At 73.2% G+C, this 55,235-nt stretch carries 56 protein-coding genes and 3 tRNA genes (1 of these 59 running past the window's edge); 17 read left to right on the forward strand and 42 right to left on the reverse strand.

What is annotated here, in order from left to right; translation table 11 throughout:
- Positions 1 to 253: 253 nt before the first annotated feature.
- The 7 genes from Q6349_RS01355 to Q6349_RS01385 form a co-directional block, all read right to left on the reverse strand.
- Positions 254 to 1,666 carry a Tat pathway signal sequence domain protein gene (locus tag Q6349_RS01355; protein WP_304602533.1) on the reverse strand — a complete coding sequence of 471 codons (1,413 nt, stop codon included), beginning with the start codon at positions 1,664 to 1,666 and terminating at the stop codon, positions 254 to 256.
- 118 nt (positions 1,667 to 1,784) lie between these two features.
- Positions 1,785 to 2,210 (reverse strand): MaoC family dehydratase, encoded by a 426-nt coding sequence (locus Q6349_RS01360; protein ID WP_304602534.1) that lies wholly within the window; start codon positions 2,208 to 2,210, stop codon positions 1,785 to 1,787.
- Positions 2,210 to 2,671: a MaoC family dehydratase N-terminal domain-containing protein gene (locus Q6349_RS01365; protein ID WP_304602535.1), complete on the reverse strand. Its 462-nt coding sequence runs from the start codon at positions 2,669 to 2,671 to the stop codon at positions 2,210 to 2,212. Before Q6349_RS01365 ends, Q6349_RS01360 begins: the two co-directional genes overlap by 1 nt.
- 26 nt (positions 2,672 to 2,697) lie before the next feature.
- Positions 2,698 to 2,868, reverse strand: coding sequence for a 50S ribosomal protein L33 (gene rpmG / locus Q6349_RS01370; RefSeq protein WP_171247884.1), 171 nt, complete (start codon positions 2,866 to 2,868; stop codon positions 2,698 to 2,700).
- Between the two features lie 86 nt (positions 2,869 to 2,954).
- Positions 2,955 to 3,031, reverse strand: a tRNA-Met gene (locus Q6349_RS01375).
- 64 nt (positions 3,032 to 3,095) lie between these two features.
- A tRNA-Thr gene (locus tag Q6349_RS01380) sits at positions 3,096 to 3,168 on the reverse strand.
- Between the two features lie 117 nt (positions 3,169 to 3,285).
- A tRNA-Tyr gene (locus Q6349_RS01385) sits at positions 3,286 to 3,367 on the reverse strand.
- Between the two features lie 125 nt (positions 3,368 to 3,492).
- Here Q6349_RS01385 and rarD point away from each other — a divergent pair.
- From rarD to Q6349_RS01400, 3 genes are read left to right on the forward strand one after another with little or no spacing between them, the layout of a single operon-like run.
- Positions 3,493 to 4,431, forward strand: a complete 939-nt coding sequence (gene rarD / locus Q6349_RS01390) for an EamA family transporter RarD (RefSeq protein WP_369810801.1) — start codon at positions 3,493 to 3,495, stop codon at positions 4,429 to 4,431.
- Positions 4,432 to 4,455: 24 nt separating this feature from the next.
- Positions 4,456 to 4,950 carry a YajQ family cyclic di-GMP-binding protein gene (locus Q6349_RS01395; RefSeq protein WP_171247882.1) on the forward strand — a complete coding sequence of 165 codons (495 nt, stop codon included), beginning with the start codon at positions 4,456 to 4,458 and terminating at the stop codon, positions 4,948 to 4,950.
- Positions 4,947 to 5,837, forward strand: coding sequence for an HAD family hydrolase (locus tag Q6349_RS01400; RefSeq protein ID WP_304602536.1), 891 nt, complete (start codon positions 4,947 to 4,949; stop codon positions 5,835 to 5,837). Before Q6349_RS01395 ends, Q6349_RS01400 begins: the two co-directional genes overlap by 4 nt.
- Before the next feature lie 2 nt (positions 5,838 to 5,839).
- On the opposite strand, the gene Q6349_RS01405 is transcribed toward Q6349_RS01400, so the two are convergent.
- From Q6349_RS01405 to Q6349_RS01415, 3 genes are all read right to left on the reverse strand, one after another.
- The gene (locus Q6349_RS01405; protein ID WP_304602537.1) at positions 5,840 to 6,667 is read right to left on the reverse strand and encodes a potassium channel family protein; all 828 of its coding nucleotides are present in this window, start codon (positions 6,665 to 6,667) and stop codon (positions 5,840 to 5,842) included.
- 57 nt (positions 6,668 to 6,724) lie between these two features.
- The gene (gene htpX, locus Q6349_RS01410) at positions 6,725 to 7,615 is read right to left on the reverse strand and encodes a zinc metalloprotease HtpX (RefSeq protein WP_304602538.1); all 891 of its coding nucleotides are present in this window, start codon (positions 7,613 to 7,615) and stop codon (positions 6,725 to 6,727) included.
- 121 nt (positions 7,616 to 7,736) lie between these two features.
- On the reverse strand, positions 7,737 to 9,146 hold the full coding sequence (locus Q6349_RS01415) for an FAD-dependent oxidoreductase (RefSeq protein WP_304602539.1): 1,410 nt from the start codon (positions 9,144 to 9,146) through the stop codon (positions 7,737 to 7,739).
- A 194-nt stretch (positions 9,147 to 9,340) separates the two neighbouring features.
- Between Q6349_RS01415 and Q6349_RS01420 the strand changes: the two genes are divergently transcribed.
- Entirely contained in the window at positions 9,341 to 9,919 is a 579-nt protein-coding gene (locus tag Q6349_RS01420; RefSeq protein ID WP_304602540.1) for an A24 family peptidase, read from the forward strand.
- A gap of 48 nt (positions 9,920 to 9,967) precedes the next feature.
- On the opposite strand, the gene Q6349_RS01425 is transcribed toward Q6349_RS01420, so the two are convergent.
- From Q6349_RS01425 to Q6349_RS01500, 16 genes are all read right to left on the reverse strand, one after another.
- A complete protein-coding gene (locus Q6349_RS01425) occupies positions 9,968 to 11,011 on the reverse strand; it encodes a polyprenyl synthetase family protein (RefSeq protein WP_304602541.1) in 1,044 nt (347 codons plus the stop codon).
- 43 nt (positions 11,012 to 11,054) lie between these two features.
- On the reverse strand, positions 11,055 to 12,806 hold the full coding sequence (nuoN, locus tag Q6349_RS01430) for an NADH-quinone oxidoreductase subunit NuoN (protein WP_304602542.1): 1,752 nt from the start codon (positions 12,804 to 12,806) through the stop codon (positions 11,055 to 11,057).
- A complete protein-coding gene (locus tag Q6349_RS01435; RefSeq protein WP_304602543.1) occupies positions 12,803 to 14,410 on the reverse strand; it encodes an NADH-quinone oxidoreductase subunit M in 1,608 nt (535 codons plus the stop codon). The genes nuoN and Q6349_RS01435 overlap by 4 nt, the downstream gene beginning before the upstream one ends.
- Positions 14,411 to 14,428: 18 nt before the next feature.
- Entirely contained in the window at positions 14,429 to 16,351 is a 1,923-nt protein-coding gene (gene nuoL / locus Q6349_RS01440) for an NADH-quinone oxidoreductase subunit L (protein ID WP_171245991.1), read from the reverse strand.
- 16 nt (positions 16,352 to 16,367) lie between these two features.
- On the reverse strand, positions 16,368 to 16,667 hold the full coding sequence (nuoK, locus tag Q6349_RS01445) for an NADH-quinone oxidoreductase subunit NuoK (protein ID WP_171245992.1): 300 nt from the start codon (positions 16,665 to 16,667) through the stop codon (positions 16,368 to 16,370).
- Positions 16,667 to 17,491, reverse strand: a complete 825-nt coding sequence (locus Q6349_RS01450) for an NADH-quinone oxidoreductase subunit J (RefSeq protein WP_171245993.1) — start codon at positions 17,489 to 17,491, stop codon at positions 16,667 to 16,669. The genes nuoK and Q6349_RS01450 overlap by 1 nt, the downstream gene beginning before the upstream one ends.
- Positions 17,488 to 18,270 (reverse strand): NADH-quinone oxidoreductase subunit NuoI, encoded by a 783-nt coding sequence (nuoI, locus tag Q6349_RS01455; RefSeq protein WP_304602544.1) that lies wholly within the window; start codon positions 18,268 to 18,270, stop codon positions 17,488 to 17,490. The genes Q6349_RS01450 and nuoI overlap by 4 nt, the downstream gene beginning before the upstream one ends.
- Positions 18,267 to 19,595 (reverse strand): NADH-quinone oxidoreductase subunit NuoH, encoded by a 1,329-nt coding sequence (nuoH, locus tag Q6349_RS01460; RefSeq protein WP_304602545.1) that lies wholly within the window; start codon positions 19,593 to 19,595, stop codon positions 18,267 to 18,269. The genes nuoI and nuoH overlap by 4 nt, the downstream gene beginning before the upstream one ends.
- Positions 19,592 to 22,177 (reverse strand): NADH-quinone oxidoreductase subunit G, encoded by a 2,586-nt coding sequence (locus Q6349_RS01465; protein ID WP_304602546.1) that lies wholly within the window; start codon positions 22,175 to 22,177, stop codon positions 19,592 to 19,594. Before Q6349_RS01465 ends, nuoH begins: the two co-directional genes overlap by 4 nt.
- Positions 22,177 to 23,514: an NADH-quinone oxidoreductase subunit NuoF gene (gene nuoF / locus Q6349_RS01470; protein WP_304602547.1), complete on the reverse strand. Its 1,338-nt coding sequence runs from the start codon at positions 23,512 to 23,514 to the stop codon at positions 22,177 to 22,179. The genes Q6349_RS01465 and nuoF overlap by 1 nt, the downstream gene beginning before the upstream one ends.
- Positions 23,507 to 24,343: an NADH-quinone oxidoreductase subunit NuoE gene (gene nuoE / locus Q6349_RS01475; RefSeq protein WP_304602548.1), complete on the reverse strand. Its 837-nt coding sequence runs from the start codon at positions 24,341 to 24,343 to the stop codon at positions 23,507 to 23,509. The genes nuoF and nuoE overlap by 8 nt, the downstream gene beginning before the upstream one ends.
- Complete coding sequence (locus Q6349_RS01480) at positions 24,340 to 25,701, reverse strand: NADH-quinone oxidoreductase subunit D (RefSeq protein ID WP_304602549.1); 1,362 nt, start codon at positions 25,699 to 25,701, stop codon at positions 24,340 to 24,342. The genes nuoE and Q6349_RS01480 overlap by 4 nt, the downstream gene beginning before the upstream one ends.
- Positions 25,698 to 26,444, reverse strand: coding sequence for an NADH-quinone oxidoreductase subunit C (locus Q6349_RS01485; RefSeq protein ID WP_304602550.1), 747 nt, complete (start codon positions 26,442 to 26,444; stop codon positions 25,698 to 25,700). Before Q6349_RS01485 ends, Q6349_RS01480 begins: the two co-directional genes overlap by 4 nt.
- Positions 26,441 to 26,992, reverse strand: coding sequence for an NADH-quinone oxidoreductase subunit B family protein (locus Q6349_RS01490; protein ID WP_171246001.1), 552 nt, complete (start codon positions 26,990 to 26,992; stop codon positions 26,441 to 26,443). The genes Q6349_RS01485 and Q6349_RS01490 overlap by 4 nt, the downstream gene beginning before the upstream one ends.
- Before the next feature lie 61 nt (positions 26,993 to 27,053).
- On the reverse strand, positions 27,054 to 27,416 hold the full coding sequence (locus tag Q6349_RS01495) for an NADH-quinone oxidoreductase subunit A (RefSeq protein ID WP_171246002.1): 363 nt from the start codon (positions 27,414 to 27,416) through the stop codon (positions 27,054 to 27,056).
- A 138-nt stretch (positions 27,417 to 27,554) separates the two neighbouring features.
- Complete coding sequence (locus tag Q6349_RS01500; protein ID WP_304602551.1) at positions 27,555 to 28,868, reverse strand: geranylgeranyl reductase family protein; 1,314 nt, start codon at positions 28,866 to 28,868, stop codon at positions 27,555 to 27,557.
- 264 nt (positions 28,869 to 29,132) lie between these two features.
- On the opposite strand from Q6349_RS01500, the gene Q6349_RS01505 reads away from it, so the two are divergent.
- A complete protein-coding gene (locus tag Q6349_RS01505; protein WP_171246004.1) occupies positions 29,133 to 29,294 on the forward strand; it encodes a hypothetical protein in 162 nt (53 codons plus the stop codon).
- 29 nt (positions 29,295 to 29,323) lie between these two features.
- Here Q6349_RS01505 and Q6349_RS01510 read toward each other — a convergent pair whose 3' ends face one another.
- Positions 29,324 to 30,022 carry a demethylmenaquinone methyltransferase gene (locus Q6349_RS01510; protein WP_171246005.1) on the reverse strand — a complete coding sequence of 233 codons (699 nt, stop codon included), beginning with the start codon at positions 30,020 to 30,022 and terminating at the stop codon, positions 29,324 to 29,326.
- A 59-nt stretch (positions 30,023 to 30,081) separates the two neighbouring features.
- On the opposite strand from Q6349_RS01510, the gene Q6349_RS01515 reads away from it, so the two are divergent.
- The gene (locus Q6349_RS01515; protein ID WP_304602552.1) at positions 30,082 to 31,452 is read left to right on the forward strand and encodes an isochorismate synthase MenF; all 1,371 of its coding nucleotides are present in this window, start codon (positions 30,082 to 30,084) and stop codon (positions 31,450 to 31,452) included.
- A 95-nt stretch (positions 31,453 to 31,547) separates the two neighbouring features.
- Here the strand turns inward: Q6349_RS01515 and Q6349_RS01520 are convergent, their stop codons facing one another.
- The 4 genes from Q6349_RS01520 to Q6349_RS01535 form a co-directional block, all read right to left on the reverse strand.
- Entirely contained in the window at positions 31,548 to 33,074 is a 1,527-nt protein-coding gene (locus Q6349_RS01520) for a S1C family serine protease (protein ID WP_304602553.1), read from the reverse strand.
- Positions 33,075 to 33,194: 120 nt separating this feature from the next.
- Positions 33,195 to 35,015, reverse strand: coding sequence for a 2-succinyl-5-enolpyruvyl-6-hydroxy-3-cyclohexene-1-carboxylic-acid synthase (menD, locus tag Q6349_RS01525; RefSeq protein ID WP_304602554.1), 1,821 nt, complete (start codon positions 35,013 to 35,015; stop codon positions 33,195 to 33,197).
- Positions 35,012 to 36,028 (reverse strand): o-succinylbenzoate synthase, encoded by a 1,017-nt coding sequence (locus Q6349_RS01530; protein ID WP_304602555.1) that lies wholly within the window; start codon positions 36,026 to 36,028, stop codon positions 35,012 to 35,014. The genes menD and Q6349_RS01530 overlap by 4 nt, the downstream gene beginning before the upstream one ends.
- 57 nt (positions 36,029 to 36,085) lie before the next feature.
- Positions 36,086 to 36,268 carry a hypothetical protein gene (locus Q6349_RS01535; RefSeq protein ID WP_171246009.1) on the reverse strand — a complete coding sequence of 61 codons (183 nt, stop codon included), beginning with the start codon at positions 36,266 to 36,268 and terminating at the stop codon, positions 36,086 to 36,088.
- A gap of 92 nt (positions 36,269 to 36,360) precedes the next feature.
- Here Q6349_RS01535 and Q6349_RS01540 point away from each other — a divergent pair, with 92 nt between their 5' ends.
- The gene (locus Q6349_RS01540) at positions 36,361 to 37,359 is read left to right on the forward strand and encodes a 1,4-dihydroxy-2-naphthoyl-CoA synthase (RefSeq protein ID WP_304602556.1); all 999 of its coding nucleotides are present in this window, start codon (positions 36,361 to 36,363) and stop codon (positions 37,357 to 37,359) included.
- A 21-nt stretch (positions 37,360 to 37,380) separates the two neighbouring features.
- Here the strand turns inward: Q6349_RS01540 and Q6349_RS01545 are convergent, their stop codons facing one another.
- Positions 37,381 to 38,454: a DUF3048 domain-containing protein gene (locus Q6349_RS01545; protein ID WP_304602557.1), complete on the reverse strand. Its 1,074-nt coding sequence runs from the start codon at positions 38,452 to 38,454 to the stop codon at positions 37,381 to 37,383.
- 72 nt (positions 38,455 to 38,526) lie between these two features.
- Between Q6349_RS01545 and Q6349_RS01550 the strand changes: the two genes are divergently transcribed.
- On the forward strand, positions 38,527 to 39,684 hold the full coding sequence (locus Q6349_RS01550) for an AMP-binding protein (protein WP_304602558.1): 1,158 nt from the start codon (positions 38,527 to 38,529) through the stop codon (positions 39,682 to 39,684).
- A gap of 11 nt (positions 39,685 to 39,695) precedes the next feature.
- Entirely contained in the window at positions 39,696 to 40,565 is an 870-nt protein-coding gene (locus tag Q6349_RS01555; protein WP_304602559.1) for a 1,4-dihydroxy-2-naphthoate polyprenyltransferase, read from the forward strand.
- Between the two features lie 19 nt (positions 40,566 to 40,584).
- Here Q6349_RS01555 and Q6349_RS01560 read toward each other — a convergent pair whose 3' ends face one another.
- Positions 40,585 to 40,905, reverse strand: a complete 321-nt coding sequence (locus Q6349_RS01560) for a DUF4229 domain-containing protein (RefSeq protein WP_171246012.1) — start codon at positions 40,903 to 40,905, stop codon at positions 40,585 to 40,587.
- Between the two features lie 70 nt (positions 40,906 to 40,975).
- Between Q6349_RS01560 and Q6349_RS01565 the strand changes: the two genes are divergently transcribed.
- Positions 40,976 to 41,329, forward strand: coding sequence for a PLDc N-terminal domain-containing protein (locus Q6349_RS01565; RefSeq protein WP_304602560.1), 354 nt, complete (start codon positions 40,976 to 40,978; stop codon positions 41,327 to 41,329).
- A 443-nt stretch (positions 41,330 to 41,772) separates the two neighbouring features.
- Here the strand turns inward: Q6349_RS01565 and ccsB are convergent, their stop codons facing one another.
- From ccsB to Q6349_RS01590, 5 genes are read right to left on the reverse strand one after another with little or no spacing between them, the layout of a single operon-like run.
- A complete protein-coding gene (gene ccsB, locus Q6349_RS01570) occupies positions 41,773 to 42,753 on the reverse strand; it encodes a c-type cytochrome biogenesis protein CcsB (RefSeq protein WP_304602561.1) in 981 nt (326 codons plus the stop codon).
- A 1-nt stretch (position 42,754) separates the two neighbouring features.
- Entirely contained in the window at positions 42,755 to 44,545 is a 1,791-nt protein-coding gene (locus Q6349_RS01575) for a cytochrome c biogenesis protein ResB (RefSeq protein WP_304602562.1), read from the reverse strand.
- Positions 44,545 to 45,339, reverse strand: coding sequence for a cytochrome c biogenesis CcdA family protein (locus tag Q6349_RS01580; protein ID WP_304603081.1), 795 nt, complete (start codon positions 45,337 to 45,339; stop codon positions 44,545 to 44,547). Before Q6349_RS01580 ends, Q6349_RS01575 begins: the two co-directional genes overlap by 1 nt.
- A 1-nt stretch (position 45,340) precedes the next feature.
- Entirely contained in the window at positions 45,341 to 45,922 is a 582-nt protein-coding gene (locus Q6349_RS01585) for a TlpA disulfide reductase family protein (protein WP_304602563.1), read from the reverse strand.
- Positions 45,922 to 46,566: a histidine phosphatase family protein gene (locus tag Q6349_RS01590; RefSeq protein WP_304602564.1), complete on the reverse strand. Its 645-nt coding sequence runs from the start codon at positions 46,564 to 46,566 to the stop codon at positions 45,922 to 45,924. Before Q6349_RS01590 ends, Q6349_RS01585 begins: the two co-directional genes overlap by 1 nt.
- 207 nt (positions 46,567 to 46,773) lie before the next feature.
- Between Q6349_RS01590 and Q6349_RS01595 the strand changes: the two genes are divergently transcribed.
- The gene (locus Q6349_RS01595; RefSeq protein WP_171246017.1) at positions 46,774 to 47,325 is read left to right on the forward strand and encodes a YceI family protein; all 552 of its coding nucleotides are present in this window, start codon (positions 46,774 to 46,776) and stop codon (positions 47,323 to 47,325) included.
- A gap of 206 nt (positions 47,326 to 47,531) precedes the next feature.
- On the opposite strand, the gene Q6349_RS01600 is transcribed toward Q6349_RS01595, so the two are convergent.
- Entirely contained in the window at positions 47,532 to 48,236 is a 705-nt protein-coding gene (locus Q6349_RS01600) for a redox-sensing transcriptional repressor Rex (RefSeq protein WP_304602565.1), read from the reverse strand.
- On the reverse strand, positions 48,233 to 48,475 hold the full coding sequence (locus Q6349_RS01605) for a glutaredoxin family protein (protein WP_171246070.1): 243 nt from the start codon (positions 48,473 to 48,475) through the stop codon (positions 48,233 to 48,235). Before Q6349_RS01605 ends, Q6349_RS01600 begins: the two co-directional genes overlap by 4 nt.
- An 80-nt stretch (positions 48,476 to 48,555) precedes the next feature.
- Here Q6349_RS01605 and Q6349_RS01610 point away from each other — a divergent pair, with 80 nt between their 5' ends.
- On the forward strand, positions 48,556 to 49,371 hold the full coding sequence (locus Q6349_RS01610; RefSeq protein WP_304602566.1) for an HAD family phosphatase: 816 nt from the start codon (positions 48,556 to 48,558) through the stop codon (positions 49,369 to 49,371).
- Between the two features lie 93 nt (positions 49,372 to 49,464).
- Here the strand turns inward: Q6349_RS01610 and Q6349_RS01615 are convergent, their stop codons facing one another.
- Both Q6349_RS01615 and Q6349_RS01620 read right to left on the reverse strand, forming a co-directional pair.
- Positions 49,465 to 49,563 carry a 30S ribosomal protein bS22 gene (locus Q6349_RS01615; protein WP_012085056.1) on the reverse strand — a complete coding sequence of 33 codons (99 nt, stop codon included), beginning with the start codon at positions 49,561 to 49,563 and terminating at the stop codon, positions 49,465 to 49,467.
- A 171-nt stretch (positions 49,564 to 49,734) separates the two neighbouring features.
- Positions 49,735 to 50,910, reverse strand: coding sequence for an acetoin utilization protein AcuC (locus Q6349_RS01620; protein WP_304602567.1), 1,176 nt, complete (start codon positions 50,908 to 50,910; stop codon positions 49,735 to 49,737).
- 101 nt (positions 50,911 to 51,011) lie between these two features.
- Here Q6349_RS01620 and Q6349_RS01625 point away from each other — a divergent pair, with 101 nt between their 5' ends.
- The 5 genes from Q6349_RS01625 to Q6349_RS01645 form a co-directional block, all read left to right on the forward strand.
- Entirely contained in the window at positions 51,012 to 52,376 is a 1,365-nt protein-coding gene (locus Q6349_RS01625; protein ID WP_171246071.1) for a TrkH family potassium uptake protein, read from the forward strand.
- A 62-nt stretch (positions 52,377 to 52,438) separates the two neighbouring features.
- A complete protein-coding gene (locus Q6349_RS01630; protein WP_304602568.1) occupies positions 52,439 to 53,107 on the forward strand; it encodes a TrkA family potassium uptake protein in 669 nt (222 codons plus the stop codon).
- Positions 53,104 to 53,628 carry an ATP-binding protein gene (locus tag Q6349_RS01635; RefSeq protein ID WP_304602569.1) on the forward strand — a complete coding sequence of 175 codons (525 nt, stop codon included), beginning with the start codon at positions 53,104 to 53,106 and terminating at the stop codon, positions 53,626 to 53,628. The genes Q6349_RS01630 and Q6349_RS01635 overlap by 4 nt, the downstream gene beginning before the upstream one ends.
- A gap of 64 nt (positions 53,629 to 53,692) precedes the next feature.
- Positions 53,693 to 54,742, forward strand: a complete 1,050-nt coding sequence (locus tag Q6349_RS01640; RefSeq protein ID WP_304603082.1) for an ABC transporter permease — start codon at positions 53,693 to 53,695, stop codon at positions 54,740 to 54,742.
- Positions 54,742 to 55,235 carry the 5' portion of an ABC transporter ATP-binding protein gene (locus Q6349_RS01645; protein ID WP_304602570.1) on the forward strand. 322 nt of this gene lie beyond the right edge of the window, so the window shows 494 of its 816 coding nt (coding positions 1-494); it begins with the start codon at positions 54,742 to 54,744; the stop codon falls past the right edge of the window. Before Q6349_RS01640 ends, Q6349_RS01645 begins: the two co-directional genes overlap by 1 nt.

A 55,235-nucleotide genomic window follows, 5' to 3' on the forward strand; every position in this document is an offset into this window, starting at 1 on the left:
CGAGCGGCTGTACCGCCAGTGGAAGAAGGCGGTGACCAAGACCTTCGACTGGGTCGACGAAGACACCAAGTAGTTGTGCCGCCGAGGGGACGGGCCCCCCCCCCCCCCCCCGGTGCCCCCCCCCCGGGGGGGGGGCCCGCCCGGGACCACCCACGGGGGGCCGGGGGGGGGGCCTGTGCGGGGGCCCCCCCCTGGGGGGGGGGCCCCCCCGATACCATGCCCACAGCGGAAGGGGCGGGGTGCGGGGGTGCGGTCAGACCCCCAGGCCGCCCACCTGCAGCGGGTTCACGCCCTCCGCCGCCATGACGTACCAGGACGTCGCGCCGGTGTGCTGGATCTGGAAGTAGCCGAACCCGAAGCCGGTGTCGATGAGGCTCGAGGCCGCCACGACGCCACCGCGGTCGGGCAGCAGGTCGCCGCCGACGGTCTGGCCGGCGCCGACCAGGTTCTGCGCGACCCGGATCTCGTCCAGCAGGTCGTGCGCCCGCCCGGAGTCCCGGGTCCCGCGGCCACGGTCGGCCATGGCGCAGGCGAGCTGACCCGTGCCCTCGAGCCACACACCCTGCTGGTGCACGGGGAGCCCGTTGTACGACGCCGTGGACACCAGGCTCGCGCTGGAGAACGTCACACCGGAGATCGTGACGTCGCCCGGCAGCTGGGAGTTGCCCTCGCCCGCGACGTCGCGGGTGGCGAGGTCGTCGGCGGCCCAGTCCACGGAGCGGCCGTACCGCTCGGCCTGCAGCGCCAGCCATCCCCAGGTCGCCGGGTCGAGCGGCAGCGGGTCGCGGTTGATCTCCACGCCGTCGTTCGTGCCCGTGTAGAAGAAGCCGCCCTGGCGGTCCCACATGATGTCGACGAACGCGCGGGCGTGCTCCTGCGCACGGCGCCAGCGGTCACCGCCCTCGAGGGCCTCGAGCTGGCGGAAGAACGCGACGCAGTCGATGTTGTGCTCCGTCGACCCGTTGGGGATCGGGTTGTTGCCGCCGTCGACGCCGAAGGAGAAGCCGCCGAGCGGACGCTCGGACCACGTGTTGTCGAGGATCCACTCACCGATGCGGACCGCACCGTCGAGGTACCGGCCGTCACCGGTGGCGCTGTAGGTGTGCAGCAGGGCGATGCCCGGCCAGGCCATGTCGCCCACGGCGGTGCCGAGGAACCCGAACTGCCAGCCGATGTTGGCGGTGCCGTCGGGGAGCTCGAGCCCGTAGGGCTGCGGCGTGCCGTCGTAGAAGGTGTACGGGCCGGTGTTGTAGCCCTGGCGCAGGCGGCCGTCGTCGTAGGTGGGGTCGTTCTGCTGGGCGAAGAGCAGGCCGTCGGCCAGGGTGGTGGCACGGCCCACGTGGCCGCCGGCCAGCGAGGCGCAGATCGTCAGCGCGACGTCGTACACGAACGCCGTGGAGAACAGACCGAGCTGGTCGGCGTAGGACTGGGCCATGCGGGGCCCGCTGTTGACCTCGGGGTAGGCGTCGGTCATCGCGCCGAGGAACGCGTGCGCCCGCTCGAGGGAGTCGGCGCTCGACATCGAGCCCGCGACCCCGCCGCGAGTCGCGGGGGACGCCCAGGCCTGCATCCCGGCGGCCAGGGTTGCCGCACCGGCCGCACCGGCGATGAGGACGCCGCGGCGGGACACCGCCGCGGTGAGGGGTGACGTGCTGGGACCAGGCATGAGCATCTCCTTCGACGAAAGCCCCCTACGTTGGGAGCGCTACCAAGCGTAGATTACTCGTGTCACTTTCGGCTGGGAAGGGTTGTGATCACGCCGTGATCTGCCGATCGGGGTCGGCTCAGGACAGGCGGACGACGACCTGCGTGCGACCGAGGACCTTGACGCCCTCGTGCGTGACCGTCAGGTCGATCCGGGCGGTGCCGGCGTCCGCGTCGGTCGCGCCGACCGTGGCGACGACCTCCACGGCGGCTGCCCCGCGGGCCGGCACCGGGACGGGTTTGGTGAAGCGGGTGCCGTAGCGCACGATCGCGCCGGGGTCGCCGGCCCAGTCGGTCACCACGTCGACCACGGTGCCCATCGTGCACATGCCGTGCGCGATGACGCCGGGCAGCCCCACCTCGGTGGCGAACTGCTCGTCCCAGTGGATCGGGTTGAAGTCCCCGCTGGCACCGGCGTACCGGACCAGGGTGGCGCGGTCGATCTCGACCGTGCGGGTGGCGACGACGTCGCCGACCGTGAGGTCCGCGAGCTGCGGGCGGGCCATCAGGAGTCCTCCCCGCGCACGACGAGGCTGGAGGTGACGGTCGCGACGTGCTCGCCGGGTGCGCCCTCGTCGGCGGCGGCGAACAGCTCGCACCGCGTGGTCACCATCGAGATGCCGGCGCGCTGGGTGACCGAGTCGACGTGCAGGACGGCCGCGATCTCGTCCCCCGCCACGATCGGGCGGTCGTAGGTGAAGGTCTCGTCCGCGTGCACGACGCGGGAGAAGTCGATGCCGGCCTCCGGGTCGGCGACGTACTGCTGCTCGGCCCGCTGGGCGACCACGACGGCGAACGTCGGGGGCGCGACCAGGTCCGGATAGCCGAGACCCCGCGCCGCCACGAGGTCGTGGTGCGCGGGGTGGGAGGCTCCGACGGCGTCGGCGAACTCGCGGATCTTCTCGCGGCCGACCGAGTACGGCTCGGTGGCCGGGTACTCACGGCCTGCGAAGTCCGGGTTCGTCACGTCGGGACGTCTGATCCGAGACGGGTTCAGCGGGTCTCGCGGTGCGCGGTGTGCTTGCCGCAGCGCGGGCAGAACTTCGCCATCTCGAGGCGGTCCGGGTTGTTCCGGCGGTTCTTCTTCGTGATGTAGTTCCGCTCCTTGCAGTCCACGCAGGCCAGCGTGATCTTCGGGCGGACGTCAGCGCTCTTGGCAGCCATGGGTCTTCACCTCTCGCGCCCCCGGAAGGCGCTACGTGCGTCAAGGATGTGGTCCGACGCCGGCCGTCGGACCGCGTGTTGTGTGTTGGTAGCGAGGGCGGGGCTCGAACCCGCGACCTCACGATTATGAGTCGTGCGCTCTGACCAGCTGAGCTACCCCGCCGCGCGTGACCACGCGGGACCGTCGGACCGATGGTTCGGACGACGATCCCGCGCTCGTCACACAGAGCCCCGAAAGGGAATCGAACCCTTGACCTTCTCCTTACCATGGAGATGCTCTACCGACTGAGCTATCGGGGCGCGGGGAAGACTCTACACGGCTCCGTGGGCCCGGACGAAATCCGGTCCGCGGTACCGCACGGGCGTCTCCCCCGAGCGATGGAAGAACCTCACCAGGGGTGAGGTCGATCCTCGCGGTGGCAGGTGAGGGATTCGAACCCCCGAAGTCGATGACGGCTGATTTACAGTCAGCTCCCTTTGGCCGCTCGGGCAACCTGCCGGGCGAGTTCGCGGACGAACTCGCGGAGACAACCATAGCGGTCCGACGGCCCGGGTGGAAATCCGCTCGACGTGGCCCTGGTCACCCTGCGGGCCAGGCCCGTCACGGCGGTCTACTCTCGGGTGGTGACACCTCCTGCCGCGCAGGATCGCTGGGGGCTCCCGCTCGGGTTCTCCGCCTTCCTGATCTGGGGCGCGATGCCCCTGTTCTTCCCCCTGCTCGAGCCGGCCGGCCCACTCGAGATCATCGCGCACCGGATCGTCTGGTCGCTCGTCTTCTGCATCGTGCTGCTCGCCGCGACCCGGTCCCTGCACTCGTTCGTCGACGTCCTGCACCGGCCTCGCACGATGGCCCTCCTCGCCGTCGCGTCGGTGCTGATCATCGTCAACTGGACCACCTACGTCTACGCGGTCCTGACCCAGCACGTCCTGGACGCGGCGCTCGGCTACTTCATCAACCCCCTGCTCACGGTCGCGCTCGGCGTCGTCGTCCTGCGCGAGCGGCTGCGCGTCGCGCAGTGGGTCGCGCTCGGGCTCGGCGCGGTCGCGGTGGTCGTGCTGTCGACCGGCGTCGGCGGCATCCCCTGGATCTCGCTGGTCCTGGCCGGCGCCTTCGGCCTGTACTCGCTGGTGAAGAACCGTGTGGGCCGCGGGGTCGGAGCCCTGCCGGGACTGGCCGCGGAGACCGCCGTCGCCACGCCGTTCGCCCTCGCGTACCTGTTCTGGCTGGCGGCGATCGGCGCCGGGACCTTCAGCACCCAGGGCGTCGGCCACGCGCTGCTGCTCGCCTCGTGCGGCGTGGTGACGGGCCTGCCCCTGCTGCTCTTCTCCGCGGCCGCCCGGCGGCTGCCCCTGTCCGTGGTCGGGATGCTGCAGTACCTGACGCCGTTCCTGCAGTTCCTGCTGGGCCTGCTGCTCTTCGGCGAGCAGATGCCGCCCACCCGCTGGGCGGGCTTCGTGCTCGTCTGGGTGGCCCTGGTGGTGCTCACCGTGGACGGTCTGCGGCAGTCCCGTGCGACCCGCCTGGCCGCCGCCGCACCGGCTACCGTGGACACCGAACCCTGACCCACGCACGCAAGGAGCACACCCGTGGCCGACTCGTCCTTCGACATCGTCTCCAAGGTGGACCGCCAGGAGGTCGACAACGCCCTCAACCAGGCGGCCAAGGAGATCAACCAGCGCTACGACTTCCGCGGGGTCGGTGCCTCCATCGCCTGGAGCGGTGAGTCGATCGTCATCACGGCCAACAGCGCCGAACGGGTCAACGCGGCACTGGACGTGTTCCAGACCAAGCTCATCAAGCGCGGCGTCTCGCTGAAGGCGATCGACACCGGCGAGGGCGAGCCGCAGGCCTCGGGCAAGGAGTACCGCCTCGTCGCCTCCCTCAAGGAGGGGCTGAGCAGCGAGAACGCGAAGAAGATCACGAAGCTGATCCGGGACGAGGGCCCCAAGGGCGTCAAGACGCAGATCACCGGCGACGAGGTGCGCGTGACCTCCAAGAAGCGCGACGACCTGCAGGACGTCATCGCGATGCTCAAGTCCGCCGACCTCGACGTCGCGCTGCAGTTCACGAACTACCGGTGACCACCACGGCGCCGCTCCCCCGCCTGGTCGCCACCGACCTGGACGGCACCCTCCTGCGCCCGGACGGCACCGTCTCGGAGCGCACGCGGGCGGCCCTGCGGGCCGTCGAGGACGCCGGTGTCGAGGTGCTCTTCGTCACCGCACGTCCGCCGCGCTGGCTGGACGGGCTCGCCGACTGCGTGGGCGGGCACGGCCGGGTCGTGTGCCTGGGCGGGGCCGCCGTGTGGGACCTGGCCACGGGGACGGCGGAGGACGTCCACGGGTTCGAGGACGACACGCTGCGCACGATCGTCGGCGACCTGCGCGACGCCGTCCAGGACGTCGCGCTCGCCCTCGAACGCCACGACGGACCGACGTTCGACCCCTGGTTCCCCCGCGGCGAGCCCGGGCTGCCCGACGCCGTGCACGCCGTCCCCGTCGAGCGCACGCTGGACCCCGCCACGGTGCGGACCGGCCGTCCGGCACCGGTGGGCAAGCTGCTCGCCGTCCGGCCCGGTCCGGGGCGTTCCACCCGACCTGGCGACGTGCAGCGCGGTGACGCGGGCGACGCGGACCAGGAGGAGTTCTTCGCCACGGTCCGGTCCGTCGTCGGGCAGCGCGCGCACCTCGCCTTCTCCGGCGCGGCCGGGCTCGCCGAGCTGCTGGCCCCGGAGGTGACCAAGGACGGCGCGCTGGCGCGCTGGTGCGCCCGGCTCGGCATCGACGCCGAGGACGTGTGGGCCTTCGGCGACATGCCGAACGACCTGGCGATGCTGCGCTGGGCGGGGCGCGGGCACGCCGTCGCCGACGCGCACCCGGACCTGCTGGCGGGCGCGGACGTCGTCGTGGGCAGCGCCGAGGACGACGGCGTCGCCGCCACGCTCGAGGCGGCCCTCCGCTCCGTGTGACGTCAGCCCGATCGCGTCCCCACCCCGGCGCCGTCGGCCCGGAGCCGGGAGACCTCCTCGCGCAGTGCCCGGACCTCGGTGACCAGGCTCTCGACGTCCCCGCGGCGCGCCCAGAGGTCGTCGGTGGCGTCCCGGGGCTCGGTCCGGCTCTCCTCGGTGTCCGCCTCGACGTTCTGCACGAGCCACGAGGAGAGGGTCGCCGTGACCACGCCGAGCACCGCGATCCCGCCGAGCATCATGCCCACCGCCACGAAACGGCCCGTGACCGTGACCGGGTAGGTGTCGCCGTACCCCACGGTGGCCATCGTCACCAGGGCCCACCAGAACCCGTCCCCGACGTTCTGGATCGTGCTGCCCTCGGCGCCGCGCTCGGCCTCCGTCACAGCCAGGGACCCGGCCAGGACCAGCAGCGCGGATCCGGCGGCCGCGTAGAGCACCACGCGACCGCGCATCGCGCTGGCGCCGGCCCGGTTCAGCCGTTTGATCGCCTTGACGAGCAGCAGCAGCCGTAGGGGGCGCAGCACGGGGACGGCGACGATCGCCAGGTCGAGCAGGTTACGCCGGACGAACCGCCACCGCCGACGCGCGAGCAGCAGGCGACCGACGTAGTCGACGACGAACACGAACCAGGCCCCGAAGACCACGACGGAGCAGAGCTCGTGGACCGCGGCCGGCACGCCGGGCCAGACGATCGGGATGGCGTAGGCGACGAGGAACAGGCCGGCAGCCGCGATCAGCGGCCACTCCGTGCGCTGCTCCCAGGCAACCACACGGGGGTCCTCGTCGTGCTCGGGGGCCAGGGGGCGGGGCGGTGGGACGTCGGCGCTCATCGTCCGCCAGCGTAGCGAAGGCACCCAGGAGTCTCCTGGAGGCCAGGACCGCCCGGGTCAGTACCGCGTGATGCCGCCCGGGCCGAAGCCGTCGCCGGCCATCTTCTCCAGCCGGGCGATGCGCTCGTCCATCGGGGGGTGGGTGGCGAAGAGCTTCGCCATGCCGCCGCCGCGGAACGGGTTCGCGAGCATCAGGTGCGAGACGTTCTCCAGGGACTGCGTCTGCGGCAGCGGGGCTGCCTTGGTGCCCTGCTCGAGCTTGCGCAGCGCCGAGGCGAGCGCGAGCGGGTCACCGGTGAGCTTGGCACCGTCCTCGTCGGCGTCGTACTCGCGGGTGCGCGAGATCGCCATCTGGATCAGCATCGCGGCGAACGGGGCGAGGATGGCCAGCGCCAGCGCGGCCAGCGGGTTGCCGCCCTCGCGCCGGTCTCCCCCGCCGAAGATCAGCAGGAACTGCGCCAGGGAGGTGATGACACCGGCCAGCGCCGAGGCGACCGAGGAGGTGAGGATGTCGCGGTTGTAGACGTGCATGAGCTCGTGGCCGAGCACGCCGCGCAGCTCGCGCTCGTCGAGGATGCGCAGGATCCCCTCGGTGCAGCACACGGCGGCGTTCTTCGGGTTGCGCCCGGTGGCGAACGCGTTGGGCGCCTGGGTGGGCGAGATGTACAGCCGGGGCATCGGCTGGCGGGCCACCGTGGACAGCTCGCGCACGATCCGGTACATCTCGGGGGCCTCGAGCTCGGTGACCGGGTAGGCGTGCATCGCCTTGATGGCGATCTTGTCCGAGTTCCAGTACCCGATGAACGTGCCGATGAGGCCGAACGCCATGAACAGGAACAGCATCCCCTGGCTGCCACGGAAGAACACCGCCCACAGGCCGAGCAGCACCGCCCACAGCACACCGAAGAGCAGCACGGTCTTCAGACCGTTGAAGTGGCGATGGCCCACCAGGTGACTCCTTCCTCCGACCGGCCGCACGGGTGCTGCGGCAGGATCCCACCGGGGCAACGCACGAGGCCCGGCATCGGTTCCCACCGCTGCCGGGCCTCGTGCGTCGATCAGGTGCCGCTCAGGAGTGGCGGCCCTTCGCGATGTCGATCATCTCCTCGCGGGGCACGACCTTGACGCGCTCCCGGCCGGCCGTCTCCCCGAGGGACAGCTCGTGGGCGTCCAGCAGGGAGAACTCGTCCCAGGTGATGACGTCCACGCCGCGCTCGGCCAGGAAGTCGACGATCTGCTGCGGCTCGCCGTGCGGTGCGGTGCGACCACCCTCCGGCGATCCCTCGGTCACGTCGCCGCCGTCGCCGACGCCGGTGACGTCCTCGACCAGGTGGCGGATCGTCTCCGAGGCGTCGGACTTGGTGTGGCCGATGAGGCCGACCGGTCCGCGCTTGATCCAACCGGTGGTGTACACGCCGGGCAGGTGCTCGCCGTCGAGGTCGACGACGCGCCCCTCGCGGTTGGAGATGACGCCCTTGAGGTCGTCGAAGGGGATCTCCGGCAGCGGGGACCCGAAGTAGCCGACGGCCCGGTAGACGGCCTGCACGGGCCAGTCGTGGAACTCGCCGGTCCCCTTGACCGTGCCGTCGCCCTGCAGCGCGGTGCGCTCGGTGCGCAGCCCGGTGACCTTGCCGTCCTCGCCGAGGACCTCGGCCGGGGAGTGCAGGAAGTGCAGGTGGATGCGCCGCGAGGCGGTCTGCTGGGACGGCTCGACCAGGGTCCAGTCGGTGAGCGTCTTGACGACCTGCTTGGTCTGGTTCGTCGCCTCGATGGCCTGCATCGAGCCCTCGTCGAAGTCGAAGTCCTCCGGGTAGACGACGATGTCGACGTCCGGCACGTGGCCGAGCTCGCGCAGCTCCAGCGGCGAGAACTTCACCTGGGCGGGTCCACGCCGGGCGAAGACGTGCACGTCCGTGACCGGCGAGGCCTCCAGACCGGCCTGCACGTTCGCCGGGATCTCCGTGGACATCAGGTCCTTCGGGTGCTTGGCCAGGATCCGCGAGACGTCCAGGGCCACGTTGCCGGCGCCGAGGACCGCCACGTGCTGGGCCTCCAGCGGCCAGGTGCGCGGCACGTCGGGGTGGCCGTCGAACCAGGAGACGAAGTCGGCGGCGCCGTAGGAGCCGTCGAGGTCGATCCCGGGGATCGGCAGGGCGGCGTCCTTGATGGCGCCGGTGGAGAACACGACGGCGTCGTAGTACTGACGCAGGTCCTCCAGCTTGAGGTCGACGCCGTAGTTCACGTTGGCGAGCAGGCGTACGTCACCCTTGCTCAGCACCTTGTGCAGGGCGTTGATGATGCCCTTGATCCGCGGGTGGTCGGGGGCGACGCCGTAGCGCACGAGTCCGAACGGGGCGGGCAGCCGCTCGAAGAGGTCGATGCTGACGTCGAGGTCGGTCTTGGACAGGATGTCCGCGGCGTAGATGCCGGCGGGGCCTGCACCGACGATCGCGACGCGCAGAGGTCGGGTGCTGCTCACTGCGAGGTACGCCTTCCGGATCGGGGCTTGCGTGGAGTTCGATTCTAGGAGGTTCTGCCTCGGCAGAGATGAGGTCTACCTCACTGCCAGGGTCTCAACGGGATCCCAGGATGCCACACCCGTCTCGGGGGATGAACAGGCCGTCTTGCCTGGCGGACAAACCGTCTCGCGACGCCGTGGCCTAGCATCCGGCCATGCCGACGATGATGCAGCGCACGCGCAGCGAGGTCGCCCCCGTGCGGCGGACCGTCGTGTCGGGCGCCCTGCCCGTGATCGCCTGGGCCGTGTGGGTCAGCGGGCCGGGCTGGGCGACCCCGGCCGTCGCGGTCGCCGCCGTCGCCGGCCTCGCCCTGTTCGCCGTCGACGTCCGCACCCACCGGCTCCCTGACGCCCTCACCTACCCCACGACGGCCCTCGTGACCGGCCTGCTGGCCGCCGCCGGTGCCGCCACGGGCGCCTGGGCCGTGGTGGCGAGGGGCCTGCTCGGCGCGGCCGTCCTCGGTGGCGGGTACCTGGTGCTGCACCTGCTGCACCGGAGCGGCCTGGGGCTGGGGGACGTGAAGCTCGCCGTGCCGCTCGGGCTCGTCACCGCCTGGTTCGGCTGGCCGGTCCTCGCGGCCACCGCCGTGCTGCCGTTCCTGCTCGGCGGCACGGCCGCCCTGGTGCTGCTCGCGACCCGGCGGGCCACGCGGTCCACCGCCATCGCCTTCGGGCCGTTCATGCTCGGCGGAGCCGCGGTCGCCCTGACGGCGCACCGCCTGCTCGCGGGCTGACGGCGACCGGCGTCGGCTCCGGCGCACGTCCGGAACGGGCAGCGGATCTCAGACGGTGCGGTCCGCCAGCGCGGTGGCGAGGTCGGTCAGGGCCGCCTTGACCGGCCCCTCCGGCAGCGGCTCGAGCTCGGCGGCCGCCTCGCGGGCCCGGCGCACGGCCCGCCGCCGCGTCTCGGCGAGCACGTCGTGCTCCCGCAGGTCCGCGACGACGGCCGCCAGCACGGCGTCGTCCGACAGGTCCCCGTCCAGGCGCGCCAGCAGCTCGGCGTCCGCCGCGGTGCCCTCCCCGCGCGCGACGCGCTGGCGCAGCAGCAGGACCGGCATCGTCGGCACGTGCTCGCGCAGGTCCGTCCCGGGGGTCTTGCCGGACTCCGCCCCGGAGGAGGCGACGTCCAGCACGTCGTCGGCGAGCTGGAAGGCCAGGCCGACCTTCTCGCCGTAGGCCGCCACGGCCTCGACGACATCGTCCGGGCATCCGCCGAACATCGCGCCCAGCCGGGCCGCGGTGGACAGCAGGGAGGCCGTCTTGTCGCTGAGCACCTGCAGGTAGTGCTCGACCGGGTCGTCCCCCTCGCCGGGACCGGTGGTCTCGTGGAGCTGGCCCAGGCACATCCGCTCGAACGTGTTCGCCTGCAGCACCACGGCCTCGGGCCCGAGACCGGCCACGAGGGCGGACGCGCGGGCGAACAGCAGGTCGCCGACGAGGATCGCCACCGTGTTGCCCCACACGGTGTGCGCGGCCGGGGCCCCGCGGCGCACGGGCGCGGAGTCCATGACGTCGTCGTGGTAGAGCGAGGCGACCTGCGTCAGCTCGACGACGACCGCGGCCTCGACGAGCTCCGGCGCGGACCCGTCGCCGAGCTCGCCGGCGAGCAGGGTCAGCAGCGGCCGGAACCGCTTGCCGCCGGCCGCCACCAGGTGGCGACCGGCGTCGTCGGCGAGTGCGTCGGTCGAGGCCACCGCGTCGTCGAGCATCGTGTCGACCTGCGCCAGCCGCTGCGCGATCCGGTCGGCCAACGCGGAGTCCGTCAGCGGGATGCCGGTCGGCAGGGTCGAAGCAGCGCCCGCAGGCGCGTCAGAAGCACGGGTCACGATCCGAACCTATCTTCCCGACGCGCCCGGAGCCGAACGGAGCTCACGGGCCGAAGGGTCGGAACGCCGCCGCCTGCGTCGTCCAGTCCAGCACCGCTGCCGGGACGATGCCGAGCAGCACCACGCCGACGGCGCAGACCGTGATCGCCACGGCGGTCGGCCCCTGGGAGGCGACCACGACCACGGCGGCGCGCCCGGCGAGGGCCCGCGCCGCCGTGAGCGTCCCGGTGCGGGCCGGCTCCGGCCCGTCCTCGACGCCCTCGCCGTCCCGGAGCCCGTCGTCCGGGGTCCCGTCGGCCGCGACGGCACCGGCGGGGGTGACGCCGTCGTCGGCGGTCTCCTCCACCGGCGGCGTGAGCACCATCAGGACGATGAGCCGGACGTAGAAGAACACCGCGACGATCGAGGCGAGCACACCGATGACGGCCAGCGGCCAGGCGCCGGCCTCGACCGCGGCCGAGAACGCACCGAACTTCGCGAGGAACCCGGCCGTCAGCGGGATCCCCGCCATCGACAGCAGGAACAGCGAGAACGCCGTCGCCAGCAGCGGCGAACGCCGCCCGAGGCCCGCCCACTGGGACAGGTGCGTCGCCTCGCCGAGCACGACGCCGTCGGCGTCCTGCTCGCGCACGAGCGTCACGACGGCGAAGGCGCCGAGCGTGGCCAGCCCGTAGGCCAGGACGTAGAACAGCACGGCCTGCGCGCCGACCTCGTCGAGTCCCACCATCGCCACCAGCAGGAACCCGGCGTGGGCGATGGAGGAGTAGGCCAGCATCCGCTTGACGTCGGTCTGCACGGCTCCGGCGGCCGTGCCGACGAGCATCGTCAGGATCGCGACGACCCACAGGCCCGTCTCCAGGTCCCGACGCAGGGGCTCGTCCAGACCTGCGGCCAGCGTGAACAGCACCCGCACCATCGCGCCGATGGCGGCCGCCTTGACGCAGGCGGCCATGAACGCGGTGATCGGGGTCGGCGCACCCTGGTACACGTCCGGGGTCCAGGTGTGGAACGGCGCCGCTCCGATCTTGAACAGCAGGCCGACGGAGATCAGCAGCACGGCGGCGATCACGAGGTCCGGCATCATCGTCAGGACCGGGCTGTCCGGGTTCGCCAACCTGGACACGGCCAGCTCGAGGCTGACCGTCGCGGTGGCGCCGTACACCAGGGCGATGCCGAACAGCATCAGCGCGCTGGCGAACGACCCCAGCAGGAAGTACTTGAACGCGGCCTCCTGGCTGAGCAGCCGGCGGCGGCGGGCCGTCGCGCAGAGCACGTACAGCGGCAGGGACAGCACCTCGAGGGCGATGAACAGCACGATGAGGTTGTCCGTGGCCGGGAACAGCAGCATGCCGCCCGTGGCGAACAGCATGAGCGGGTAGATCTCCGTCTGCTGCAGCCCGGCCTGGCGAGCGGCGTCCTCGTAGGCGGTGCCCGGCACCGCCGCGGCCGTCGGGGCGAAGGCGTCCTGCCCGGTGCTGGTGCGGTCGGCGACGACCAGCACCCCGAGCAGGGCCAGCAGCGCCACCACGGCCTGGATGCCCAGCGTGAACGGGGTGAGGAGCACCGTGCCGTCCACGACGAAGGCGAGACCGTCGGTGAGCACCCGGTCCCAGAGCAGCGCCACGGCCACCAGGGACCCCGCCAGGGCGCCGAGCGTCAGCACGAGCTGGACCACGCGGCGGGCCCGCGCGGGGACGAAGGCCTCGACCAGCACGCCCACCACCCCGGCGGCCAGGACCACCAGGACCGGCGACAGGACCGCCCAGTCGATCTCCGGTGCGACGAACTCGTTCACTGCTCGCTCCCCTCTGCAGCACCGAGCACGGGCTGCGGATCGGTGGCGCCGACGAGCTCGACGGAGACCTCCGCCGGCTCTCGGACGTAGTCGAGCGCCGGCCCGGGCACCAGGCCCAGCACGACCAGCGCGGCCACCAGCACCCCGGCGACGGTCTTCTCCCGGCCGCCCAGGTCCTTGGCCCCGGCGACCTCCGCGCCGACCGGGCCGGTGAACATGCGCTGGTAGGTCAGCAGCACGTAGGTCGCGGCCAGCACGACGGCGGGGACGGCGACCAGCACCGCTGCGGGCCACCGGCCGTAGGCACCCAGGAAGACCATGATCTCCGAGACGAACGTCGCCAGCCCCGGCAGCGCGAGGGCCGACAGCCCCGCGACGAGGAAGGTGCCGCCCAGGACCGGGGCGACCGTGCGCATCCCGCCGTAGTCCGACACCAGCTGGCTGTGCCGCGGGTGCCGGGCGATCGCGAAGCCCGCCAGGAGGAACAGCGCCCCGGTGGAGATGCCGTGGTTGAGCATCATGAAGCTCGACCCGGAGACTCCCACCGAGGTGAAGGTGAAGATGCCCAGGATGATGAACCCGAAGTGCGACACCGAGGTGTAGCCGATCAGGCGCAGCACGTCCGACTGGCCGATCGCCAGGATCGCGCCGTACAGGATCGAGATCACGGCCAGCACCACCACGAAGGGCGCGGCCCACCGGCTCGCCTCCGGGAACAGCGGCAGGCAGAGGGTCAGCATCCCGAAGGTGCCGACCTTGTCCAGCACGCAGATGAGCAGCGTCGAGGTGCCCGGCGTGGCGTTCTGGGTGACGTCCGGCAGCCAGGTGTGCACCGGGAACATCGGTGCCTTGATCGCGAAGGCCAGGAAGAACGCGGCGAACATCAGCCGCTCGGCCATCGGGTCGAGGGCGAGCCCGGTGAGGTTGTCGGTGAGGAACGCGTCCTGCGGCCGCAGCCCGGTGGCGGCGTCGACCGGCACCTGCAGGTACAGGGCGACGACGGCGGCCAGCATGATGAGCCCGCCGCCGAGGGAGAACATCAGGAACTTCACCGCGGCGTACCGGCGCTGCGCACCCTGCCCGAACCCGCCGATGAGGAAGTACGCGGGGATCAGCATGGCCTCGAAGACCACGTAGAACAGGAACACGTCCCGCGCGGTGAAGACCAGGACCATGAAGCTCAGCAGCACCAGCACCGTGGCCAGGTAGCGGCGCAGCCGGACGGCGTCACCGCCCTGCTCGTGCCATGCGGCGAGGATCACCAGCGGCACCAGACCTGCGGACAGGGCGACCAGCAGCAGCGCCACCCCGTCGACGCCGACCGCGTAGCTGGCGCCGAACGCCGGGATCCACGGGTAGGTCTCGGTGAGCTGGTGGGTACCGGCCGCACCCGTGTCGAAGGCGAGGAACGCCCCCACCACCAGGGCGACCTCCACCAGCGCACCGACGAGGGCCACCGTCCGGGCGGTGCCTGCGCTGAACGCGCCGCCGCCCGAGGCCGCGCCGGCAGCCGGCCGCCCGCGGCCCACACCGGTCAGTGCGGTGGCCAGCGCAGCCACCAGCGGCCAGGCGACGAGCACCGTCAGCCAGGGAAATGTCGACATCGTCATCCCTTCCACGCCTCAGCCCGCCGTCGTCGCCACGAGCCAGATCACGAGCACGATCACACCGAGGCCGCCCAGGGTGATCGCGGCGTACTGCCGCGCGTACCCCGACTGCCAGCCCCGCAACCAGCTCCCGAGCCGGCCGACCCCTCCGGCCAGCCCCAGCCAGCCGGCGTCCACCGCGGTCCGGTCGGCGAAGACCATCGACCGCGTCAGGTACTGCCCCGGACGCATCACGAGGGTCTCGTTCACGTCGTCCTGGTGGAGGTCCACCCGGGCCGCCCGGACCAGGGCCGGCGCGGGCGGCGCCGTCGTCGGCACCGCGCGGGTGGCGTACTGCACCCAGGCCAGGGCCGCACCCACCACGACCAGGGTGAGCGTCAGCCCGATGATGACCGGCACCGCGAGCACGGGTTCGTCGTGCTCGGCGTGCCCCGTGACCGGTTCGAGCCAGTGGACGAACCCGTCACCGGCGGCGAGCACCCAGCCGAGCCCCACCGAACCGAGCGCCAGGACGACCATGGGCACCGTCATCAGCAGCGGCGACTCGTGCGGGTGCCGCTCGACCGTGCCGTCCGCACCGTCCGCGCTCCAGCGCCGACGTCCCGCGAACGTCATGAAGAACAGCCGCGACATGTAGTAGGCCGTGATGCCGGCGCCGACGAGCGCCACCGTGCCGAACACCCAGGGACGCCAGCCCTCGCCGACGAACGCGGCCTCGATGATCTTGTCCTTGGACCAGAACCCCGAGAACGGCGGGACGCCGAGGATCGCCAGCCAGCCGAAGCCCATCGTGATCCACGTGACCGGCAGCAGGCGCCAGAGCCCGCCGAAGCGGCGCATGTCGACGTCGTCGTCCATGCCGTGCATCACCGAGCCCGCGCCCAGGAACAGCCCGGCCTTGAAGAAGCCGTGGGTGACCAGGTGGAAGATCGCGAACGCGTACCCGATCGGGCCGAGCCCGGCCGCCAGCATCATGTAGCCGATCTGGGACATCGTCGACGCGGCGAGCGCCTTCTTGATGTCGTCCTTGGCGCAACCGACGACCGCACCGAACAGCAGCGTCAGCGCACCGACGATCGCGATGACGAGCTGGGCGTCGGGCGCCGCCTCGAGCAGCGGGCCGGAGCGCACCAGCAGGTAGACGCCGGCGGTGACCATCGTGGCCGCGTGGATGAGTGCCGAGACCGGGGTCGGACCGGCCATCGCGTCCCCGAGCCAGGCCTGCAGCGGCAGCTGTGCCGACTTGCCGCAGGCCGCCAGCAGCAGCATCAGCCCGATCGCGGTGTTCAGCCCCTGGTCGGCGGCGTCGGCCGAGCCCAGCACCGTGCCGAAGTCGAGGGCACCGAACGTGGCCAGCATGAGCATCATCGCCACGATGAGGCCCATGTCGCCGACCCGGTTCATGAGGAACGCCTTCTTGCCGGCCACCGCGTTGGGCAGGTGGTGGTCCCAGAACCCGATGAGCAGGTACGAGGCCAGGCCCACGCCCTCCCAGCCGACGAACAGCAGCAGGTAGTTGTCCGCGAGCACCAGCAGCAGCATCGCCGCGACGAACAGGTTGAGGTAGGCGAAGAACCGCCGCCGGTCGTGGTCGTGCGACATGTAGGCCACGGAGTAGACGTGGATCAGCGTGCCCACGAACGTCACCAGCATCACGAACGTCATGGACAGCGGGTCGAGCTGGAACCCGAGGTCGACCGTCAGGGGCCCGGCGTCGATCCAGGTACCGACCGAGGAGGTCGCCACCCGCTGCTCGGCGTCGACGCCGAGCATGTCGAGCAGGATGACCAGGCCGATCACGAACGTCGCCGTCGAGGCCAGCACACCGAGCCAGTGACCCCACCGGTCGCCGCGGCGCCCGATCAGGAGCAGCAGCGCCGCGCCGATCAAGGGGGTCGCGACCAGCCACGGGGCGAGGGAGAGCGTCTGCGTCGTCATCGAAGTCGTGGCCTTCCTAGCTCTTGAGCAGGTTGACGTCGTCGACCGAGGCCGACCGGCGGGCACGGAAGATCGTCACGATGATCGCCAGCCCGACCACGACCTCGGCGGCGGCGACGACCATGACGAAGAAGGCCAGGACCTGGCCGGTGACGTCGCCGTGCATCCGCGCGAAGGTGACCAGCGCGAGGTTCGTGGCGTTGAGCATGAGCTCGATCCCCATGAACACCACGATCGTGTTGCGGCGCAGCAGCACCGTCGTCGCGCCGAGCGCGAAGAGCACGACCGACAGGTAGAGGTAGTTCGTCAGCTCCATCAGCGGGTCTCCCCCTCGCTGCTGTCCGGTCCGACGCTCGGCACCGGGTCGTCGGGGACGTCCAGCTCGCGGTGCACCAGCGTCTCCTCGGCGGTGAGGAGCTCGGCGGCCTCGCGCTGCTGACCGCGGATGCGCAGCACCCGCGGCACCGAGTGCTCCAGCGGCCGGCCGGTGTGGTCGAGAGCCGGGGTGTCCATCGCGTTGTTCTGCGCGTACACGCCGGGCGCCGGCAGCGGGCTCAGGTGGCGGCCGGTGGGCAGCGCCGCGATCTTGGCCTCGGCCAGCGCGCGCTGCGTGGGCTTGGCCCCCAGGCGGCGGCGGTGGGTCAGCACCAGGCCGGCCACGGCCGCGGTGACGAGCAGGATGCCGACGACCTCCATGGCCACGACGTAGTGCTCCATCACGACGCGGGCGAGCGCGACCGGGTTGGTCACCCCGCCGGTCTCCGCCAGGCCCCGCGGCGGCGGGAACGTCGACCGGGCGATGACGCCGCCGAGCACGGACGCCAGCCCCAGTCCGAGCAGCAGGCCGACCCAGCGCTGACCCCGGATGGTCTCGGTCAGCGAGTCGGCCGCGTCCACCCCGACGAGCATCAGCACGAAGAGGAACAGCATCATCACCGCGCCGGTGTACACCACGACCTGGACGACGCCGAGGAACGGCGCCTCCTGGGCCACGTAGAGCACGGCCAGGGAGATCATGACGAACACGACGCACACGGCCGCGTGCACGGCCCGCCGCACGACCAGCAGCCCGGAGGCCGCGAGCACCATGAGCGGGGCCAGCACCCAGAACAGGACGGTCTCGCCGCCGGACACGGTCATGGCCGGGCCTCCTCGGTCTGCACGGGGCGGTGGTCCAGGCTGGACTGCGTCGCCGCGGCACGGGTCGCCTCGGCACGGTCCTGGTCGGGCCGCAGGTGGTGGGTGTCCGGGACCGGGGGCGGGGCGTCGCCGGCCACGACGGCGGACGCGGCGTCCAGCGTCGGGTCGTCCGGGCGGTGCTCGCGCACCCAGTCCACCTGCTCCGCGGTCGGTGCGGTGACCTCGCCGCGGTAGTACTCGGTGTCCGTGGTGCCCTCCGCCATCGGGTGCGGGGCGGCGAGCATCCCCTCGGCCAGCGGCGCCAGCAGGTCCTGCTTCTCGTAGATCAGGCCCTCCCGCGTCGGCCCGGCGAGCTCGTAGTCGGGGCCCATCGTCAGCGCCCGCGTCGGGCACGCCTCGATGCACAACCCGCAGAAGATGCAGCGCAGGTAGTTGATCTGGTAGACGCGGCCGTACCGCTCACCCGGGCTCATGTGCGCCTCGGGGGCGCCGTCCACCGCGTCGGCGTTGTCCGCGCCCTCGACGTAGATCGCGTCGGCGGGGCACGCCCAGGCGCACAGCTCGCAGCCGATGCACTTCTCGAGCCCGTCCGCGTACCGGTTGAGCTGGTGGCGCCCGTGGTACCGCGTCTGCGGCGGCGTCTTCTTGCGGGGGTACTGCTCGGTGACGGTCGGCTTGAACATCGACGAGAACGTCACGCCGAAGCCGGCCACGGGAGCGAACAGCTCACCGAGGGGTCCCTTCTTCGGGCGCAACGGCTCGTAGGGCTGGTCGCTCATCGCGTCTCCTCGTCGTCGACAGCGGTCGCGGTGCGGGTCTCGGCGTCCTCGGCGGGCGGCACCGTGCGCCGCGCCCGCGGTGAGGGCGGCAGGGTCTGGCCGGGGACGGGCGGGACGGGGTAGCCGCCGGCGAAGGCGTCGAACCCGCCCTCGCCGTCGGTCATCGCCTCGGCCCCGGTCGGCTTCTTCTCGGGCCACAGCCACAGCACCGCCATCACGACGGCGAGGGCCACGAGGATCCCGACGATCATCTGGGTCTGCGTCACACCGGCCAGGCCCGCCCACTGGAAGACCCCGAGGATCACGACCCAGGCCAGCGCGAACGGGATGAGGACCTTCCAGCCGAAGACCATGAACTGGTCGTAGCGCAGCCGCAGCAGCGTGCCGCGCACCCAGACGAAGAGGAACATCAGCAGCCACACCTTGGCCAGGAACCACAGCAGGGGCCACCAGCCGGTGTTGAGCACCCCGTCACCCACCAGCGACAGCGGCCACGGGGCGCGCCACCCGCCGAGGAACAGCGTCGTGGCGACCGCGGAGACGTTGAGCATCGCGATGTACTCCGCGAGGAAGAACCACGCGAACTTCATCGAGGAGTACTCGGTCATGTACCCGCCGACGAGCTCGCCCTCGGCCTCCGGCAGGTCGAACGGCAGCCGGTTGGTCTCGCCCACCATCGAGATGAGGAAGATGACGAACGCGGGGGCCAGCGGGATGAACCACCACAGGCTCGTCTGGGACTCCACGATGGACGACGTCGACATCGAGCCGGCCATGATGAACACGCTGACCAGGCTCAGCCCCATCGCCAGCTCGTAGCTGATCACCTGGGCGGTGGAGCGCACCGACCCCAGCAGCGGGTACGTCGAGCCCGACGACCAGCCGCCCAGCACGATGCCGTACACGCCGATCGAGGCACAGGCCAGGATGTACAGCACGGCCACCGGGAAGTCGGTGAGCTGGGCGGGGGTGGTGAAGTCCGTGAACGGGATCGTCACCGACGGGCCGAACGGGATCACGGCGAAGACGAGCAGCGAGCAGAACACCGAGATCATCGGGGCCAGCAGGTAGACGCGGCGGTCGGCGTTGGTGACCGTCACGTCCTCCTTGAGCAGCAGCTTCATCGCGTCCGCGAGCGACTGCAGCAGACCGAACGGACCGTGCCAGTTCGGGCCCGGCCGCAGCTGCATCCGGGCCACGAGCTTGCGCTCGAACCAGATCGCGAACAGCACGCTGGTCAGCAGGAAGACGACGATGAGCACGGCCTTGACGACCGAGACCCAGATCGTGTCGGCACTGAAGTCGGCGGCGACGCCGGGGATCATGCCTGGACTCCCTTCTCGGCCGGGGCGACCCGGACCTGGCGGCCCGGGGAGACCCCGAGGGTGTCGTGCACCCGGCAGCCGCGGGACGCCAGGGGCAGCCACACCACGTGGTCGACCATGTCGGTGATCGCCACCGGCACGGTGATCGCCCCGCGTTCCGTGGAGACCGTGACCTGGTCGCCGTCGAAGACGTCGACCCCGGCCGCGGTCGCGGCGCTCATCCGGGCCACCGGCGTCTTGGCGGTGCCGGCCAGGAACTCCTCGCCGTCCTGCATCGAGCCGTCGTCCAGGAGCAGCCGCCAGCTCGCGAGCACCGCGGACCCCGGCGGGACGCCGGGCGGGTCGTCGGTGGCGTGCTGCGGCGGGTGCGCCCGCGGTCCGTCCCAGGAGCGCAGCGCGGCGATCGAACGGTGGGCCCGCACCGGCTCGGCCGACTGCAGGTCGTGGTCGAGCAGCGTCGCGAGCTCGTGCAGCACCCGGTGGTCCGGCATCGCCGTGGACTCCAGGGCCTGGCCGAAGGACCGGACGCGGCCCTCCCAGTTCCAGTAGGACCCGCCGCGTTCGACCGGCGGGGCCACCGGCAGCACGACGTCGGCCAGCTCGGTGGCCTCGCTGCGGCGCACCTCGAGGGAGACCACGAACCCGGCCGCGGCCAGGGCACGGCGGGCGTGCTCCGGGTCGGGCAGGTCGGCGATCTCGACACCGCCGACCAGGGCCCCGGCGAGCTGCCCCACGCTCAGGGCGTCGAGGATCCCGGCGGTGTCCAGACCGCGGGTGGCGGGCAGGTCGTCCACGGAGACGCCCCAGGTGGCGGCGACCTCGGCGCGGGCCGTGCGGTCCTCCAGCGGCCGGCCGCCGGGCAGCAGGCCCGGCAGCAGACCGGCCTCCACGCCACCGCGCTCCCCGGCGCGGCGCGGGATCCAGGCCAGCCGTGCACCCGTGGTCTCCGCCAGCTCCAGGGCGGCGGCGTAGGCACCGGGCGACCCGGCCAGGCGCTCGCCGACCAGGAGCACCGCGCCCGGTCGGGCCAGCGCCTCGGCGGCCTCCAGGACACGGGTGTCGTCGGAGTCGGCCCGGCTGGTGCTCCCGGAGGCCTGCCGGGCGACGGCGCCGAGCCACTCGGCCTCCGTGCCCGGGGCGGCGGGCAGCAGCGTGCCGTCGAGCCGGGACAGGCCCCGGCTCGTGAAGGGCGCGACCGAGAACACGCGGGTCCCCTTCCTGACGCCCTTGCGCAGCCGCAGGAACGTGACGCCGGCCTCCTCCTCGGCCTCCAGCCCGGCGAGCAGCACCGCCGGTGCCGCCTCCAGGTCACCGAAGGTCACGCCGACGCCGGTGCCGGCCACGGCGTGGGCGAGGAAGTCCGCCTCCTCCACCGAGTGCACCCGGACGCGCTGGTCGACGTCGTCGGTGCGCAGCACCGTGCGCGCGAAACGGGACCAGGCGAAGGCGTCCTCCACGGTGAGACGGCCGCCCGGCAGCACGCCGACCCCGCCGTCGTCGCGGGCCGCGGCCAGTCCCCGGGCGGCGACCTCGAGGGCCTCCACCCACGAGGCGGGGCGCAGCGCGCCGTCCTCGCGGACCAGCGGGGTGGTCAGACGGTCCGGCGCGTCCTGCCAGGTGAACGCGAACCGGTCCTTGTCCGTGATCCACTCCTCGTTGACCGCCGGGTCGTCGCCGGCCAGCCGGCGCATCACCGAGCCGCGGCGGTGGTCGACGCGGATCGCCGAGCCGCAGGCGTCGTGCTCGGCGATGCCGGGGGTGGACACGAGGTCGAAGGGACGCGACCGGAACCGGTACCGCGCCCCCGTGAGGGCACCCACCGGGCAGATCTGCACCGTGTTGCCGGAGAAGTAGGAGGCGAACGGCTGCCCCGAGGCGTCGGGCAGGGCGACACCCTGCGGGACGTCCACGGCGGTCTCGGCCCGGTGCTGGCCGCACGGCGGGGCGAAGTCGAGCACGTCCTCGTCGAAGCGCCCGATCTGCTGGTGGGCGCCGCGCTCCTGCAGGTCGATGAAGACGTCGCCGGCGATCTCCTCGCTGAACCGCGTGCACCGCTGGCAGAGCACGCAGCGCTCCCGGTCGAGCAGGATCTGCGTGGACACCTGGATCGGCTTGGGGAAGGTCCGCTTGACGTCGGTGAAGCGCGAGTCCGCCCGGCCGTGGCTCATCGCCTGGTTCTGCAGCGGGCACTCACCGCCCTTGTCGCACACGGGGCAGTCCAGCGGGTGGTTCATGAGCAGCAGCTCCATGACCCCCTGCTGGGCCTTGTCCGCGACCGCGGACGTGCGCTGGGTGCGCACCACCATGCCCGGCACGACCGTCATCGTGCACGAGGCCTGCGGCTTGGGCATCGGCCGCAGGTTGCCCTCGCGGTCGGGCATCTCCACCTCGACCAGGCACTGCCGGCAGGCCCCCGCGGGCTCCAGCAGCGGATGGTCGCAGAACCGGGGGATCTCGATGCCGACCTGCTCGGCGGCGCGGATCACCAGCGTGCCCTTGGGCACGGTGACCTCGACCTCGTCGATCGTGCAGGTCACCGTCTCCACCGGCTGGTCGGTGTGCCGGTCCGTGGTCGCGGTCATCAGTGGCCTCCTGCACCCGCGAGCGCCGGCGGCGCCTGGGGCGTGTCGTCGAACAGCGTGGAGCGGGCGGGGTCGAACGGGCACCCGCGCCCGTCGAGGTGCGCCTCGTACTCGTCGCGGAAGTACTCGATGGACGAGGTGATCGGCGAGGTCGCTCCGTCGCCCAGGGCGCAGAACGCCCGGCCGAGGATGTTGTCGCACAGGTCCAGCAGCACCTCGATGTCCCCGGCCTCCCCCGCGCCGGCCTCGATGCGGTGCAGGATCTGCTTGAGCCAGTACGTGCCCTCGCGGCACGGGGTGCACTTGCCGCAGGACTCGTGGGCGTAGAAGTCGGTCCAGCGGCTCACCGCCCGCACCACGCAGGTCGTCTCGTCGAAGATCTGCAGCGCGCGGGTGCCGAGCATCGACCCGGCGGCCCCCACGGACTCGTAGTCCAGCGGGACGTCCAGGTGCTCGGCGGTGAACAGCGGCGTCGAGGACCCGCCCGGCGTCCAGAACTTCAGCTCGTGGCCCTCGCGGACCCCGCCGGCCAGGTCGAGCAGCTCGCGCAGGGTGATGCCCAGCGGTGCCTCGAACTGCCCGGGCCGGGTCACGTGGCCCGACAGGGAGAACAGCCCGTGCCCGGTCGACTTCTCGGTGCCCATCGACGAGAACCAGTCGGCTCCGTGGGCGACGATGCCCGGGACGGAGGCGATGGACTCGACGTTGTTCACCACGGTGGGCCGGGCGTACAGCCCCGCGACGGCGGGGAACGGCGGCTTGAGCCGCGGCTGACCGCGACGGCCCTCGAGCGAGTCCAGCAGCGCCGTCTCCTCGCCGCAGATGTAGGCCCCGGCCCCGGCGTGCACGGTCACCTCGAGGTCGAAGCCGGACCCGTGGATGTTCTTCCCCAGGTGGCCGGCGTCGTAGGCCTCGCGCACGGCAGCGAGCAGCCGGCGGTACACGTGCAGCACCTCGCCACGCACGTAGATGAAGGCGTGGTGGCAGCCGATCGCGTAGCTGGTGATCGCCACCCCCTCGACCAGGTGCTGCGGGCTGGCCAGCATGAGCGGGATGTCCTTGCAGGTGCCCGGCTCCGACTCGTCGGCGTTGACCACCAGGTAGCGGGGGCCGCCGTCGGGCGGGGGCAGGAACCCCCACTTCATCCCGGCGGGGAACCCGGCGCCGCCACGACCGCGCAGCCCGGAGTCCTTGACGAGCTGGACGAGGTCCGCGGGGTCCCGGGTCAGCGCCGTGCGCAGCCCCGTGTAGCCGCCCGCCGCCTCGTAGGTGGCGAGCTTCCACGAGCCCTCCGCGTCCCAGGTGTCGGTCAGGACCGGCGTCAACGTGTCAGTCATCGTCACCCTCCTTCGCGTCGGCCGGCCCGGCGGGACCCGTGTCGTCCGACGGCGTCGTCGGCTTGCGCTCGGCGCTGGACTGTCCGGTGCCGGTCTCCGGCGGCACCTCGGCACGCGGCGTGCCGGAGATCTCGCGCTGGTCGGTGCCCGGTGCGGTCCAGCCGCGCTCGCGGGCGATCCGCAGGCCCTCGAGGGTCGGGCCGCCGGCGCCGACGCCCTCGTCGGCGCGGCCGTCGTCGAAGCCGGCCAGGACCCGGCTCATCTTCTTGAAGGAGCAGACCGAGTCCGCCCCGCGCGTCGGGGTGACCTGCTCGCCGGCGCGCAGCCGGTCGGTCAGCTCGGCGGCCGACTCCGGGGTCTGGTTGTCGAAGAACTCCCAGTTGACCATCACCACGGGGGCGTAGTCGCAGGCGGCGTTGCACTCGACGCGCTCCAGCGTGACGGAGCCGTCCGGCGTCGTCTCGTCGTGCCCGACGTCCAGGTGCTGGCTGAGCCGGTCGAAGATCGCGTCCCCGCCCATCACGGCGCACAGCGTGTTCGTGCACACCCCGACGGTGTACTCGCCGTTGGGGCGGCGCTTGTACTGGGTGTAGAAGGTCGCCACCGCCGAGACCTCGGCCGCGGTCATGCCGAGCTGCTCGGCGCAGAAGACGATGCCGTCGCGGCTGACGTAGCCGTCGACGGACTGCACCAGGTGCAGCAGCGGCAACAGTCCGGACCGCGGGTCCGGGTAGCGGGCCTTGATCGTCTCCGCGTCGGCCTCGAGCGCGGCCAGCGTCTCGGCGTCGTACCCCGTGCGCGAGCGTGCGCCCACCGGTTCGGCCGTCATCGGTCCACCCCTCCCAGCACCGGGTCCAGGGACGCGACGGCGACGACGACGTCGGCCACCTGGCCGCCCTCGCACATCACCGACACGGCCTGGAGATTGTTGAACGACGGGTCGCGGAAGTGCGCCCGGTAGGGGCGCGTGCCGCCGTCGGACACCACGTGGACGCCGAGCTCGCCGCGCGGGTGCTCGACCGTCTGCCACGCCTGCCCGGCCGGCACCCCGAAGCCCTCGGTCACCAGCTTGAAGTGGTGGATGAGGGCCTCCATGGAGGTGCCCATGATCTTGCGGATGTGGTCCAGGGAGTTGCCCTGGCCGTCGGAGCCGACGGCCAGCTGGGCGGGCCAGGCGATCTTCTTGTCCGCCACCATCACCGGTGCCCCGGCGGTGTCGTCGAGCCGTGCCAGGCACTGCTCGACGATCTTCAGCGACTGGTAGCACTCCTCGATCCGCAGCACGACGCGGGCGTAGCAGTCGGCGGCCGTGTCCGTGGGGACGTCGAAGTCGTAGTCCTCGTACCCGCTGTACGGGAACGCCTTGCGCACGTCGTACGGGTGCCCGGCCGACCGCAGGACCGGGCCGGTGACGCCGAGGGCGAAGGCACCGGACAGGTTCAGCACGCCCACGCCCTGCAGCCGGGACTTGAAGATCGGGTTCGCGAGCATCAGGTCGCCCAGCATCCCGATGTACTTGCGCAGGCTCGGCAGCAGGGAGCGGACGTTCTCGGTGAAGTCCTCGGGCACGTCCTGGGCGACGCCGCCGGGCCGGATGTACGCGTGGTTCATCCGCAGGCCGGTGACCGCCTCGAACAGGCGCAGGATCTCCTCCCGGGCGGTGAACCCGAGGGTCATGATCGTCGTGGCGCCCATCTCGTTGCCGCCCGTGCCCAGGCAGACCAGGTGGGAGGCGACCCGGTTGAGCTCCATCATCAGCACGCGGATCACGCTGGCCCGCTCGGGCACGTCGTCGGTGATGCCGAGCAGCCGTTCGGTCCCCAGGCAGTAGGCCGCCTCCTGGAAGAGCGGCGCCAGGTAGTCCATCCGGGTGCAGAACGTGGTGCCCTGCGTCCAGGTGCGGTACTCCATGTTCTTCTCGATGCCGGTGTGCAGGTAGCCGATCCCGCACCGGGCCTCGGTCACCGTCTCGCCGTCGATCTCCAGCATCAGGCGCAGCACGCCGTGCGTGGAGGGGTGCTGGGGACCCATGTTGACGACGATGCGTTCCTCGCCGATCGCCTCGCGGGCGATCTCGTCCCAGTCGCCGCCCGAGGCCTCGAAACCGGCGACACCGGGTCCGTAGTCCTCGGCCGCGGGTCCGGTCGAGTGCACCGAGTGCGGCACGTCGTGCGCCGGGGCCGTCATGAGTACTCCCTCCGGACGTTCGGCGGTGGCACCGTGGCGCCCTTGTACTCCACGGGGACGCCGCCGAGCGGGTAGTCCTTGCGCTGCGGGTGACCCGGCCAGTCGTCGGGCATCTCGATCCGGGCCAGCGCGGGGTGGCCCTCGAAGACGATCCCGAAGAAGTCCCACGTCTCGCGCTCGTGCCAGTCGTTGGCCGGGTAGACCGTCGTCGTCGACGGCAGGTGCGGGTCGTCGTCGGGGCAGGTGACCTCCAGCCGCAGGCGCCGGCCGTGCGTCACGGAGGTGAGGTGGTAGACGGCGTGCAGCTCGCGGCCGACGTCGTCCGGGTAGTGGACGCCCGAGACGCCCAGGGACAGCTCGAAGCGCAGGTCCTGGTCGTCGCGCAGCGCCCGGCAGACCGCCAGCAGGTGCTCGCGGGCGACGTACAGCGTCATCTCGGCGTCCCGGCTCGGGCCCTCTCCCTCGGCGGTGCGCCGCGGGTCGGTGATCACCACGCGCTCGACCGCGTCGGCGAAGGCCACGTCCGCCTCGCCGAGCACCTCGGCCAGCACGTCCACGACCTCGTCGAACCACCCGCCGTACGGGCGCGACGCCGCGGCCGGCATCGTCACCGTGCGGGTCAGCCCGCCGTAGCCGGACGTGTCCCCGGTGCCCTGCACCCCGAACATGCCGGTGGTCTCGCGGACGACCTCGGCCGTCGGTCCCTGCTGCCGGCGCTCGACCTCGCCGGAGTGCTCGCTCATCGCAGCAGTCCCGGCATCTGGGAGGTCGGCGTCGCCTCGAGGGCCGCGGCCTCGGCGGCCTTCGCCGCCTCGACGCGGTTGACGCCCATCGGGGAGTCCTGGATCTGCTGGTGCAGCGCGAGGATCGCGTTGATGAGCATCTCCGGGCGGGGCGGGCAGCCGGGCAGGTAGATGTCCACGGGGAGCACGTGGTCGACGCCCTGCACGATCGCGTAGTTGTTGAACATGCCGCCGCTGGAGGCGCACACGCCCATGGAGAGCACCCACTTGGGCTCGCTCATCTGGTCGTAGACCTGCCGCACGACGGGCGCCATCTTCTGGCTGACACGGCCCGCCACGATCATCAGGTCCGCCTGGCGCGGCGAGGCCCGGAAGACCTCCATGCCGAACCGCGACAGGTCGAACCGCGAGGCGCCGGCCGCCATCATCTCGATGGCGCAGCACGCCAGGCCGAACGTCACCGGCCACACCGACGCCTTGCGCAGGTAGCCGGCGAGATCCTCGATCGTCGTCAGCAGGAACCCCGAGGGGGACTCCTCCAGACCCATGACTCCTCCTTCGCGGAGATCTCGGTGCCGGCGACCGCCGGCACCCTTGCCGAACTGCCCGTCAGACCCAGTCGAACCCGCCGCGCCGCCACTCGTAGACGAACGGCACGGTGATCAGGGCCAGGAACACGAGCATCGCCGCCAGCCCGAAGCCGGCCAACACCGTGAAGTCGACCGCCCACGGGTAGAGGAAGACGACCTCGATGTCGAAGACGATGAACGTCATCGCCACCAGGTAGTACTTGATCGGGAGCCGACCGCCCCCGGTGGCGTGCGGGGTGGGCTCGATCCCGCACTCGTAGGCGTCGAGCTTGGCCCGGTTGTACTTGCGGGGTCCGATCACCGCGCTCGCACCGACCCCGCCGAGGGCCAGCACGGCGGCGATCCCCATGAGGACCAGCACCGGGACGTACGGGTTGCTCATCGGTTCTCCTCACCCATGCCTGTGTCACTTCCTCGTGCCACGACGCGCCTCATGCCAGGTCGCTCCCGCACGAACGGTGCGGTGCCCCGCTCCGGCACGTCTCGTTCCTCGCCGTCCCTGCGCGAGGGCTCCTCGCGCTCATGACGCCGGGACCACCCTGGTCAGTCCGGCGATGACCCGGTCGATCCAGTCGCCGCCGCGGGGCTCGTAGCAGTCCGAGAGCAGCTTGAGCACGAACTGCATGACCACCGGTCGCGGCAGCCCGTACTTCACGCACGCCCGCATCACCGCGGGGTGCTCGATGAGCTGCACGAACCAGCGGCCCAGCGTGTAGTAGCCGCCCAGGTCGTCGCGCATGCGGTCGGTGTAGGTGGCCAGGGTGCGCTCGCGGGCGTCGTCGGTCAGCCGCGTGCGGGCCTGCGCGATCGCGTCGGCGGCGACGCGGCCGGCCTGCAGGGCGTAGGCGATGCCCTCGCCGTTGAACGGGCTGACCATCCCGGCGGCGTCGCCGACCAGGACGGTGCCGTCGCGGTACATCGGGCTGCGGTTGAACCCCATCGGCAGCGCGGCGCCCCGGACGGGCCCGATCTGGTTCTCGGGGGTGAACCCCCACTCCGGCGGGGTGTTGGCGGTCCAGGCCGTCATCATGGCCCGGTAGTCGTGCCCCTGGGCGGACTGGCGCGCCGGGGTGGAGCTCACGGAACCCAGCCCGACGTTCGCGGTGCCGTCGCCGAGGGCGAAGATCCAGCCGTAGCCGGGCAGCAGGTTCGACGCGCCCGGGGTGCCGTCCCACAGCTCGAGGTGCGACTCCATGAAGCGGTCCGCGTGCCGGGGCGTGCCCTCGGTGCGGTAGTAGGTCCGCACCGCCGTCCCCATCGGCCGGTCGTCCCGCCGGGTCAGCCCGAGCGCGGTCGCGAACCGGGAGGAGACGCCGTCGGCCGCCACCACGACCGGCGCCCGGTAGGTGCGGGGGGCGCCGTCGGCGCGTCCGCGGGCGTCCAGCGGCTGGGCCTGCACCCCGACCACGCGGCCCGTGCGCTCGTCGGTCTCCGGGCCGGTGACCTTGGTGCGCTCGAGGAGCTTGGCGCCCGAGGCCTGCGCGTGCTGGACGAGGCCGTGGTCGAGCGTCATGCGGGAGCGGGCGAGCCCGTACCCCGGGTAGGTGGTCAGCTCCGGCCAGGCCAGCTCCCAGGAGCGGCCGCCCGCGACGACGCGCAGCCCCTCGTTGCGGATCCAGCCGTCCTCGGCGCGGGTGTCGACGCCCATGCGGGCGAGCTCGGCCACGGCGCGCGGCGTCAGGCCGTCACCGCAGATCTTGTCGCGCGGGAAGGCGGACTTCTCCAGGAGCAGCACGTCCAGGCCGGCGACGGCGCACCAGTGCGCGGCCGCGGCCCCGGCGGGACCTGCACCGACGACGATCACGTCCGCGTCGTCACGATCTACCGCTCGCACTGCTCACCTCCCGCCGCAGGAGACCTCGGCACCCTCGCCGAGGCCACTTGTGAACCCGCTCACAACGTTCTGCGTGCACTCTAACCACGTTCAGCGACCGATGTGTAGGAAGGCAACCCTTCGTTGACGCCGGGGCGGTCACGGGGTGGCCCGGGAGGGCGCCACGACGAGCAGGAACGGTGGCGGCACGACGGGTCACGGCATACGGTCGTGAGCGCATCGCCCCGATCGTCCAGCCACAGGAGGCACCTGAAGATGAAGGCCGTGACCGCACTCGCCGTCGGCGTCGCCGTGGGGTACTACCTCGGCACCGAGCAGGGCAGGGAGAAGCTCGAGCAGGCCAGGAAGCTGGCCGTCGACACCTGGAACGACCCCCGGGTGCAGGAGAAGGTCGCCGGAGCCCAGACGCGGGCCTCCGGCAACTGAGCGACCCCGGCCCGACCTCCCGGCGATCGTCAGTCGGCGGGTCGGGTCGCCCGGTGCAGGGCCACGATGCCGCCGGTGAGGTTCCGGTAGGCCACGCGGCTCCACCCGGCCCCCAGCATCAGCCGGCCGAGCCCGTCCTGGTCCGGCCAGGCGCGGATCGACTCGGCCAGGTACTCGTACGACCCCTTGTCCCGCGTGACCGCCCCGGCCACCGCCGGCAGCGCACGCATCAGGTACTCCAGGTAGACCTGACGGAACGGCGCCCACACGGGGTGCGAGAACTCGCAGATCACCACCCGCCCGCCCGGGCGCGTCACCCGCAGCATCTCGCGCAGCGCGGCCGAGGTGTCCACGACGTTGCGCAGACCGAAGCTGATCGTCACGGCGTCGAAGGTCGCGTCCGCGAACGGCAGCCGCGTCGCGTCGCCGGCCACGAAGGGCAGGTCCGCCCGACGCTGCTTGCCGACCTGGAGCATCCCCATCGAGAAGTCGGACGGGACGACGACGGCACCGGCGTCCGCGAACGGCTCGCTCGAGGTCCCCGTCCCGGCGGCGAGATCGAGCACCCGCTCCCCCGGGCCGGCCCCGACCGCGGCCACCGTCGCCCGCCGCCAGGAGCGGTCCTGGCCCAGGGAGACGATGTCGTTGGTGAGGTCGTAGCGCTCGGCGATCCCGTCGAACATCGAGGCGACCTCGACGGGCTTCTTCTCCAGGCTGGCGCGCGACATGGCCACATCGTCCCACGGCCGACGGTCGACGGTCCCCACGCGGCGTACCCTGGACCCTGATGTCCGCCACGCCCCACCCGGCGCCGGTCCCGCCGTCGGGCGCGTCCGCCGGCACCCCCGTCCCCGCACCCGAGCCGCCGCGGCTCGTGGTCCGCACCACACGGCTGGACCCCCTGCCGGGCGAGCTCACCGCGCTGGTCGACCTGCTCCCGGACGAACGCCCGCTGACCTGGGTCCGCCGCGGTGACGGCATCGTCGGCTGGGGCGAGGCCCTGCGCCTGGACACCTACGGCCCGGGGCGATTCGCCGACGCCGACGCCGCCTGGCGCGCCGCCCTCGCCCGCGCCGTCGTGCGCGACGAGGTCCGTCTGCCCGGCAGCGGCCCGGTGGCCTTCGGCACGTTCGCGTTCGACGACGGCGGGACCGGCGAGGCCTTCGACGGGTCCTCGCCGCAGGGGTCGCTCGTCGTGCCGCGGGTCGTCGTCGGGCGCCGGGGCGACGTGACGTGGATGACCACGATCGCCGTCGACGGGACGCTCGAGGCCCCCGGGGACGCCGGCCTGGCCGCCACGGCACGCACCCCGGTCCACGACCCCGGCCGGGTGACGCTCACCGACGGGGCGGTCGGCGCCCGCGACTGGCCTGCGGTCGTGGCCGAGGGGGTCGCCCGCATCCAGGCCGGCGAGCTGGAGAAGGTCGTGCTGGCCCGCGACGTCGTCGCCACCACCGAACGTCCCGTGGACCCGCGCTGGCTGCTGCGCCGGCTGGCGGCGCGCTACGAGTCCTGCTGGACGTTCTCCGTGGCCGGGATGATCGGCGCCACCCCCGAGCTGCTGCTGCGCAGCGAGAAGGGTCTGGTCACCTCCCGCGTCCTGGCGGGCACCATCCGCCGTGAACCCGGGATGAGCGACGACGACGCGCTGCTGCACGCCGCGCACCTGGCTCGTTCGTCGAAGGACCTGGAGGAGCACGAGTTCGCCGTGGCCTCGGTCGCGCGCTCCCTGGCGCCGTTCTGCTCGTCGATGAACGTCCCGGACACGCCGTTCGTGCTGCACCTGCCGAACGTCATGCACCTGGCCTCCGACGTCACCGCGGTGCTGGACCCCGGCACGCCGTCGAGCTCCCTGTCGCTCGCCGCGGCGCTGCACCCCTCGGCGGCCGTGTGCGGCACACCGACGGTGGCCGCGCGCGACCTCATCCGCGAGATCGAGGGGATGGACCGGTCGCGGTACGCCGGGCCGGTGGGCTGGGTCGGCGCCGACGGCGACGGCGAGTGGGGCATCGCGCTGCGGTCCGCGGAGCTCGCCGACGACCCGCACCACCTCCGCCTGTTCGCCGGCTGCGGGATCGTCGCGGCCTCCGACCCGGAGGCGGAGCTCGCCGAGTCGGAGGCGAAGCTCGTGCCCATGCGCTGGGCCCTCGGCGTCTGAGCGACGTCCCGTCCTCACGGACGGAGCGGGTCCGGTCGACAGCTCGACCGGACCCGCTCCGCGCGACCGCACCGGTGTGACCGGGAGGGGACCGGTCAGTCGCCGAACAGCTCGCGCAGCCAGTTCGGGACGTTGTCCGGCGCCGTCGGGTCGGACGACCCGTCCTGACCCTCCTGCTGCTGGTCCTGGTCCCGCTGCTGGTCCTGGTCCTGCTGCTGGTCGCGCTGCTGGTCCTGTCCGCCCTGGCCGGACCCGACGGTCTCCTCGCGGACCGCGAAGGAGACGTCGACCGAGGCCGCCCGGCCGTCACGCACGTAGGTGACGGACGCCGACTCGCCCGCGGTGCGCTCGCGCACGTAGGCGGTCAGCGACTCGGCACCGCTGACCGAGTCGTCGTCGATGGCGACGACGACGTCACCGGCCTGCAGGCCGGCCTCCGCGGCGGGTGAACCGCCGACGACCTCGACGACCTCGGCACCCCGGCGCGTGACGCCGTCGGCGGTCGCCGTCGCGTCCCGCAGGGACACGCCCAGGAACGCGTGCTCGGCGGTGCCGTCCTCGACGAGCTGGTCGGAGACGTTCGTGGCCAGGTTCACCGGGATCGCGAACCCGAGACCGATCGACCCGGAGGCGCCGCCCGCCCCGCCGGACATCGTCGCGATGGACGAGGTGATCCCGACGACCCGGCCCTGCGCGTCGAACAGCGGTCCCCCGGAGTTGCCCGGGTTGACGGCCGCGTCGATCTGGATCGCGTTGGTCACCACGACGTCGCCACCGCCCCTGCCGGACGCCGCCACGGGGCGGTCCAGCGCCGAGACGATGCCGGTGGTCGCCGTGTTGGCCAGGCCGAGCGGGTTGCCGACGGCCAGGACGGAGTCACCGACCTGGACGGCGTCCGAGTCGCCGAACGTCGCGGGCTGCAGGTCGTCCGGGGGGTCGACCAGCTGGACCACGGCGAGGTCGGTCGTGGGGTCGGTGCCCACGATCGTGGCCTCGTACAGGCGCCCGTCCGACAGGGTGACCTGGACGGTGCCGTCCGCGGCGCCGGCGACCACGTGGTTGTTGGTCAGGACGTGCCCGGCCTCGTCGACGACGACACCCGACCCCTCGGACCCGCCGGACTGGCTGCTCACCTGGATCGCCACGACGGACGGCGCGACGGCCGAGGTGACGGCCTGCCAGTCCGGGTTCTCGCTGGTCGAGCTGGCCACGGGGGCCGCCTGCGAGGTCGTGGACGCGCCCACCTCGGCGAGCGAGGACTCGCTCGTGCCGTCATCGAGCAGGGACACCGCGCCGACCGTCGCCACGCTCGCGAGCACGGCGGCGCCGGCGGCCGCGGCGACGACCGGCACCCACGGGGTGCGACGCCGCTCGGCGCCCGCCGCCGGCGGGTACGTCGGCGCGCCCCCGGACCATCCGGTCTGGTAGGACGGGCCGTAGGCCGGGCCGGGCTGGTACGACGGCGCCGCGCCGACGGGCTGCGGCGCGGCCTGCCGGTCGGGTGCCGGAGCCTGCGTCGCGGCGCCCTCGTGGCGTGCGGCCGGCAGCGGGTGCGTCGGCTGCTCGACGGGGTGCTCCTGGCCCGACGGCTGCTGCGGTGCGGGGGTGTGCTCGGTGCTCATGTGCCCTCCTCGATGTCTGCCCCTACACCACACCATCAGCCTTGGCCGAGCCTTGGGCGGACCTGAGAGTTTCCTGTCAACCGCCGTCCCCTCGTGCCGAGGACACCCGTCGTCCCCTGGTCAGCGCGTGGCGGACCGGACGGCCGTGGCGATCCGGGCGGCGAGGTCCCGGGACTCCGCGAGCCGGTCGGCCCGCGGCACGCGCACCTCCACCACGCTCACCCCGGCCGGTGGCCGCGCGAGCGCGCCGGTCAGGGAGGTCAGGTCGTCGACCCGCCGGTGGGCCACGCCGTACCCGGCGCACAGCGCGGCCAGGTCCGCACCGTGCGACGTGCCGAAGACCCGCTCGAAGGTCGCGGCAGCCTCCAGACCCTCCTGGGCCAGGGCCCCGTGCTCGAGCGTGGCGAAGATCGACCCGCCGTCGTCGTTCACGACGACGACCTGCAGGTCGGCACGGTCCTCCGCGGGGCCGCGCAGCAGGCCGTTGAGGTCGTGCAGGAAGGTCAGGTCGCCCACGAGGGCCCGGGTGCGCAACCCCTGGCGGCCGGCGGCCAGGGCCACTCCCGAGGCCGTCGCGACGGTCCCGTCGATACCGGCCAGCCCGCGGTTCGCCAGGATCCGGGCCGGCGGGGCGTCCGGCGCCGCGTCGAGACCGAGGACGAGGTCGACGTCCCGCACCGGGTTGGAGGCGCCCACGACCAGCACGTCACCGGCCCCGGTCGCGGCGACCACGGCCCGCGCCACGACCAGGGCCGCGTGCGGGGCCGTCACGAGGTCGGCGTCGACGGCGTCGGTCCGGGTGACGGCGTCGACCTCGGCGGCGGCCGCGCGGCTCGCCGCCTGCCACCGCGCGGCGAACGCCCCGCCGTCGGCGGGCTCGCCGGGTGCGAACCAGCGGTCGGCGAGGCGGTCGACGACCCGTGCGGCGTGCCGGGCCGGGTCCGGCCACGGCCCGCCCCCCGGCGCGACCACGGTGACGTGCACGTCGGGGCGGGCGAGCAGGCGCTGCACGGGGCGCGACAGCGTGGGCCGGCCCAGGACGACGACGTGCTCCACGTCGTCGGCGAGCCCGTCGGCGCCGAGCACCGAACGGTACGCGGCCACGGCCCGCGGGCCGCCGCCGGCGCCGGAGGTCGGCTCGGCGAGCAGGGGCCAGCCGCGGGCCTCGGCGAGCCGGCGCGCGTCCGGACCGGCACCGTCCCCCGCCACGACGAGGGTGCGGGTCGGGTCCCGCGGCAGCGCCGGGTCGGCCCCCGGCCCCGCCGCCGGCGGCACGACCTCGACACCCCGGCCGGGCTGCGCGGGCGCGGTGGCCGCGTCGTCTTCCGCGCCACCGACGGGGTGCAGCGGGTCCCGGAAGGCGAGGTTGAGCTGGACCGGGCCGGGATGCCGGTCGCGCAGACCCCGGGCGGCGGCCACCGCCCGCCGGGCGGCGGACAGCAGGTCGCGCACCTCGCCGTCCCGTCCGTCGGGCGCGGGCACGTCGAGGGTGTAGCGGACGGCGGCGCCGAAGAGCCCGACCTGGTCGGTGGTCTGGGAGGCGCCGGTGCCACGCAGCTCGTGCGGCCGGTCGGCCGTCAGGACGACGAGCGGCACACGACTGTGCGAGGCCTCCAGGACGGCGGGGTGCAGGTTCGCCACCGCGGTGCCCGAGGTGGTCACCACGGCGACCGGGGCCGGTACCGCTGCCTCCGCGGCACCGGCCGCCGACCCCCGGGAGAGTCCGAGCGCGAGGAAGCCCGCCGAGCGTTCGTCGATGCGCACGTGCAGCCTGACCAGGCCGACGGCGTCCGCCTCGGCCAGCGCGTAGGCCAGCGGGGCGGACCGCGACCCGGGTGCCAGCACGACGTCGTGCACGCCCTGCGCGGCCAGGTCCGCGACCAGCGCGCGGGCTGCCGTGACCGCGGGGGCGGCCGTGCCGCCGTCGGGCGCGGGGCTCACGCGTCGGCCCCGTCGAGGAGCGCGGCGAGCCGGTCGTGCCGGTCGAGCCAGCGCTGCTCCAGCTCCGGCGGGGCGGCGACGGCGGCGAGCGCCCCCGCGCCCGGGCCGACCCGGCGCACCGGCAGCGTCCCGTCCACCGGGCGCAGCGGTTCGTCGGTGACGTCCCGCGTGAGCAGCTGGGAGGTGGCCAGCCCGCACGCGTGCGGCAGCTCGGGCAGGGCGGCCGCGAGCGCCACCCCGGCCGCCAGCCCGACCGACGACTCCAGGGCCGAGGAGACCACGACCGGCAGGCCGACCTGCTCGGCCAGGTCGAGACAGGCCCGCACCCCGCCGAGCGGCTGGACCTTGAGCACGACGACGTCGGCCGCCTCGGCGCGCACCACCCGCAGGGGGTCCTCGGCACGGCGGATCGACTCGTCGGCCGCGACCGGCACGTCGACGGCACGGCGGACGGCCGCCAGCTCCTCCACCGTCGCGCAGGGCTGCTCGACGTACTCCAGCCCCCCGGCGGCGCGGTCCAGCAACGGGATGCGGCGGCGGGCCGCGTCGACGTCCCAGGTGCCGTTGACGTCGACGCGGATCCGGCCGACGGCCGGTCCGTGCAGCGTGTCGAGCACGGCCCGGACCGCCTCGACCCGGCGGAGCTCGGCCTCGACGGGCTCGACCGAGCCGTCGGGGAGCCGCTGGCCCACCTTGACCTTCGCCGTCCGGCACCCGCCGGAGGCCAGCACGATCTCGCGGGCGCGTTCCGGGTCGACGGCGGGCACCGTCACGTTGACCGGGACGGCGTCACGCACGGCTGGCGGGAAGTCGAGGTCCGCCGCCTCGCGCGCGGCCCGCAGCCAGGTGGCGGACTCGGCGTCGTCGTACTCGCAGAAGGGGCTCAGCTCGCCCCACCCGGCCTCGCCGGCCAGGAGCAGACCGTCCCGGCTGGTCAGTCCCCGGAACGGGGTGCGCAGCGGAGCGGACCAGACGTAGCGGCGCCGGGGCGTCGCGGGCAGGGAGACGGGCACGTCCTCAGGGTAGGAGGTCGTCCGCGGCTCGGCAGCACGCGGGGGGACCGGGCACCGTCAGTCGGTGAACTCCTCCGGCGGCATGTGCCGCAGGATGCCGGGAGTGCCGACCGTGGCGACGGGCACGCTCTGGGTGGTGACGGTGGCGCGCCGGACCTCGGCGGCGTCGTAGGCGATCAGCTCGTCCACGACCTCGTCCGGGTCGGCGACCTCGGCGCTGTGGGATCGCGTCTTGTCCATGCCCCCATGGTGCAACTGCAGTTGTGCAGATTCCACGGATGACGCGCACATCTCGCGTGATCGGCGTGTCGAGCCGCGACTACCCTGAGGCCGTGAGCCACTCCGACAGCACTCCTCCGGTCCCCCCGCAGGTCTCGCAGACGTTCGACCCGACCCGATGGCGCCCCGTCACGGGCTTCGACGGGCTGACCGACCTCACCTACCACCGGGGGGTGGAGCGGTCCACGGCGGCCGACGGCACCGAGCAGGTCCGCGACCTGCCGGTGGTCCGGGTCGCGTTCGACCGCCCCGAGGTCCGCAACGCCTTCCGACCGCACACCGTCGACGAGCTGTACCGGGTGCTGGACCACGCCCGCATGACCTCCGACGTCGGCACCGTGCTGCTCACCGGCAACGGCCCGAGCCCCAAGGACGGCGGCTGGGCGTTCTGCTCGGGCGGGGACCAGCGCATCCGCGGACGGTCCGGCTACCAGTACACGACGGCGCCCGACGGCGGCGGCGAGGTCCACACGGCCGACGCCGTCGACCCCGCCCGCGCCGGGCGCCTGCACATCCTCGAGGTGCAGCGGCTGATCCGCACCATGCCGAAGGTCGTCGTCGCCGTCGTGGACGGCTGGGCCGCCGGCGGCGGGCACTCCCTGCACGTGGTCGCCGACCTGTCGATCGCGTGCCGGCAGCACGGGCGGTTCAAGCAGACCGACGCCGACGTCGGCTCGTTCGACGGCGGCTACGGCTCGGCCTACCTGGCGCGCCAGGTCGGGCAGAAGCGCGCACGGGAGATCTTCTTCCTGGCCCGCGAGTACTCCGCCGACGACGCCGAGCGCTGGGGCGGCGTCAACGAGGTCGCCGAGCACGAGGACCTGGAGGCCCTCGGCCTGGAGTACGCCCTGACGATCGCGGGCAAGTCGCCGCAGGCGATCCGCATGCTGAAGTACGCGTTCAACCTGGCCGACGACGGCCTGATGGGCCAGCAGGTGTTCGCCGGGGAGGCGACGCGGCTCGCCTACCTCACCGACGAGGCGGTCGAGGGCCGCGACGCGTTCCTCGGCAAGCGGGAGCCCGACTGGAGCCGGTTCCCCTACGCGTACTGACCGGCCGCGCCGGGCCTGCGGTCAGGAGACCGACCAGGACCCGTCGCGGCGCGGCACCAGCTCGACCCACGTCCGGCCCGGGGCCAGCAGCACCTCGTCGCCGTTCGGCCGGGTCAGCCGCAGCGGCTTGCCGCGCCCCTTCTTGGTCCACTCCACGTCGACCGCCCGGCCGCCGCTGAGCACCGTCCCGGTGCCGGAGCCGACCAGCTCCGTCTTGGGCACCTTGGCGCCCGAGGCGTCGCGGTGGGAGGTGTTGGTGACCTTCATCCGCAGCAGCACCACGTTGCGCGCCGTGACGCGCCGGCCCGAGGAGATCGAGGGGACGCCGTTGTCGCTGCGCCGGTAGGCGCGGTCGCCCGCGTTCCAGGTCCAGGTGCTGCGCTGCGCCCGGGACAGGCGGACGTCGGCGACGCGGCCCCGCCGCCCGTCCGACCGCGCCGTCGACCCCTTCCAGCCGCGGGCGTAGGTGAACTGGGCGGGCGGCGGTTCCGCCCGTCGCCGGTCCGCCTGGCGGGCGAAGGTCCCGACGTCGCCGTACACGTTGTGCGGCATGTACCGGCGCGACGACCGCCAGAACCCCGGGTCGCCGTCGTCGTTGATCACGAGCTGGGTGCCGGACCGTTCCACGGCGCGCAGGAAGGCCGGAATCCCGCCGGAGGCGGCGAGGATCCCGTCCATCGGGGCGACGGTGGCCGGGTCCATGGGCCGCACCGACCGGATCGGGCCGACGGCGTCCGGGTAGCTCGAGTGGTACACGGCCACGAAGCGCGTGATGCCGCCCTCGACGACCTGCTCCCACACGATGTCGGCCCGGTGCAGCCCGGAGTGCGGCCTGGCCGCCGGGGAGTTCTCGATCTTCACGGCCACCGCGGGCCGCTCGGGCACCTTGTCCGTGCGCTTGCCCGTCAACGGCCAGCGCGGGGGCTCCGGTGTCGGGGACGGCTCGGGCTCGGCGGGGGCCGGCGGGCCGATCTTCGCGCGCGACACGTCCGGGGCCACGGTGACCGGGGCCGGGGCCTCGGGCGGCTCGGCGGAGCATCCCGCGAGCATGAGCATCGCCAGGACGAGCGCGAGCGCCGTCGGACGTCGTGCCACCACTTCCTCCTCGTGCAGGGTGGCAACAGGCTACGGCCCGCCAGGCCCGAGCGGCGCACTATCGTGACCTGCGTGCTGCCCCCCGACGTGTCCGCCCTCGTCGACAGGACGCGCCGCGCGCTCGACGGCGGCCCGCCGGTCGTCCCGCTCCCCCGCCTCGGCGACGCCGCCCCGCCGCCCGGGACCGCTGCCGTCGTGCGCACCTCCGGGTCCACCGGGACACCCCGCGAGGTGGCCCTCAGCGGCACCGCGCTGCGCGCCTCGGCCGCCGCCACGGCGGACCGGCTGGGTGCGCCCGGCCGCTGGGTGCTGGCCCTGCCCGCGACGCACGTCGCGGGGCTGCAGGTGGTGGCCCGGTCGGTCCTGGCCGGCACGCCGCTGGTCGCGGCCGCACCGGACGAACCGTTCACGCCGTCCCGTCTCGCGGACCTGCTGGCCGAGGCGCTCGCGGGCGACGACCCCGTCCACGTCTCGCTCGTGCCCACCCAGCTGCACCGTGTCGTGCAGGCGGCCGACGACGGGGCGCCCCGGCCGCTGGACGCGCTGGCACGCTGCGGGGCGGTGCTGCTCGGCGGCGCCGCCGCCCCGCCGGTGCTGGTCCGTCGCGCCCGGGAGGCCGGGGTGCGGGTCGTGCGGACCTACGGCATGTCCGAGACGTCGGGCGGGTGCGTGTACGACGGCGTGCCGCTGGCGGGCGTCCGGGTGCGGATCGACGCGGACCCGGGCGCACCGGGGGTCGTGGAGCTCTCCGGCCCGGTGCTCGCCTCCGGCTACGTCGGGGACGAGACGGCCACCGCGGCCGCCTTCCACGACGGTCCTGACGGCCGCTGGTTCCGCACCAGCGACCTCGGGACCCTCCGGGACGGGGTGCTGCGCGTCCTCGGCCGGGCGGACGACGTCGTCGTCACCGGTGGGGAGAACGTGGCGCCGGTGGCGGTCGAGGCGGTCCTCGGCGAGCTGTTCGACGGGGAGGTGTGCGTGGTCGGCGTGCCGGACCCCGAGTGGGGGCAGGCCGTCGTCGCCGTCGTCACCGGACCGCCCGGGACGCCGGCCGGCTGGCTGCCCGACGCCGCGCTGGCGCCCGTGCGGTCGGCGGTCGCCGCTAGGCTGGGGCGGCCCGCGGCGCCGCGGCGGATCCTCGAGGTCGCCGGGCTCCCGCGGCGTGGTCCGGGCAAGGTCGACCGCGCCGCCGTCGTGGATCTCGTGCGTCACCACGACGCACACCGCTGAGAGGAGAACCCATGGCCACCGCCGCTGAGTGGCTCGCCGGCGCGCGCCCCCGCACGCTGCCGGCCGCCGCGGCCCCTGTCGCGATCGGCACCGGCGCGGCGGCGCAGCTCGACGCCGTCGCCTGGCTGCCCGCCGTGCTCGCGCTCGGCGTGGCCCTGGCGCTGCAGGTCGGCGTCAACTACGCCAACGACTACTCCGACGGCGTGCGCGGCACCGACGTGGACCGGGTCGGGCCGCTGCGGCTCACCGCGTCCGCCGCCGCGCGGCCCGGTCAGGTCAAGGGGGCGGCGTTCACGGCGTTCGGCGTCGCCGCCGTGCTGGGGCTCGCCCTGTGCGCCGTCTCCGGGCACTGGTGGCTGATCGCCGTCGGCGCCCTGAGCATGCTGGCCGCCTGGTACTACACCGGTGGCGAGCGCCCCTACGGCTACGCCGGGCTCGGCGAGGTCGGCGTCTTCGTCTTCTTCGGGCTGGTGGCCACGCTCGGCACCACGTACACCCAGGCCGACCGGATCTCGTGGCCCGCGGTGCTGGGCGCCGTCGGCGTCGGGCTGATCGCCTGCGCGCTGCTGATGATCAACAACCTGCGCGACATCCCCACCGACGTGCTGGCGGGCAAGCGCACGCTCGCGGTCCGGGTGGGCGACCACCGTGCTCGCCGGCTGTACGCGCTGTGGCTCGTCGTGCCCGTGCTGCTCGGGCTCGTCTGCGCGATCTGGAACCCGTGGGCCTTCCTGGTGGCGCTGCTCCTGCTGCCCACGGTCCTGCTCGTGCTGCCGGTGCTGGCCGGGGCGCAGGGACGCGCCCTGGTGCCCGTCCTGGCCGGGACCGGCCTCTTCGAGCTCGCCTACGGGATCCTGCTGGGGCTCGGCCTGGCCCTGTGACCGGCCGCCGCGTCGGGTCTCAGGAACGCTGCTGCGGGCCGTCGGCCGCGGTGCCGTCGGCGTGCTCCGACCGGTCGGCGTCGAGGACCGCGTCCTCGGCGGCGGCGTCCTCGTCGATCCGCGTGTCGCCGCGCGTGCGCTCCTTGCGGCGCCGGTCGCGCTCCGCGAGCCAGGCCGCGGCGTCGTCCCGCTGCCGACGCAGCGCGAGGTAGGAGACGGCGAACGCGACGACGAGCGCCACGAGCGGCAGCAGCCACCCGCCGAGACCGACGAGGTATCCGAGCACGAGCGCGGCCACGAAGACGAGGAGGCGCAGCGCGGAGTAGATGAGCAGTGGCACGTCACCAGGGTAAGGCCGTGCCGACAGCCCCGGATGCGGTGCACCCTCGCGGTCGTTCTAGGCTGGAGGCATGTTGCGCGTCGTGGTGATCCTCCTCGTGATCGGCCTGATGGTCTACACCCTCGCCGACCTGGCCGGGTCGGAGGAGGAGGATCGCGGCGGCCTGCCCACCTGGCTCTGGCTGATCATCATCGTGTTCCTGCCGGTCTTCGGGCCGATCTCGTGGCTCGTGACCAAGCGGACCCGGCGCCGTGGGTCCGGCGGCGGGCGTACCGGCCGCCCCGGGCGCGGACCGCGACGCCCCTCCGGACCGGTCGCGCCCGACGACGACCCGGACTTCCTGTGGCGGATCGAGCAGGAGAAGCGGCGTGAGGAACGTCGCAGGAAGCGTGACGAGGAGGGGCCCGACGCGCCGTCGGCCTGATCGCCGCGGCCGGACCCTTCCCGGCCGCACGGGCGGCCCCGCGAGTCAGGGCGATCCCCCGCGAGTCAGGGCGATCCCCCGCGAGTCAGGGCAGTGCTCCGCGAGTCAGGGTCATCCACCGCGAGTCAGGGCAGCGCTCCGCGAGTCAGGAGAACGCCCGGGTGCCTGGGTCGGCACAGGTTCGTCCCCGAGCGAGCATCCCGGCACCGCCGGCACGACGCCCTGACTCGGGGGCGAAGAGCCCTGACCCGCGCAGGATCGTCCTGACTCAGGGCAGGATCGTCCTGACCCGCGGCGTCGAGCCCTGACCCGCGCAGGATCGTCCTGACCCGCGGCGTCGAGTCCTGACTCGCACAGGAGTGCCCTGACTCGGGGCGAGGAGCCCTGACCCGCGCAGGATCGTCTTGACCCGCGCGGGTCGAGGTGGCCCGCGCGGGTCAGGGTCAGCTGATGCCCGAGTACGAGTGCTTGCCGTTGAAGATCAGGTTCACGCCCGTGAAGTTGAACAGCACGCAGGCGTAGCCGACGACGACGAACCAGGCGGCTCGCCGGCCGGACCAGCCCCGTGTCGTGCGGGCGTGCAGGTAGGCCGCGTAGACGACCCAGATGATGAAGCTCCAGACCTCCTTGGGGTCCCAGCCCCAGTACCGGCCCCAGGCGTCCTCGGCCCAGATGGCTCCGCCGATGATCGTGAACGTCCACATCACGAAGCCGACGGCGTTCAGGCGGAAGGACATCGACTCCAGCGCGGCCGGGGCCGGCATGCGGTCGAGCCAGCGGAATCCCGGGCGCGTGAGGAACGGGGACCCGGTCTCCCGCGCGTCGCGCAGCAGCTGCAGGACGGACAGCACGAACGCGACCGTGAAGATCCCGGTCGCCGTGATCGCGACGCCCACGTGGATGACCAGCCAGTAGTTCTGCAGCGCCGGCTGCACGCCGGTCGCCGCGACGTGGAACGAGTTGAGTCCCACGACGACGAACAGCGTGACCAGCCCGGTGACGAAGGCGCCGAGGAACCGCACGTCGCGGCGCAGGTTCCACACGAGGAACACCACCATCGCCACGAAGGACCCCACGAGCGTGAACTCGTACATGTTGGCCCACGGCGTGCGCCCGGCGGCGAGGCCCCGCAGCAGGATCGCCACGCCGAGCATCGCGGTGCCGAGCCATGACGTGGACAGGCCGATCCCGGCGGCACGCCGTCGGGCCGGACCGCCGTGGCCGACGTCCGCAGCCGGTCCTGCGCCGTCCGGCGCCGCGACCGCGCCTGACGCACCGGCACCGACCGTCGCCCGCGCCTCGGTCCGCGCCTCGAGGCGTTCGTCGGTCCGACGTCCCAGGTCGATCGCGAAGGCGATCATCGCCACGGCGAACGTCGTCGCCGCCGCCCACACGAGCAGATCGCTCAGCTCGGCGATCTCCATCTCAGTCCTCCTCGCTCCCGGTCGCTCGACCGTCCGTCGTCCCGGCACCGGACCCACCGGTCCGTCCGGCGCCGTCCGGTCCGTCGCGCTCGACGTCCGGCAGCGCTCCGAAGGCCTTGTCGACCTCGGTCTCCAGCCCGGCGTCGTCCCCACGGGCCAGCCCGGCGACCTCGACTCGCGTGACGCCGCCGGACGTCCATGATCGCACCCACACGCGGCGTCGCGGCAGGAAGAGCGATCCCGTCAGCCCCAGCAGCGCCAGGAGCGCGAACGTCAGCACCCACGCCAACGAGGGGTCGTGCCGCAGGTCCAGGGCGACGAACCGGGGGACGTCCTCGCCGAGCGCGACCGTGCCCAGCCCGTCGGGCAGCTCGACCGAGTCGCCCGGCTCGAGCAGCAGGGTGACCCGTCCGCCGTCGTCGTCGAGGGACGGCGTGAGGTTCGCGGTGTCCAGGCGGTAGACGTTCTGCGGGACGCCGGCGTCGAGCCCGAGATCGCCGCGGTACACCTCCAGGACGAGCAGCGGGTCCTCCGGCAGCGGGAACACCGACTCGGCGGTGCCGTCCTCGTTGATGACGGCCGTCGGCAGGAAGTACCCGATCAGCCCGATCTGGTCGAGCCCCGGCGACACGTCCGGCACCTTGACGACGCCTCGTGAGGTGTACACCTGGTCCTCCGGCAGGAACGGCACCCGCCCGCTGAACGCGGTGGCACCCTCCGCGTCGGTCACCGTGATCTCGGGGGCGTACCCGTTGCCCTGCAGGTAGATCTTGGAACCGTCGACCTCGAGAGGGTGGTTGACCCGGATAGTCTCGGCCCGCGAGGAGCCGTCCGGCTCGGTGACCGTGACGTCGGCGGTGAAGTCGCGGGACTGGGCGAACGCGACGGTGTCCGTGGCGAACTCGGACTCGAAGGAGTCCAGCGTCATCGAGAACGGCACGAGCGACTCCGGGGCGAACCACGCGCCGGACTCGAACGTGTCGTAGTCGACCACCGCGTTCGCGAAACCGCGCCCCTCGGTGATGATCGCCTGCCCGCGGTAGTGCATGAGCTGGCCCACGGCGACGGCGATCACGAGGCCCACCAGAGCCAGGTGGAACAGCAGGTTGCCGCTCTCGCGCAGATACCCTCGCTCGGCGGCGACGGTCCGCGCAGCAGGCCGCCCGGGCAGCGCGCCGCGGGCGGCCCGGGCGTCCTCGGCCCCGGTCTCGACCCGGAAGGTCGGCAGGCGTCGCCACCGGCCGCGCAGGTGGGTCGACGCCGCGTCGGCCACCTCGTCCGGCGTCGCGGACGTCGTCCCCGTCACGTGCACCGGGAAGCGCTCGAACCGGGCGGGGGTCCGCGGCGGGCGGGCCCGCAGCGCCCGGGCGTGCGCGATCGTGCGCGGCACGATGCAGCCGACCAGCGACACCAGCAGCAGCAGGTAGATGGCCGAGAACCAGACGGACGTGTAGACGTCGAAGAACCCGAACCGGTCCAGCCACTCGCCGGCGGTCGGGTGGTCACCCAGGTACTCGACGACCGCCGCGGGGTCCTGGTCGCGCTGCGGCAGGATCGAGCCGGGCAGCGCCGCGACGGCGAGCAGCATGAGGAGCATGAGCGCCACGCGCATGCTGGTCAGCTGCCGCCACGTCCAGCGCAGCATCCCCCGCCAGCCGAGCTGGGGGGCCTGCGGGCCCCGCGGGGACGACGGCGCCCCGGACGGCTCCGGTCGGGCGTCCGCCGCGGACGTCGGCTCACCGGTGGTGAAGTCGTCCGCGATGCCCTCGGGACGGTAGGTCCGCTCGCTCATCACACCACCGTCGTGTATCCGCTGATCCAGCTCTGCAGCAGGCTGGTGGTCGCACCCCACAGACCGGTCACCATCGCCAGGCCGATGACGATGAGCAGCCCACCACCGACCCGCATGATCGTCAGCCGGTGCCGTCGCAGGAAGCTCAGCATCCGCTCGGAGGACTGCAGGCCCAGGGCCACCAGCAGGAAGGGCACGCCGAGGCCGACGCAGTAGGCGATCCCGAGCAGGACGCCCCGGGTGGCCGACGCCTCGTCCAGCGCGAGGGACTGGACGGCGGCCAGGGTCGGGCCCATGCAGGGGGTCCACCCGATGCCGAACACGACGCCGAGCAGCGGTGCGCTCCACAGACCGGCCCGCGGTGTCACGTGCAGTCGGCGCTCCCGCTGCAGGAAGCCGATCCCGCCGAGGAAGGCGACGCCCATGAGGACGACGACGACGCCGAGCACGCGCGTGAGGACGTCCTCGTAGCGCACCAGATAGGCACCGGCGGCCCCGGCCGCCGCCATGAGGGCGACGAACACGGCGGTGAAGCCGAGGACGAAGAGCCCGACCCCGGCCACGACCCGGCCACGGGCCGGCGCGGCCGCCGGGGCCGCCGTCGTCGTCCCGCCCCGGGACGTCTCGACCGGGCCGGCGTTCGCGGCGGCCATGCCACCCACGTACCCCACGTAGCCGGGGACCAGGGGCAGCACGCACGGCGAGGCGAAGGAGACCAGACCGGCCAGCAGCGCGACGGGGACGGCGAGCAGCATCGACCCGCTCACCGCCGTCGTCGCGAACAGCTCTCCCATCTCAGGCACCCGCCATCGCGTCGTCGATCAGGCTGTTGAGGGTGCTCTCGGACACCTCGCCGACGACGCGGGCGGCCACGCGACCCTCGGCGTCGAGCACGACGGTGGACGGGACCGCCTGCAACGGCACGACGCCCGACAGCCCGGCCACGACCTGGCCGCTGCGGTCCTCGATCGACGGGTAGGGCACCTCGAAGGTGCGCTGGAAGGCGAGCGCGGCACCGGCCTCGTCCTCGGTGTTGATGCCCAGCAGGTGCACCCCCTCGTCGGCGCGGTCCGTCGCGATCGAGACCAGGGCCGGAGCCTCGGCGCGGCAGGGCGCGCAGCCTGCGTACCAGGTGTTGAGCACGACGACGTCCCCGCGCCAGTCGGCGGTGGAGACCTCGTCACCCTCGAAGCTGGTGCCCTCGACGACCACCGGCTCGGTCCGGTCGGCCGGCTCCCACTGCTGCACGGTGCCGTCGCCGGAGACGAACCCCTGGCCGACGACGTCGCCCGCGCCGGAGTCGGCGGCGCCGCACCCGGCCAGCGCGAGGGCCGTCCCGAGGGCGAGCACGACGCCCGCCGCGTGGCGGCGCGCCATCAGGCGCCCGCCTGCGGCTCGGCGCCGACGAGCAGGTCCCCGGCGGGTTCGGCGTAGTGCAGTCCGGCGAAGTGGTCGTCGGTGAACGTCAGCGACGTCAGCGAGGCCAGCGCGCACTGGCGACGCCGCGGGTCGTGGGCCAGGCGCCTGCCCTCGAAGGCCAGCCGGGTCAGCCAGACGGGGAGCTGGTGGCTCACCAGGACGACCTCGCGCCCCGCGTGGGCACGTCGGGCGTCGTCGACGGCGGCCCGCATGCGCACGACCTGGTCGGCGTAGGCCTCGCCCCAGGACGGCCGCAGCGGGTTCCACAGCAGCTTCCAGTACCGGGGGTGGGCGAGCTGGGCGGGGTTCGTGCCGATCGTCGAGCCCTCGAGCAGGTTGCCGGCCTCGATCAGCCGGTCGTCGGTGGCCAGCTCCAGGCCGAACGCGGCGGCGACGGGCGCGGCGGTCTCCTGGGCGCGCTGCAGCGGGCTCGCGACGACGGCGGCGACGTCCCGGCCGGTGTCGGTGAGGTGGTCCGCGACGCGTCGCGCCATCTGCTGACCGCGGTCGGACAACCGGTAGCCCGGGATGCGTCCGTACAGGACGCCCTCCGGGTTGTGGACCTCGCCGTGCCGCATCAGGTGGACGGTGGTGGTGGCCATGCGCCTTAGTGTCCCAGATCCCGGGGGTGGACCGGTCGGCGCGACGGGCGTCGTGAGCCGCGTCACGATCGGGCCGCGGACCGGTCTCCGAACTCGTCCGGACGGCGCGGGAATACTGCGCCGGGGTGCCATGTTCATGCATTTCGATGGAATGATCCGGACGCGATCGCATCACGTCCTGCAACCGATCTGACAAGGAGCCACCCCATGGCCACCCCCCTGCCCCCGGCCCTGACCACCGGCACCTACGCCGTCGACGCCGGCCACTCCACGGCGTCGTTCTCCGTCCGCCACGCCGGCATCTCCAAGGTCCGCGGGACCGTCGGCATCTCCGCCGGGACGATCACCGTGGGCGAGGACCTCGAGTCCTCCTCCGTCGCGGTGACGCTCGACGCGAGCGCCGTGAGCACCGGTGACGAGAACCGCGACCAGCACCTCAAGAGCGCGGACTTCTGGCACGCCGAGGAGCGCCCCACCTGGACCTTCACCTCGACCTCGGTCACCGCCGACGACGACGCCTACATCGTCACCGGCGACCTGACCATCAACGGCGTGACCCGGTCGGTGGACCTGCCGGTCGCCTTCGAGGGTGCCGCGACCGACCCGTTCGGCAACAAGCGCGCCGGGTTCGAGTCCGAGATCGTCATCAACCGCAAGGACTTCGACCTGACCTGGAACGCCGCGCTCGAGACCGGCGGCATCCTGGTCGGCGAGAAGGTCAAGATCGCTCTCGACGTCTCGGCGATCGAGCAGAACTGATCCCACCACGCCGGTGAACCGGCGCCTGTCGGCGTCGTGCCCGCCGCACCTCGCCGTCGCCGGTCAGCGCACGGGAACCGCGTCCGCGCGGATCCCGTGCGCTGACTCGTGCAGCGGGGGCCCGACTCGTCACGGGTCGTCCTGACTCGTCACGGGCCGTCCTGACCCGCGGCGAGACGGCCCGGCCCGCAGGAAGGTGCGCGGGCTCAGGCGGAGGGCTGGACCCCGACCACCGCGGGGTCACCGTCGACACCCACGGCGTCCCCGGACTGCGCGTGCCGCGCCGCGGCGTGGAACGCGAGGATCTGCAGCTCACCCGCGACGTCGACGCTGCGCACCACGACGTCGTCGGGCAGCTGCAGCGCCACCGGCGAGAACGACAGGATCTCGCGCACCCCGCAGGCCACGATCCGCTCGGCCACCGCCTGCGCCGCCGCACCCGGCGTCGCCAGGATCACCATCGACACCCCCCGGGCGGCGAGGATCTCCTCGAGACGGTCGGAGTGCTCGACCTCGAGGCCGGCGGCGCTGCGACCCACCACGTCCGGGTCGGCGTCGATCAGGGCCACCAGCCGGAACCCGCGGGCCGCGTAGCCCGAGTAGTTCGCCAGCGCGTTGCCGAGGTTGCCCACGCCGACGATGGCGAGCCGGTGCTCCGACCCGAGCCCGAGCGCGGCGCTGATCGAGGACGCCAGCGTCTCCACGTCGTACCCGACCCCGCGGGTCCCGAAGGACCCCAGGTAGGACAGGTCCTTGCGCAGCTGGGCCGAGCCCACGCCGGACCGCTCCGCCAGCCCGGAGGACGACGTCGTGGTGACGCCGTCGCTCAACAGGTCGCGCAGGGCACGCAGGTAGAACGGAAGCCGCGCCACCGTCGCCGCGGGCACCGTCACCTCACCGATCTCGATCACGTCCGCTTCCCTCCCGGGGGGACCGCCAGACGGCGCGCCAACCTCACCGCGTCCACCCGCCAGAACCCCTGCTGCACGCCGTCCACCTCGACGACGGGCACGTAGTCGCCGTACCGCTCGGTCAGCGCGGCATCGGCCTCGATGTCGATCTCCCGCCACGCGGCGCCCGCCTGGTCGCACACCGAGGAGACCACCTGCCTGGCGTCGTCGCACAGATGGCAGCCGGGTCGGGTGTACATCACCACCCGTGCCGTCTCCTCAGGGGTCGTCGGGGTGCCGCTCACGAGGACAGCGTATCCGCGCGGCTACAGTGGACCGCATGCCGTCTCACGCCGACCCCCCGGTCAGCCCGCCGGCGGCAGCGTTCTTCGACGTGGACAACACGATCATCCGCGGCGCCAGCTCGTTCCACCTGGCCCGGGCGCTGTACCGGCGCGAGTTCTTCGGGACCGCCGACCTGCTGCGGTTCGGGCTGATCCAGGCCAAGTACCTGCTCTTCGGCGAGTCGCGCACCCAGATCGAGACCGTGCGCAGCCGGGCGCTGTCCCTCATCGCCGGCCGCTCGGTCGCCGAGATCACCGCCGTGGGCGACGAGGTCTACGACACCGTCCTGGAGCTGCGGATCTTCCCCGGCACGAAGCGACTCCTGGACGAGCACCTGGCGGCCGGGGACCAGGTCTGGCTGGTCACCGCGACGCCGGTCGAGATCGGCGGCCTCATCGCACGCCGGCTCGGCGCGACCGGCTGCCTCGGCACCATCGCGGAGCACGAGCGGGGGTACTACACCGGCGCGCTGGTGGGCGACCTCATGCACGGCGAGGCCAAGGCTGCGGCCGTGCGGGAGCTCGCGGAGCGCGAGGGGCTCGACCTGGACCACTCGTACGCCTACGGGGACTCGCTGAACGACCTGCCGATGATGCGGTCCGTCGGCCACCCCTGCCCGATCAACCCCGACGTGCGTCTGCGTCGGCACGCCAAGGAGGTCGGCTGGCCGATCCGCGAGTTCCGCGGTCGCGGTCAGCGGGTGGCGCACCGCGGCGTGCGGACCGCGTCGTGGGCAGGCGCGGCCTGGGTCGCGGGCCTCGTGCTCCGGGCCGCGCAGCGTGCCATGCGCCGACGCGTCCGGGGCCGCTGACCGGGGGCGCCCCTCCCCACGGACGCAGCGAGCCCGGCACCCCTAGGGTTACCGGGCTCGCTCAGCACGACCCGCCGGACGGCGGGCGGTGCCTCACTTCTTGTTGCGACGCTGGTGGCGCGTCCTGCGCAGCAGCTTGCGGTGCTTCTTCTTCGCCATGCGCTTGCGGCGCTTCTTGATGACGGAGCCCATGAGGTCCTCACAATGCTGATCGGTGGTCGGACGGCGTTGGCACCGGCGCCCGTGAGCCCGGGCGCAGCCGACCAACGCGAGAAAAGTCCGTCTATCAGAATACCCGATCACGGCCGGTGCCTCGGGCCACGGCGGCGTGCGCCGGGTCACCCCGGCCGCGGGACCGGCCGGTCAGTCCAGGAAGGGGTCGAGGCCGAACTCGGGGAAGACGTGGCGGCGCGTGGCGAGCACGGCCCGGTCCGTCGGGTCCGACGGGTCGTAGCCGGCCGACCACGGTTGCCAGGTGACCGGTCCGCGGCCCAGCGTCCTGGCCGCGGGCAGCCCGGACATCTCCTCCGCCGCCTCCCGCCACGCTGCCGGCAGCGGCATCCCCGTCTCCAGCGGGACGTGCGCCGCCTCGGCCACCAGCGCCGCCCACACCAGCGGCACCACGTCGACGACGGCGTACCCTCCGCCGCCGAGGGCCACCCAGCGACCCTCGCAGAGCTCGTGCGCCAGCTCGTGCAGCCAGCGGGCCGCGGTCTTCTGCGCGTGCACGCCGACGGAGAGGTCGGCGAGCGGGTCGTTGCCGTGGGCATCGGCTCCGTGCTGGGACACGATGGCGTCGGGGGCGAACTCCCGCAGCACGGTCGGCAGCACCGCGTCGACGGCGCGCAGCCATCCGGCGGAGTCCGTCCGCGGCGGGAGCGCGACGTTGACCGCGGTGCAGTGGTTCAGCCCGGCACCGGTGTCCGCCGGGTCGCCCGTGCCGGGGAACAGCGTCCGGCCGTCCTGGTGGACGGAGAAGGTCAGCACCCGCGGCTCGTCCCAGAAGATCGCCTCGACGCCGTCGCCGTGGTGGGCGTCGAGGTCGACGTACGCGACCCGCTCCGCCCCGCTGTCCAGCAGCCGCTGCACGGCGGCGGCGGCGTCGTTGTAGACGCAGAAGCCCGACGCCGCGTCCCGGCGGGCGTGGTGCATGCCGCCGGCGATGTTGATCCCGTGCTGCGCCCGTCCCGACCAGACGGCGTCCGCGGCGGCGACCGAGGCCCCCACGAGCCGGGCCGCGGCCTCGTGCATGGCGGGGAACACGGGGTCGTCCTCCGTCCCGAGCCCCCGGGCGACGTCGGGCTCCCCCGTGGTCGCCGCGCGGCGCACCGCGGCGACGTAGTCGGCGTCGTGCACGGTCTCGAGGAGCTCGTCCGGTGCGCAGACCGGGTCGACCACCTCCAGCCCGGGTTCGCCGAGCAGTCCGAGCTCGGTGATCAGGCGCATCGTCAGGGCGAGCCGCGCCGGCGCCATGGGGTGCCCGAGCCCGAAGTCGTAGCGCAGCAGCTCGGGACTCCACAGCAGCTGGGCGACCGACATCCCGCCACGGTAGCCCAAGCCGTGGCAGGCTGGGCGGCGACCAGTGCGGACGACGAGGGAGGGCGCGGCCGGTGGCCCGATCGGTGCAGGACCGCGCCTCGATGCTGCGCGAGTGGGTGGACCGCACGGCCCGGGAGTACCCGGCCCGGCTGGCGATGACGGTGTTCGCCGCCGTCATCACGCTGTTCACGCTCCTGCTGCTGCCGCCCTGGGCGACGGCCACGGACACGGGCGCCCGGTTCGTCGACGCCCTGTTCACCGCGACGTCCGCCGTGTGCATCACCGGCCTGGTCGTCGTCGACACGGCCGAGTACTGGTCGGAGTACGGCCGCGCGGTCATCCTGCTCGGCATCAAGGTCGGCGGGCTGGGCGTCATGACGATCGCGTCCCTGCTGGGGATCGCCGTCTCCCGGCGCATCGGACTGACCCAGAAGCTGCTCACCGCCTCGGAGACGAAGACCGGGACGACGCGGCTGGGCGAGGTCGGATCCCTGATCCGGCTGATCATCGTGGTCTCCACCTCGATCGAGCTGACGATCGCCCTCATCCTCCTCCCCCGGTTCCTCGCGCTCGACGAGAGTCTCGGGCTGGCGCTGTGGCACTCGACCTTCTACGGCATCTCGGCGTTCAACAACGCCGGGTTCGTGCCCACCGTGGACGGGCTGCTGCCGTACGCCTCGGACTGGCTGGTCATCATCCCCGTCGTCCTGGGCGTGTTCATCGGCGCCCTGGGCTTCCCCGTGATGCTGAACCTGCTGCAGGCGCGCCGGCACGGGCGCCGGTTCCTGCGGCACCTCTCGCTGCACACCAAGCTGACGATCACGACCAGCGTCGCGCTGCTCGTGGCGGGTCTGGTGATCATCGGCGCGATGGAGTGGGCGAACCCGGAGACGCTCGGCGGCCAGGACCTGAGCACGAAGTTCCTCTCGGCCCTCATGGCCTCCGTCATGCCACGGTCCGGCGGGTTCAACACGTTCGACGTCGGCGCCATGCGGGCGGAGTCCTGGCTCGTCACCGACGCCCTGATGTTCGTCGGCGGCGGGTCGGCCTCCACCGCCGGCGGCATCAAGGTCACCACGTTGGCCGTCATGCTGCTCGCGATCGTCGCGGAGGCACGCGGTGACCGGGACGTCGACGTCTTCGGCCGGCGCATCCCCCGGGACACGCTGCGGCTGTCGATCGCCGTGGTCTTCATCGGCGCCACGATGGTGCTGGTCTCCTGCATCGCCCTGGTCCGGATCACCGACTTCTCCCTGTCCCAGATCCTGTTCGAGGTCATCTCCGCGTTCGCGACGGTGGGGCTCTCGACGGGGATCACCGGCGACCTGCCCGACGGCGGGAAGTACTGGTTGAGCGCCCTGATGTACCTGGGGCGCGTCGGCACCATCTCCGTGCTCGGCGCCCTGGCCCTGCGGGACCGGCGCCGCGTCATACGCTTCCCCGAGGAGCGCCCCATCATCGGCTGACGACCCGCGCGCCAGACGGCAGCGGCGCGTCGCCGACACCACCGACCGACCGGAGGAGAACCGTGGCAGAGAAGAAGGACGACCGGGACGCCGGCGTGCTCGTCATCGGCCTGGGCCGGTTCGGGTCGTCCCTGGCGGAGACGCTGGACCGGCTCGGCCAGGACGTGCTCGCGGTCGAGACCGACGACCGCCTCGTCAACCAGTGGTCCGGCCGCCTGCCGCTGGTCCAGGCGGACGCGTCCAACCCGGAGGCCCTGGAGCAGCTCGGCGCCCAGGAGTTCGGCGTGGCGGTGGTGGGGGTGGGGACCGAGCTCGAGGCCTCGGTGCTCATCACGGGCAACCTCGTCGACCTCGGCACCCCCCAGATCTGGGCCAAGGCGATCTCGGCCGAGCACGGGCGCATCCTGACGCGGATCGGCGCCCACCACGTCGTGTACCCCGAGTCCGACGCCGGCTCGCGGGTCGCCCACCTCGTCAGCGGCAAGATGCTGGACTACATCGAGGTCGAGGACGGCTTCACGATCGTCAAGATGCGCCCCCCGCGCGAGATGCAGGGGTTCACGCTCGCCCAGTCGGACATCCGCAAGAAGTACGGCATCACCGTGATCGGCGTGAAGTCGCCCGGCATCGAGTTCACCTACGCCACTCCCGAGACCCGCGTCAGCGCGAACGACCTGCTGGTCTGCTCGGGACACGCGGACCTGCTGGAGCGCTTCTCGGCGAGGCCGTGAGCACGGACCGGGGGCGCACCGCGGCACCGTCGTCGCCGTCGGTGGTCCTCGTCTGCGGTCCGGCCGGCGCAGGCAAGTCGACGCATGCCCGGCGCCTGGCGGACGACGGCTACACGGTGCTGTCGTTCGACGCCGAGGCCTGGCGGCGCGGGCTGCGCGATCACCCGGTGGACGCCGAGGACGCGGCCGCCGTCCACGCCCACCTGCAGCGCGAGCTGCTGCGGCACGTCGCCGCCGGGGACCGCGTCGTCGTGGACACGTCGTTCTGGTCCCGGTCGTCCCGGGACGCGTACCGCGACCTGCTGCGCCCGCACGGCGTCGAGCCGGTGGTGCACCTGCTGGACACCCCGCGGGACGTCGTGCTGGAGCGGCTGGCCGCACGCCGGCACCGCGGACCCGACGACGTCGCCGTCCCCCGGGCGCGCGCGGAGGCCTACCTCGACGGTTTCCAGGTCCCCACCCCGGACGAGGGCCCCCTCGTCGTGCTCGACGGACGTGACCGCGGAGGCGTCGTGGAGTAGGCTCCCGGATAATTCCTCATCCGAGGAATTATGATCACGGACCGAGGGAGCCGCCGTGCGCGCCATGATCGTCAAGGAGTTCCGCGAGCTGCGGCGCGACCACCGCACCGTCGCGATGCTCGTCGCCCTGCCCCTGCTGATGCTGGTCATCTTCGGGTACGCCGCGAACTTCACCGTCGACGAGCTGAAGGTCGCCGTCGTCGGCGACCAGGCGGACCAGGTGCAGCAGCTCGTCGCGCAGGCGCCGCAGGACGCACCGACCACCCTCGACCTCACCGACGTCGACGCGGAGGCGGGGTCCGGCCAGGCACGCGACATGCTCCGCGACGACGAGGTCGACGTCGCGATCCTCAGCGGGGACGCCTCGGACGCCGACGGCGGCCGCCCGACCGTCCTCGTCGACGGCTCCAACCTCTTCGCCGCCCAGAGCGCCTCGGTCCTCGTGGCCCAGCTCGGCGACCGCGTCGACTCGGAGATCCTCTACAACCCGGACCTCGAGACCTCCTGGGTGATGGTCCCGGCGATCATCGGCCTGATCCTGACCTTCATCGGCACGATCATCACCAGCATCGGGCTGGTCCGTGAACGCGAGGCCGGCACGCTCGAGCAGCTCGCCGTCATGCCGCTGTCCCCCACGTCGGTCGTGCTGGGGAAGATCTCCCCGTACTTCCTCCTCGCGTGCTTCGACATGGTGCTCGTGACCCTGCTCGGTGTGTGGCTGTTCGGCGTCCCGTTCCGGGGGTCCGCGCTGCTCTTCGGCATCGGCGCGGCGATCTTCCTGTTCGCCGTCCTCGGGATCGGGGTGCTCATCTCGACCGTCTCCCAGACCACCGGGCAGGCCGTGCAGGTCGCGCTGATGACGATGCTGCCGCAGATCCTGCTGTCCGGGATGATCTTCCCGCTGGACGCCATGGCCGCCGGCGTCCGCTGGATCGGCTACCTGCTGCCGCTGACGTGGTTCGTCAAGCTCTCCCAGGGCGTCATGCTGCGCGGGGCCGGATGGGAGTCGATGTGGCTGCCGGTCGTCGTCCTGACCGGGATGGCGGTCCTCGTCTTCGGCGTCGCCGTGGTCCGGCTGCGCCGGGACATCGCACCGGCCCGCGGGGCCCGCTGATGTACGGCGCACGGGACCTCACCGTGGAGCTCGGCGGCGCGACCGCGCTGTCCGAGGTGAGCGTCGCCGTCCCGTCCGGCGAGGTGACCGCCGTCGTCGGCGGGGACGGGGCCGGCAAGACGACCCTGCTGCGGGCCCTGCTCGGACGCGTCGCCGCCGTGCGCGGCACCGTGGACGTCCCGCCCGCCCCGCGCATCGGCCACGAACCCTCCACGTCCGGGGTGTGGCCGACCCTGACCGTCCGCGAGAACGTCGAGCTCGTCGGCTCGGCGTACGGGATGTCCGCCGCCGGGATCCGGACCCGCGCCGCCGACCTGCTGGCGACCGCGGGCCTCGACGACGTCCGGGACCGGCTCGGACGCGACCTGTCCGGGGGCATGCGGCAGAAGCTCGGGTTCTGCCTGGCGATGCTGCACACCCCCGACCTGCTGCTGCTCGACGAGCCCTCGACCGGTGTCGACCCCGTCAGCCGGGTCGAGCTGTGGCGGCTCAT

This window comes from Isoptericola sp. 178, from assembly GCF_030586525.1.
GTDB lineage: Bacteria > Actinomycetota > Actinomycetes > Actinomycetales > Cellulomonadaceae > Isoptericola > Isoptericola sediminis.

Bases quoted from the DNA above. Each gene is read 5' to 3' on its own strand.
- nuoI (WP_304602544.1), bottom strand. From the start codon at position 18,270: ATGAGCGACCAGCCCTACGAGCCGTTGCGCCCGAAGAAGGGACCCCTC.
- nuoE (WP_304602548.1), bottom strand. From the start codon at position 24,343: ATGACGGCCGAACCGGTGGGCGCACGCTCGCGCACGGGGTACGACGCC.
- nuoF (WP_304602547.1), bottom strand. From the start codon at position 23,514: ATGACTGACACGTTGACGCCGGTCCTGACCGACACCTGGGACGCGGAG.
- Q6349_RS01420 (WP_304602540.1), top strand. From the start codon at position 9,341: ATGCCGACGATGATGCAGCGCACGCGCAGCGAGGTCGCCCCCGTGCGG.
- Q6349_RS01605 (WP_171246070.1), bottom strand. From the start codon at position 48,475: ATGTACACCCGACCCGGCTGCCATCTGTGCGACGACGCCAGGCAGGTG.
- Q6349_RS01580 (WP_304603081.1), bottom strand. From the start codon at position 45,339: ATGGGAGAGCTGTTCGCGACGACGGCGGTGAGCGGGTCGATGCTGCTC.
- Q6349_RS01615 (WP_012085056.1), bottom strand. From the start codon at position 49,563: ATGGGCTCCGTCATCAAGAAGCGCCGCAAGCGCATGGCGAAGAAGAAG.
- nuoL (WP_171245991.1), bottom strand. From the start codon at position 16,351: ATGACGACGCAGACGCTCTCCCTCGCCCCGTGGCTGGTCGCGACCCCC.
- Q6349_RS01555 (WP_304602559.1), top strand. From the start codon at position 39,696: ATGGCCACCGCCGCTGAGTGGCTCGCCGGCGCGCGCCCCCGCACGCTG.
- nuoK (WP_171245992.1), bottom strand. From the start codon at position 16,667: ATGGAGCTGACGAACTACCTCTACCTGTCGGTCGTGCTCTTCGCGCTC.
- Q6349_RS01520 (WP_304602553.1), bottom strand. From the start codon at position 33,074: ATGAGCACCGAGCACACCCCCGCACCGCAGCAGCCGTCGGGCCAGGAG.
- Q6349_RS01490 (WP_171246001.1), bottom strand. From the start codon at position 26,992: ATGGGTCTGGAGGAGTCCCCCTCGGGGTTCCTGCTGACGACGATCGAG.
- Q6349_RS01575 (WP_304602562.1), bottom strand. From the start codon at position 44,545: ATGAGCGAGCGGACCTACCGTCCCGAGGGCATCGCGGACGACTTCACC.
- Q6349_RS01485 (WP_304602550.1), bottom strand. From the start codon at position 26,444: ATGAGCGAGCACTCCGGCGAGGTCGAGCGCCGGCAGCAGGGACCGACG.
- Q6349_RS01565 (WP_304602560.1), top strand. From the start codon at position 40,976: ATGTTGCGCGTCGTGGTGATCCTCCTCGTGATCGGCCTGATGGTCTAC.
- Q6349_RS01480 (WP_304602549.1), bottom strand. From the start codon at position 25,701: ATGACGGCCCCGGCGCACGACGTGCCGCACTCGGTGCACTCGACCGGA.
- Q6349_RS01585 (WP_304602563.1), bottom strand. From the start codon at position 45,922: ATGGCGCGCCGCCACGCGGCGGGCGTCGTGCTCGCCCTCGGGACGGCC.
- Q6349_RS01620 (WP_304602567.1), bottom strand. From the start codon at position 50,910: ATGTCGGTCGCCCAGCTGCTGTGGAGTCCCGAGCTGCTGCGCTACGAC.
- Q6349_RS01610 (WP_304602566.1), top strand. From the start codon at position 48,556: ATGCCGTCTCACGCCGACCCCCCGGTCAGCCCGCCGGCGGCAGCGTTC.
- Q6349_RS01535 (WP_171246009.1), bottom strand. From the start codon at position 36,268: ATGGACAAGACGCGATCCCACAGCGCCGAGGTCGCCGACCCGGACGAG.
- Q6349_RS01595 (WP_171246017.1), top strand. From the start codon at position 46,774: ATGGCCACCCCCCTGCCCCCGGCCCTGACCACCGGCACCTACGCCGTC.
- nuoH (WP_304602545.1), bottom strand. From the start codon at position 19,595: ATGATCCCCGGCGTCGCCGCCGACTTCAGTGCCGACACGATCTGGGTC.
- Q6349_RS01450 (WP_171245993.1), bottom strand. From the start codon at position 17,491: ATGACCGTGTCCGGCGGCGAGACCGTCCTGTTCTGGGTGCTGGCCCCG.
- Q6349_RS01355 (WP_304602533.1), bottom strand. From the start codon at position 1,666: ATGCCTGGTCCCAGCACGTCACCCCTCACCGCGGCGGTGTCCCGCCGC.
- rpmG (WP_171247884.1), bottom strand. From the start codon at position 2,868: ATGGCTGCCAAGAGCGCTGACGTCCGCCCGAAGATCACGCTGGCCTGC.
- Q6349_RS01465 (WP_304602546.1), bottom strand. From the start codon at position 22,177: ATGACCGCGACCACGGACCGGCACACCGACCAGCCGGTGGAGACGGTG.
- Q6349_RS01360 (WP_304602534.1), bottom strand. From the start codon at position 2,210: ATGGCCCGCCCGCAGCTCGCGGACCTCACGGTCGGCGACGTCGTCGCC.
- Q6349_RS01625 (WP_171246071.1), top strand. From the start codon at position 51,012: ATGCTGCGCGAGTGGGTGGACCGCACGGCCCGGGAGTACCCGGCCCGG.
- ccsB (WP_304602561.1), bottom strand. From the start codon at position 42,753: ATGGAGATCGCCGAGCTGAGCGATCTGCTCGTGTGGGCGGCGGCGACG.
- Q6349_RS01515 (WP_304602552.1), top strand. From the start codon at position 30,082: ATGTCCGCCACGCCCCACCCGGCGCCGGTCCCGCCGTCGGGCGCGTCC.
- Q6349_RS01405 (WP_304602537.1), bottom strand. From the start codon at position 6,667: ATGAGCGCCGACGTCCCACCGCCCCGCCCCCTGGCCCCCGAGCACGAC.
- Q6349_RS01640 (WP_304603082.1), top strand. From the start codon at position 53,693: ATGATCGTCAAGGAGTTCCGCGAGCTGCGGCGCGACCACCGCACCGTC.
- Q6349_RS01495 (WP_171246002.1), bottom strand. From the start codon at position 27,416: ATGAGCAACCCGTACGTCCCGGTGCTGGTCCTCATGGGGATCGCCGCC.
- Q6349_RS01590 (WP_304602564.1), bottom strand. From the start codon at position 46,566: ATGGCCACCACCACCGTCCACCTGATGCGGCACGGCGAGGTCCACAAC.
- Q6349_RS01510 (WP_171246005.1), bottom strand. From the start codon at position 30,022: ATGTCGCGCGCCAGCCTGGAGAAGAAGCCCGTCGAGGTCGCCTCGATG.
- Q6349_RS01435 (WP_304602543.1), bottom strand. From the start codon at position 14,410: ATGTCGACATTTCCCTGGCTGACGGTGCTCGTCGCCTGGCCGCTGGTG.